This is a genomic window from Bacillus sp. LJBV19, assembly GCF_017797845.1.
GTDB classification, from domain to species: domain Bacteria; phylum Bacillota; class Bacilli; order Bacillales; family Bacillaceae; genus Bacillus; species Bacillus velezensis.
The window spans coordinates 1-57671 of record NZ_CP072563.1 but is presented as its reverse complement, the minus strand read 5'-3'; the positions used below and the strand labels follow the sequence as shown (position 1 = coordinate 57671).

The 57671-nt window shown below is 46.3% G+C and carries 51 protein-coding genes, 5 tRNA genes, 6 rRNA genes, 1 other RNA gene and 1 other annotated feature (1 of these 64 running past the window's edge); of the genes, 7 read left to right on the top strand and 56 right to left on the bottom strand.

Annotated elements, in window-relative coordinates:
* From glmU to metG, 13 genes are all read right to left on the bottom strand, one after another.
* Positions 1-645, bottom strand: the start of a protein-coding gene (gene glmU, locus J6600_RS00315; protein ID WP_004264658.1) for a bifunctional UDP-N-acetylglucosamine diphosphorylase/glucosamine-1-phosphate N-acetyltransferase GlmU. Its footprint begins 726 nt before the window's first position; the window shows 645 of its 1371 coding nt (coding positions 1-645); its start codon is at positions 643-645; its stop codon lies beyond the left edge, outside the window.
* A 191-nt stretch (positions 646-836) separates the two neighbouring features.
* A complete protein-coding gene (spoVG, locus tag J6600_RS00310) occupies positions 837-1130 on the bottom strand; it encodes a septation regulator SpoVG (protein ID WP_004264660.1) in 294 nt (97 codons plus the stop codon).
* Between the two features lie 195 nt (positions 1131-1325).
* On the bottom strand, positions 1326-1706 hold the full coding sequence (ridA, locus tag J6600_RS00305) for a 2-iminobutanoate/2-iminopropanoate deaminase (RefSeq protein ID WP_004264663.1): 381 nt from the start codon (positions 1704-1706) through the stop codon (positions 1326-1328).
* Positions 1703-2560, bottom strand: coding sequence for a pur operon repressor (gene purR / locus J6600_RS00300; RefSeq protein WP_004264666.1), 858 nt, complete (start codon positions 2558-2560; stop codon positions 1703-1705). Before purR ends, ridA begins: the two co-directional genes overlap by 4 nt.
* Positions 2561-2615: 55 nt before the next feature.
* Positions 2616-3485 carry a 4-(cytidine 5'-diphospho)-2-C-methyl-D-erythritol kinase gene (gene ispE / locus J6600_RS00295; RefSeq protein WP_007409927.1) on the bottom strand — a complete coding sequence of 290 codons (870 nt, stop codon included), beginning with the start codon at positions 3483-3485 and terminating at the stop codon, positions 2616-2618.
* Between the two features lie 143 nt (positions 3486-3628).
* Positions 3629-3817, bottom strand: coding sequence for a small, acid-soluble spore protein, alpha/beta type (locus J6600_RS00290; RefSeq protein ID WP_011996172.1), 189 nt, complete (start codon positions 3815-3817; stop codon positions 3629-3631).
* Between the two features lie 162 nt (positions 3818-3979).
* Positions 3980-4240 (bottom strand): biofilm formation stimulator Veg, encoded by a 261-nt coding sequence (veg, locus tag J6600_RS00285; RefSeq protein ID WP_003218330.1) that lies wholly within the window; start codon positions 4238-4240, stop codon positions 3980-3982.
* Positions 4241-4451: 211 nt separating this feature from the next.
* Positions 4452-5327, bottom strand: a complete 876-nt coding sequence (gene yabG / locus J6600_RS00280; protein WP_004264691.1) for a sporulation peptidase YabG — start codon at positions 5325-5327, stop codon at positions 4452-4454.
* Between the two features lie 172 nt (positions 5328-5499).
* Positions 5500-6381, bottom strand: coding sequence for a 16S rRNA (adenine(1518)-N(6)/adenine(1519)-N(6))-dimethyltransferase RsmA (rsmA, locus tag J6600_RS00275; RefSeq protein WP_004264694.1), 882 nt, complete (start codon positions 6379-6381; stop codon positions 5500-5502).
* A complete protein-coding gene (rnmV, locus tag J6600_RS00270; RefSeq protein WP_004264696.1) occupies positions 6371-6934 on the bottom strand; it encodes a ribonuclease M5 in 564 nt (187 codons plus the stop codon). Before rnmV ends, rsmA begins: the two co-directional genes overlap by 11 nt.
* A 134-nt stretch (positions 6935-7068) precedes the next feature.
* Positions 7069-8394 (bottom strand): resuscitation-promoting factor, encoded by a 1326-nt coding sequence (locus J6600_RS00265; protein WP_209387813.1) that lies wholly within the window; start codon positions 8392-8394, stop codon positions 7069-7071.
* Between the two features lie 134 nt (positions 8395-8528).
* The gene (locus tag J6600_RS00260; protein WP_021494159.1) at positions 8529-9296 is read right to left on the bottom strand and encodes a TatD family hydrolase; all 768 of its coding nucleotides are present in this window, start codon (positions 9294-9296) and stop codon (positions 8529-8531) included.
* Between the two features lie 76 nt (positions 9297-9372).
* Positions 9373-11364 carry a methionine--tRNA ligase gene (gene metG, locus J6600_RS00255; protein ID WP_209387812.1) on the bottom strand — a complete coding sequence of 664 codons (1992 nt, stop codon included), beginning with the start codon at positions 11362-11364 and terminating at the stop codon, positions 9373-9375.
* A gap of 482 nt (positions 11365-11846) precedes the next feature.
* Here metG and abrB point away from each other — a divergent pair, with 482 nt between their 5' ends.
* Positions 11847-12137 carry a transition state genes transcriptional regulator AbrB gene (abrB, locus tag J6600_RS00250; RefSeq protein ID WP_169510469.1) on the top strand — a complete coding sequence of 97 codons (291 nt, stop codon included), beginning with the start codon at positions 11847-11849 and terminating at the stop codon, positions 12135-12137.
* Positions 12138-12186: 49 nt separating this feature from the next.
* Here the strand turns inward: abrB and rsmI are convergent, their stop codons facing one another.
* From rsmI to tadA, 25 genes are all read right to left on the bottom strand, one after another.
* A complete protein-coding gene (rsmI, locus tag J6600_RS00245; RefSeq protein ID WP_017419497.1) occupies positions 12187-13068 on the bottom strand; it encodes a 16S rRNA (cytidine(1402)-2'-O)-methyltransferase in 882 nt (293 codons plus the stop codon).
* A complete protein-coding gene (locus tag J6600_RS00240; protein WP_007409921.1) occupies positions 13043-13342 on the bottom strand; it encodes a GIY-YIG nuclease family protein in 300 nt (99 codons plus the stop codon). The genes rsmI and J6600_RS00240 overlap by 26 nt, the downstream gene beginning before the upstream one ends.
* A complete protein-coding gene (locus tag J6600_RS00235; RefSeq protein WP_209387811.1) occupies positions 13329-14072 on the bottom strand; it encodes a tRNA1(Val) (adenine(37)-N6)-methyltransferase in 744 nt (247 codons plus the stop codon). The genes J6600_RS00240 and J6600_RS00235 overlap by 14 nt, the downstream gene beginning before the upstream one ends.
* Positions 14073-14132: 60 nt before the next feature.
* Positions 14133-14492 carry a replication initiation-control protein YabA gene (gene yabA, locus J6600_RS00230; protein ID WP_004264720.1) on the bottom strand — a complete coding sequence of 120 codons (360 nt, stop codon included), beginning with the start codon at positions 14490-14492 and terminating at the stop codon, positions 14133-14135.
* Positions 14493-14506: 14 nt separating this feature from the next.
* Positions 14507-15334, bottom strand: coding sequence for a competence/sporulation regulator complex protein RicT (gene ricT, locus J6600_RS00225; RefSeq protein WP_004264723.1), 828 nt, complete (start codon positions 15332-15334; stop codon positions 14507-14509).
* A 2-nt stretch (positions 15335-15336) separates the two neighbouring features.
* Positions 15337-16326 carry a DNA polymerase III subunit delta' gene (gene holB / locus J6600_RS00220; protein ID WP_007409919.1) on the bottom strand — a complete coding sequence of 330 codons (990 nt, stop codon included), beginning with the start codon at positions 16324-16326 and terminating at the stop codon, positions 15337-15339.
* 11 nt (positions 16327-16337) lie between these two features.
* Positions 16338-16778, bottom strand: a complete 441-nt coding sequence (locus tag J6600_RS00215; RefSeq protein WP_004264730.1) for a YaaR family protein — start codon at positions 16776-16778, stop codon at positions 16338-16340.
* Between the two features lie 12 nt (positions 16779-16790).
* Positions 16791-17120 (bottom strand): cyclic di-AMP receptor DarA, encoded by a 330-nt coding sequence (gene darA / locus J6600_RS00210; RefSeq protein WP_004264734.1) that lies wholly within the window; start codon positions 17118-17120, stop codon positions 16791-16793.
* A gap of 70 nt (positions 17121-17190) precedes the next feature.
* Complete coding sequence (gene tmk, locus J6600_RS00205; RefSeq protein WP_007615155.1) at positions 17191-17829, bottom strand: dTMP kinase; 639 nt, start codon at positions 17827-17829, stop codon at positions 17191-17193.
* Positions 17826-19259 (bottom strand): aminotransferase class I/II-fold pyridoxal phosphate-dependent enzyme, encoded by a 1434-nt coding sequence (locus tag J6600_RS00200; protein ID WP_209387810.1) that lies wholly within the window; start codon positions 19257-19259, stop codon positions 17826-17828. The genes tmk and J6600_RS00200 overlap by 4 nt, the downstream gene beginning before the upstream one ends.
* 77 nt (positions 19260-19336) lie before the next feature.
* Positions 19337-20455 (bottom strand): toxic anion resistance protein, encoded by a 1119-nt coding sequence (locus tag J6600_RS00195; RefSeq protein WP_209387809.1) that lies wholly within the window; start codon positions 20453-20455, stop codon positions 19337-19339.
* A 15-nt stretch (positions 20456-20470) separates the two neighbouring features.
* A complete protein-coding gene (locus tag J6600_RS00190; protein WP_014416714.1) occupies positions 20471-21085 on the bottom strand; it encodes a 5-bromo-4-chloroindolyl phosphate hydrolysis family protein in 615 nt (204 codons plus the stop codon).
* Positions 21086-21233: 148 nt separating this feature from the next.
* Positions 21234-21428 (bottom strand): sigma factor G inhibitor Gin, encoded by a 195-nt coding sequence (locus tag J6600_RS00185; RefSeq protein ID WP_004264749.1) that lies wholly within the window; start codon positions 21426-21428, stop codon positions 21234-21236.
* A gap of 174 nt (positions 21429-21602) precedes the next feature.
* Positions 21603-21718, bottom strand: a 5S ribosomal RNA gene (rrf, locus tag J6600_RS00180).
* Positions 21719-21768: 50 nt separating this feature from the next.
* Positions 21769-24696 (bottom strand): 23S ribosomal RNA (locus J6600_RS00175).
* A gap of 82 nt (positions 24697-24778) precedes the next feature.
* Positions 24779-24854, bottom strand: a tRNA-Ala gene (locus tag J6600_RS00170).
* Positions 24855-24868: 14 nt separating this feature from the next.
* Positions 24869-24945 (bottom strand) — tRNA-Ile (locus tag J6600_RS00165).
* Positions 24946-25045: 100 nt separating this feature from the next.
* Positions 25046-26592 (bottom strand): 16S ribosomal RNA (locus J6600_RS00160).
* Together the 16S, 23S and 5S rRNA genes with 2 tRNA genes alongside form the textbook arrangement of a ribosomal RNA operon.
* A gap of 248 nt (positions 26593-26840) precedes the next feature.
* Positions 26841-27104: a pro-sigmaK processing inhibitor BofA family protein gene (locus J6600_RS00155; RefSeq protein WP_003150686.1), complete on the bottom strand. Its 264-nt coding sequence runs from the start codon at positions 27102-27104 to the stop codon at positions 26841-26843.
* A gap of 60 nt (positions 27105-27164) precedes the next feature.
* Positions 27165-27389, bottom strand: coding sequence for a YaaL family protein (locus tag J6600_RS00150; RefSeq protein ID WP_007408755.1), 225 nt, complete (start codon positions 27387-27389; stop codon positions 27165-27167).
* Positions 27390-27407: 18 nt separating this feature from the next.
* Positions 27408-28004 carry a recombination protein RecR gene (gene recR / locus J6600_RS00145; protein WP_003150697.1) on the bottom strand — a complete coding sequence of 199 codons (597 nt, stop codon included), beginning with the start codon at positions 28002-28004 and terminating at the stop codon, positions 27408-27410.
* A gap of 14 nt (positions 28005-28018) precedes the next feature.
* A complete protein-coding gene (locus tag J6600_RS00140) occupies positions 28019-28342 on the bottom strand; it encodes a YbaB/EbfC family nucleoid-associated protein (protein ID WP_003150700.1) in 324 nt (107 codons plus the stop codon).
* Positions 28343-28366: 24 nt separating this feature from the next.
* Positions 28367-30058, bottom strand: coding sequence for a DNA polymerase III subunit gamma/tau (gene dnaX / locus J6600_RS00135; RefSeq protein WP_209387808.1), 1692 nt, complete (start codon positions 30056-30058; stop codon positions 28367-28369).
* Positions 30059-30191: 133 nt separating this feature from the next.
* Positions 30192-30456: signal recognition particle sRNA large type (ffs, locus tag J6600_RS00130), an RNA gene on the bottom strand.
* Positions 30457-30540: 84 nt separating this feature from the next.
* Entirely contained in the window at positions 30541-31023 is a 483-nt protein-coding gene (gene tadA / locus J6600_RS00125) for a tRNA adenosine(34) deaminase TadA (RefSeq protein WP_007615141.1), read from the bottom strand.
* 82 nt (positions 31024-31105) lie between these two features.
* On the opposite strand from tadA, the gene J6600_RS00120 reads away from it, so the two are divergent.
* The 4 genes from J6600_RS00120 (at position 31106) to dck (ending at position 34381) form a co-directional block, all read left to right on the top strand.
* A complete protein-coding gene (locus tag J6600_RS00120; RefSeq protein WP_014416712.1) occupies positions 31106-31657 on the top strand; it encodes a cysteine hydrolase family protein in 552 nt (183 codons plus the stop codon).
* Positions 31658-31728: 71 nt separating this feature from the next.
* Entirely contained in the window at positions 31729-33012 is a 1284-nt protein-coding gene (locus tag J6600_RS00115) for a glycoside hydrolase family 18 protein (protein WP_209388311.1), read from the top strand.
* A gap of 95 nt (positions 33013-33107) precedes the next feature.
* Complete coding sequence (gene dgk / locus J6600_RS00110; RefSeq protein WP_017419506.1) at positions 33108-33731, top strand: deoxyguanosine kinase; 624 nt, start codon at positions 33108-33110, stop codon at positions 33729-33731.
* The gene (gene dck / locus J6600_RS00105; RefSeq protein WP_029974845.1) at positions 33728-34381 is read left to right on the top strand and encodes a deoxyadenosine/deoxycytidine kinase; all 654 of its coding nucleotides are present in this window, start codon (positions 33728-33730) and stop codon (positions 34379-34381) included. Before dgk ends, dck begins: the two co-directional genes overlap by 4 nt.
* Positions 34382-34513: 132 nt before the next feature.
* On the opposite strand, the gene J6600_RS00100 is transcribed toward dck, so the two are convergent.
* Positions 34514-34606, bottom strand: a tRNA-Ser gene (locus J6600_RS00100).
* A 217-nt stretch (positions 34607-34823) separates the two neighbouring features.
* Here J6600_RS00100 and J6600_RS00095 point away from each other — a divergent pair.
* Positions 34824-35969 carry a glycerate kinase gene (locus tag J6600_RS00095; RefSeq protein WP_209387807.1) on the top strand — a complete coding sequence of 382 codons (1146 nt, stop codon included), beginning with the start codon at positions 34824-34826 and terminating at the stop codon, positions 35967-35969.
* A 10-nt stretch (positions 35970-35979) separates the two neighbouring features.
* Here J6600_RS00095 and serS read toward each other — a convergent pair whose 3' ends face one another.
* The 5 genes from serS to guaB form a co-directional block, all read right to left on the bottom strand.
* Positions 35980-37257: a serine--tRNA ligase gene (gene serS / locus J6600_RS00090; RefSeq protein WP_007408744.1), complete on the bottom strand. Its 1278-nt coding sequence runs from the start codon at positions 37255-37257 to the stop codon at positions 35980-35982.
* A 54-nt stretch (positions 37258-37311) separates the two neighbouring features.
* Positions 37312-37524, bottom strand: a binding site (T-box leader).
* Positions 37525-37576: 52 nt separating this feature from the next.
* Positions 37577-38167: a pyridoxal 5'-phosphate synthase glutaminase subunit PdxT gene (pdxT, locus tag J6600_RS00085; protein ID WP_007615126.1), complete on the bottom strand. Its 591-nt coding sequence runs from the start codon at positions 38165-38167 to the stop codon at positions 37577-37579.
* A gap of 21 nt (positions 38168-38188) precedes the next feature.
* Complete coding sequence (gene pdxS, locus J6600_RS00080) at positions 38189-39073, bottom strand: pyridoxal 5'-phosphate synthase lyase subunit PdxS (protein ID WP_003150714.1); 885 nt, start codon at positions 39071-39073, stop codon at positions 38189-38191.
* A gap of 196 nt (positions 39074-39269) precedes the next feature.
* Positions 39270-40601 carry a D-alanyl-D-alanine carboxypeptidase gene (gene dacA, locus J6600_RS00075; protein ID WP_011996156.1) on the bottom strand — a complete coding sequence of 444 codons (1332 nt, stop codon included), beginning with the start codon at positions 40599-40601 and terminating at the stop codon, positions 39270-39272.
* Positions 40602-40753: 152 nt separating this feature from the next.
* Complete coding sequence (gene guaB / locus J6600_RS00070) at positions 40754-42220, bottom strand: IMP dehydrogenase (RefSeq protein WP_003150717.1); 1467 nt, start codon at positions 42218-42220, stop codon at positions 40754-40756.
* 120 nt (positions 42221-42340) lie between these two features.
* Here guaB and J6600_RS00065 point away from each other — a divergent pair, with 120 nt between their 5' ends.
* Positions 42341-43291 carry a YaaC family protein gene (locus J6600_RS00065; protein ID WP_031304321.1) on the top strand — a complete coding sequence of 317 codons (951 nt, stop codon included), beginning with the start codon at positions 42341-42343 and terminating at the stop codon, positions 43289-43291.
* Between the two features lie 44 nt (positions 43292-43335).
* Here J6600_RS00065 and rrf (J6600_RS00060) read toward each other — a convergent pair.
* From rrf (J6600_RS00060) to dnaA, 12 genes are all read right to left on the bottom strand, one after another.
* Positions 43336-43451 (bottom strand): 5S ribosomal RNA (rrf, locus tag J6600_RS00060).
* Between the two features lie 50 nt (positions 43452-43501).
* Positions 43502-46428, bottom strand: a 23S ribosomal RNA gene (locus J6600_RS00055).
* Positions 46429-46510: 82 nt separating this feature from the next.
* Positions 46511-46586 (bottom strand) — tRNA-Ala (locus tag J6600_RS00050).
* A 14-nt stretch (positions 46587-46600) separates the two neighbouring features.
* Positions 46601-46677 (bottom strand) — tRNA-Ile (locus J6600_RS00045).
* 100 nt (positions 46678-46777) lie between these two features.
* Positions 46778-48323 (bottom strand): 16S ribosomal RNA (locus tag J6600_RS00040).
* A gap of 297 nt (positions 48324-48620) precedes the next feature.
* Positions 48621-51080 (bottom strand): DNA gyrase subunit A, encoded by a 2460-nt coding sequence (gene gyrA, locus J6600_RS00035; RefSeq protein ID WP_014416706.1) that lies wholly within the window; start codon positions 51078-51080, stop codon positions 48621-48623.
* Between the two features lie 215 nt (positions 51081-51295).
* Entirely contained in the window at positions 51296-53212 is a 1917-nt protein-coding gene (gene gyrB, locus J6600_RS00030; protein ID WP_014720600.1) for a DNA topoisomerase (ATP-hydrolyzing) subunit B, read from the bottom strand.
* 56 nt (positions 53213-53268) lie between these two features.
* Positions 53269-53514: an extracellular matrix regulator RemB gene (gene remB / locus J6600_RS00025; protein WP_004392908.1), complete on the bottom strand. Its 246-nt coding sequence runs from the start codon at positions 53512-53514 to the stop codon at positions 53269-53271.
* 17 nt (positions 53515-53531) lie between these two features.
* Entirely contained in the window at positions 53532-54644 is a 1113-nt protein-coding gene (gene recF / locus J6600_RS00020; protein WP_007409910.1) for a DNA replication/repair protein RecF, read from the bottom strand.
* Positions 54645-54659: 15 nt separating this feature from the next.
* Entirely contained in the window at positions 54660-54875 is a 216-nt protein-coding gene (gene rlbA / locus J6600_RS00015) for a ribosome maturation protein RlbA (RefSeq protein ID WP_004392910.1), read from the bottom strand.
* Positions 54876-55009: 134 nt separating this feature from the next.
* Entirely contained in the window at positions 55010-56146 is a 1137-nt protein-coding gene (dnaN, locus tag J6600_RS00010) for a DNA polymerase III subunit beta (protein WP_014416704.1), read from the bottom strand.
* A 184-nt stretch (positions 56147-56330) separates the two neighbouring features.
* On the bottom strand, positions 56331-57671 hold the full coding sequence (gene dnaA, locus J6600_RS00005) for a chromosomal replication initiator protein DnaA (protein ID WP_004392913.1): 1341 nt from the start codon (positions 57669-57671) through the stop codon (positions 56331-56333).

The window sequence follows — 57671 nt, the reverse complement described above, 5'->3', positions numbered from 1 at the left end:
AGCGGCAACAGTTTCGCCTTCGTCTTTGAGGATTTCGATCACATCCGGCAGATAATACTCGCCTTGGGCATTTTCATTCGAAACCTGTTCGATGACACGAAAAAGAGCCTCGTTATCAAAACAGTACGTTCCCGTGTTAATTTCTTTCACAAGACGTTCTTGCTCCGAAGCATCCTTGTGCTCCACGATTTTTTGAACGGCGCCGTCTTCACTGCGGATGATTCTTCCGTATCCGGCGGGATCGTCGGCAACGGCCGTTAACACCGTGGCTTTTGCACCTTTGTCTGTATGTTCATTCAGCATGGCTTCCATCGTCTCCGCCGTCAGAAGCGGTGTATCGCCGCAAATAACGATCGTGACACCCTTTTCTCCGTGAAGAAATGGTTTTGCCTGTTTGACCGCATGAGCCGTACCGAGCTGTTCTGCTTGGAGAGCGTAATCGCTTTTCTGTCCGAGCTGCTTCTTCACATCTTCGGCGCCGTGTCCTACGATGGTGACAAGCTTCGCTAAAGATAATTTCAGAGCTTCGTCTGCGACGTGCTCTACCATAGGCTTTCCGCATACCGGATGAAGGACCTTGTAAAGCTTCGATTTCATTCTCGTTCCTTTTCCGGCAGCTAAAATCACTGCAAACCGCTTATCCATTTAATGGCCTCCAATATCCCTTTTATCCATAGAAAAATATATCCTAAATAGCTGTTGATTTCAAGAAGACATCAAAAAGTGCAAGAATTTTCTATGTAATCGCTTTATTACTGAAAAATCAGATTTAAAAAAGGACTGCCGGAAAAGGCCTTGTGTCAGCCTTTATCAGCAGTCCTTACATTTTGTTATGTTTAAGAAGCCCCGGCTTCTTCATATTCTAATGCTTCAGAGTCACCCAAACGATGATACTCATTTAAAACAGCATCCTGGATCTTGCCCCGCGTGCTGGAATTAATAGGATGAGCAATATCGCGGAATTCTCCATCAGGGGTGCGTTTACTCGGCATCGCAACGAAAAGACCATTGTTTCCATCAATCACACGAATATCATGTACGACAAATTCGTGATCCAGCGTGATGGATGCAATCGCTCTCATGCGACCATCGGTATTCACGCGGCGTAATCTTACGTCAGTAACTTCCACAGTAGTTCACCACCTTTTCCCTATATAAAAGCATTAGTCTAACAATTCCACGATTCTTTTTAAATTCCTGCACGTTTCAAAAAGTTTTTTTGAAAATATAGGATATACATACACAATTAGGTGATAAACCATATTTGGGGATCATATACTGCATAAAAAAAGTGATCCCGGAGACCGGAACCACTTTTCTGAGATTTAAGATTTCACCAGCGCAATGACTTCAATTTCCACGAGAGCGTCTTTCGGCAGTCTCGCCACTTCCACACAAGACCTTGCCGGCTTATGTACATCAAAGTATTGTCCGTACACTTCATTCACTTCCGCAAACTGCTCCATATCAGCAATAAACACCGTTGCTTTTACAACCGTCTCGAGCGAAGCGCCCGCTTCTTTCAGCACAGCTTTTAAATTGCTGAACACCTGATGCGTTTGTTCTGTGATATCACCGTTTACCATTTCTCCTTCAGCAGTAAGAGGAATCTGGCCTGAGCTGTAAAACATGTTGTTTACGATGATTCCCTGTGAATATGGCCCGATCGCTGCCGGCGCGTGTTTTGTATGGATTGCTTTTGTCATTTTTCTGTCTCCCCATTCTTTAAATGCTGTTCTTTAAAAAATCGCAGAAAATTGCCGTTTTGAATCTCAATCGTTTTGTCTTTCATATTGATGGTTGAAAGCGTGAGCAGTGACATGTATTCATCGACAAGCCGTTCATTCACTCCCTCGGCTTCAACCAAGACGCCTATTCCCGCGACGTTTGCATTAAACTCATCAAGCAGGCTGATCATGCCGTTAATGGTGCCGCCGGCTTTCATAAAGTCGTCAATAATCAAAACGTTCGAACCCGTAGCCAAACTTCTTTTCGCAAGCGACATCGTTTGAATGCGGTTAGATGACCCTGATACATAATTGATGCTCACCGTGGAGCCTTCCGTCACTTTATTGTCCTTTCGCACGATGACAACCGGAACGTTCAGATAACTGGCCGCTGCGTAAGCAAGAGGGATTCCTTTTGTCGCAACGGTCATCACCACATCAATCTCCCGCTCCGCAAAAACGGAAGCAAAAAGCCTGCCTACATGAGAGAGGACAGATGGTTTTCCTAAGATATCCGTTAAATATACATAACCGCCCGGAAGGATACGCTCAGGATTTACTAAAGACTGTCCCAGCTCCTGTATAAACGCTTCTGCTTCAGCCTGTTTCACTTTCGGAATGTATTTGACGCCTCCGGCAGCTCCCGGCACTGTAAGCAGCGTCCCAATGCCTTGCTGTTCAAAGGTCTGTTTAATAATCGTTAAATCTTCACTGATTGATGACTTTGCTGATTGATACCGTTCTGAGAAAAATGTTAACGGTATTAATTCATGCGGATGGGTTAACAAATAATTTGTTAAGTCCACCAATCTGCCGCTGCGACGAAACTTCATGAACTTACCCCCAAAATCCGAATAATTTAAAAATAATATAACTTAACATACGGATTTAATCAAGAGCATTCTGTTCGCCGATCATCCGCACCGCGTACACTTGATCACAGAAACCTCTTAACCCGTTATAAATCCGCTGCACCTTCGATTCGTATTGAACCAAACCGAATACAGTCGGTCCGCTTCCGCTCATTAACACCGCATCAGCGCCGAAGCGTTTCATTTGATTTTTAATCATCGCCACCTCGGGATGGAGGCTGAGCGTAACCGACTCCAATACGTTTCCTAATTGTCCGCATACCTTTTGGAAGCTTTTTTCTTCAATCGCGTCAATCATCGCCTGCACATCAGGATGCCGAACCTGCTGTAAGTTCAGCCGGCGGTACACTTCGGCAGTCGATACCCCGATCGTCGGTTTGGCGAGCACGACCCAGCAATGAGGCGGAGCACTGATGTGCCTGATCTTCTCACCGCGTCCGGTTGCCAGAGCAGTGCCTCCGTATACACAGAAGGACACGTCTGAACCGATTTCAGCTCCAAGCTCCGCGAGCTCTTCGACAGAAAGCTTTAAATCCCAAAGCCTGTTCAGCCCTCTGAGCGTGGCTGCCGCATCGCTGCTTCCGCCGGCAAGCCCTGCCGCAACAGGGATCACTTTTGTAATCATAATGGAAACGCCTTTTTTGACTTGAAACCGTTCTTTAAGCAGTTTGGCTGCCTGATAAGCCAGATTCCTTTGATCATCCGGAACAAAGCGGTTATGCGACGCCACTCTGATAACGTTTTCGGGCAGTTCTGTCAGTTCAATCCGATCTGCCAAATCAATTGTCGTCATGATCATCTCCACTTCGTGATAACCATCCGGGCGTTTACTCGTCACATCGAGGGACAGATTGATTTTGGCCGGCGCTTTTTCTAAAATACGCATAGCTTTCACCTACTTCTCCATCTAAACATAAGTATGAACATTGTATCACATTTGGAGACCCGGAGGTACTTATCCGAAATTGACGCCGGTTTTGACAGCCGATAGAAAAAACCGGGGAACGGATTGTCCCCCGGGCCACTGCATTATCGGTTATTTTGGTTCTGAGCCGCCATCTGCTGTTCGGCAATCTCAATCGCGCGCTTTACCATATTCCCGGCATCACGCGCCCGAATGCCTCCCCAGCCCTCGTTTTTCACCGTATCGTAAAAACCAAGGTCCTTCGCCAGCTCATATTTGAACTCATCTGACATAACTCCACGACGTCTGCCCAAACGAAACAACCCCTTTTATAGAATTGATCACCATTCGTGCACGCCACGATAAAACATGTGACACCTATAGCTTCCGTTTAATCGGCTGAAACTTTCGAGGGAATAATTAGAAGAGCTTTAGAAGGCAAAACAAAAAGCAGTAAACAAAAGGTTCACTGCCCATTAAAATGCTACTGAGCTTGCCGCATCGTCATTGAATGTCAATTCAACAGTCTCAGTAAGAATATCAGCATAACTGTATGAAACTCTTTCAAACGAATTCTCGTCTTGATCTAGTTGTATCACAAAAACAGAAGGGTACGTCTCAGCTAAAATGCCCGAACGCTCAATCGTTTTTCGGCGGCCTCCGTTTGCTTTTAACGTAAGCCGTTTACCTAAATTCCCATCAAGCGATCTTTTTATATCGGACAACGTCTTCGCCATTGCATCCACCTCACTACATTTATTGTACAACAAGAGCCCAATTTTGTCAAATAAAATTTAAATTATATCAACGTTAATAAGTCATTGTCAACAAAATTATTTTGACAAAATTCTATTGATTTCTGCGTTATTTTTCACAAGTTCCGGAAATTTATGTATCAATATGTAAAATAATTAACCCGCATAGCGAAATATATGCGGGTTTTATCACTCATCCATTTGATTTATACGGCATACCGACACGCAGCACACCCTTCGTTTCAATTCCTCCCAGCCCTTTCTCTCTCGTCAGCGTATTTCTCAGGACATCCCATACATTGATCCGCTCCATAAACGGAGTGAAGCTGATTTTCGCGACAATATATACCGGGTCAAGCGCATGGATATTGACGCGTGACGGCGAACTTGCAAAATTCGCGCCTGCCCTGATTAAAGACTCGAAATGAGATTGGCACGCCCCCGCGAATATGACCAGCTGATCCAAATGAGGTACTTTACGCCTCGCTCTTTGAACGGTTTCGACAAAGTGTTTGGAATGCCTGTAGGCGCTTAAATCGTTCACGCCTCCCTTATGCTTGGAATATGCATCATGGCCGGTGATGACTAAAATATCCGGCCTGTATTTATCAAGCAGCTCGTCAATTGATGCCGGCATTTTTTTCTCATGGCAATGAATTCCGTATACCGGCACACCGATTTTTTCATAAAAGTTCAGGCACTTTTTCAAATAGGCCTCATCGCCGTCCAGATGCAATACCTTTCCGGGCATATGAAAGTAGTGCTCCTGATGCTGATATTGATTTGTCGCATAATATTCCTGTTTTTCCCGAAGCAGCTTATAATCCTGGCGGAGCAGCTCGAGAGATTCATTCATCCTGCTTTCATCTCTTTTCTTTCTCATGGCCTGTTCGTCTTTTCTGACAGGCTCCAAATCAGAAAAATCAGCATCCGCAATCAATCTGACTTCGTCACCATGCAGGATGGCAATTGAATTCCCATTGCTTGTTTGCTCTATACCGATAATGCGAAATAAAACATCCATTTGATAGGATTTCCTGGCTACCATATCTCCTATTTGAAATTGCACGTTACCCACTCCACAAATAGACTAAGCCTCATCATGAAAGAAGTCTTGGCAAATACACCTCTTTCCGCTGCGGCGCTTGATGTTTCAAGCTTTTCTTGCAGTTGAATGAATAAGGTTCTCCTCTAGCCTATGTAGCGGCAGTCCAAGTGGTGACGCAAAACAAAAAGCCCTCTTAGAAAAGGGCTTTATGCAATCCGTTGGACAGGAGCGCGAATTCTTCTATGGACAGGGATTCACCGCGCCGCTTTCCGTCAATATTCGTTTCTTGAAGAACTTCTTCAATTTGAGCTTTTTTCTCTTTTCCGCCCGGAAGATTGTTCACAAGGTTGTTCAGCAAGGTTTTCCGGCGCTGTGCGAAGCTTGCTTTAATCAGCTGGAAGAAAAACGGTTCATTATCGACGTCAACCGCCGGGCCGTCACGAAGCAAGAGACGGATGACGGCTGAATCGACATTAGGCTGAGGCACAAACACCGTTTTCGGGACGGTCATGACGGTTTTGGCCTCCGTATAGAACTGAACCGCAATGGAAAGCGATCCGTACTCCTTAGAGGAAGGATCAGCGGCCATCCGCTCAGCGACCTCTTTTTGCAGCATCACGACAATCCCTTTTAACGGAAGATGTTCTTCCAAGAGCTTCATGATGATCGGCGTCGTCACATAATATGGGAGATTCGCCGTCACCATAATTTCATCACAATCCTGAAACTGCTCTTCAATGACGGATTTGACGTCTGCTTTCAGCACATCTTGATGAATGATCGTTACATTGTCATACGGAGACAGCGTATCATTGAGAATGGGCAGCAGGCGCTGATCAATTTCAAACGCGACGACCTTTTTCGCCCGTTTGGCAAGCTGCTCTGTCAGCGCGCCGATTCCGGGCCCGATTTCAATGACTCCGGTCCGATCCGTAATTTCCGCATGGTCCACAATTCTGTCCAATATATTTGTATCAATTAAGAAATTCTGTCCCAGACTCTTTTTAAAAGAGAAACCGTACTTTTTCAGAATTTCCTTCGTTCTGATAGGTGTCGCGATATCTTTATTGTTCATCCTGTTCCTCCTGCCTCATAGCATCGAGCGCATCAATAAAATCACTTCTTTTGATTTGAAACATTTGCAGCCGTTTTTGAAGCTGCTTGCCGTTTGTATAGCCGATCTTCAGCAGGTCGCCCAACCGTTCGCGGCGTCTTTTGGCAGCCGGTCCGCCGATCAGACCGGCCTGTATGACATCTTCAGCTGAAATCTCACTCGGCTTTGCCTCCATCTCTTCATGCACATTTTCCAGACATGCTCTGATGCTTTCAATGGATGCGTGCTCAACGCCAATGCCGCGCTTGTTTTTCGGTTTGGCAAGATGTTTGGGCAGAAATGCGTGTTTACAGCCGGGTACTGCTTCAGAAATGGTTTTCCGGATCTTTTCCCCCGGAAAATCCGGGTCCGTCAGCACGATGACCCCTCTCGTTTCCTGCGCCAGCCGAATCTGTCTGATGACTTCGTCTCCGATTGCGGAACCGTTTGTCTCAATCGTATCCGCATCAACGGCAAGTTTTATGCGCGCAGTGTCATCGCGTCCCTCGACTACAATAATTTCTTTAATTTTCATTACTTCCTCCAAAAAAACTTTTTATATCCAAAACGAAACCTTTGCTTACATGTCACGTCTAATATACTGAAAATACACTTTACCTATTATAACGAAAAAAACAGAGGGCGCAAAACCCTCTGAGTGAATCGGAATTAATTTAAGATTTTTATTTTGACCTGTTTCTTTCCCCAGCGGTAAGCTGAAGATTTTTCAGGGAAAAAGACATCAATCCGTCTTCCTTTAATGGCTGAGCCCGTATCAGCGGCCACGGCATCCCCGTATCCGTCTACGTGGACTCTTGTGCCGAGCGGGATGACGCTTGGGTCTACCGCAATGACTTTGGCATTCGGATTGCTTGTCAGGTTAACGCCTGTAGCCGTATGGCCGGAACAGCCGCTGCAGCTTGCGGTATAAGCCGTGGAAGACACGGTAATCACTTTACCGGAAGATCCGGTTTCGCCCGAAGATGCCTTCACAGGTGCACTGAGCGGCTCAATCTTGGGACTGTGCCGCTTTGTGCCGACCGCAATGATCTGATCTTTGCTTTTTTCAGATGTTTCTTCTTTAACAAGCTTTCTTGAAACTTCTTTTCCATTTTCTTTGACAACATGAAAATGCTTTTTAAGTTTGCCTTCTTTTCCTTTTTGAACGATCTTTTCTTTCCCGCTGTCGAGAGACGCATCTTCTTTTTCTTTCACTTGATACGCTATTTTTTCCTCAACTACATCGGTGACTTTTTCGATACGAGTGATTTGTATACCGGCCTGATTTTTTGTGAGCTTTTCGTGTAATGCCGGTTTTACTTTATCTTCGTCTTTCATGTCCATCTTATGCTGCGTTAAAAAGTCAGCGACCGTAGTCGAAGTCGTCCATATTTTCTTTTTCTTTCCCGCATCATTTACAGTGACCTGAAAAGCCGGGTCGACCGTGACTTTCATGCCGTTTGTCACTTTCGTATCTGCTGCTGGATCTATTTTATCGTGCTGATTCACAGGTGTTTGCTGTTCGTTCAGAAATGCGCCGACTGTTTTTGCCGTTGACCATAAAGTCTTTTCTTCTCCGCCTCTTGTCACACGGATCTGCTTTGCAGCTTCATACACGACATTCATGTTGTCTGTCAATGCTGTCTGCTTAGACGGGGTAATCCGGTCTTCATTTCTCGTCTCTATATGTAAATCTTCCAGAAGTTCCCCAACCGTTTTTGCATGAGTGCGTATTTGCTTTTTCTTGCCGTTGATGGAAACAGAAACTGATTGTTTTGAGAGCTCATGTGCCCCGTATGCAGTCCCGGTTCCGCCCAGCAGAATAATAGCTGCAATAAGAATAACCTTGCTTTTACCAAGCTTTACGGAAAACAGTTTTTTCATTTTTTGTGTGATGAAAAACGCCTCCTTCTCCTCGGAGAGATTATATAGAGTATCTAAAATGCTGTCAACCCTCCCATCTCGAAGATGAAAAACCTTCAGCGTATCCCTCATTATGCAAAAACAAAGCAAAAAAAGGAAGAGAGACATATCGACAACCTATCTTATGAGGAGAAGGAAGCTTGTAGAACGGTTTTACATATCCACTGAATCGGACAAGCCTTTACACGTTACGACAGCGCATTCTGTCAGTTCATGCGGAAAAGTCTTTTTGCGTTTTCGGTTGTAATTGAGGCAATTTCTTCATATGTCAGCCCTTTTAATGCAGCGAGCTGTTCAGCAACATATTTTACATAGCTTGGCTCATTTCGTTTACCGCGGAAAGGATGCGGTGTCAGGAAAGGACAGTCCGTTTCAATCAGCAAACGGTCATTCGGAATTTCCTTTGCCACTTCTTTTGGTTTCTTCGCATTTTTGAAGGTAACCGGTCCGCCGAATGAAATATAAAAATTCATATCCATACACTGCCGCGCAACCTCCGCGCTCCCCGTAAAGCAGTGCATAATGCCGCCGACTTCTTCCGCCCCCTCTTCTTTCAAAATCGTGACAACATCTTCCGTTGCATCACGATTATGAATGATAATTGGAAGGTTCACTTCTTTGGCGAGAGCGATTTGTTTCCGGAATACTTCTTTCTGAACGTCTTTTGGTGATTTATCCCAGTGGTAATCAAGGCCCATCTCTCCGATTGCCACGACTTTTTCGTGAGAGGACAGTTCCTTAATCCATGATAAATCTTCCTCTGTCATGTCAATTGCATCTACCGGATGCCAACCGATCGCAGCGTATATAAAGTCATATTCCTCAATCAGCTCCATCGCACGCGTGATAGTGGGTTTATCGAATCCGACAACGACGATTCGTTCAACTTTTTCAGCCTTTGCACGCGCAATGACTTCCTCTAAGTCTGTGTCAAATTGCTCGGCATTTAAGTGCGCATGTGTATCAAAAAGCATCATAAAAACTCCTTTCTTGTTGAAAAACAAAAGGTGTTCGACGGAATGTTACACGTGAAACACCTTTTGCATCTATTTATTTAATTCGAGTGCCTTTCGGTAATGACTGGTCGACAGCTACAACTTTGAGAACGCCGTCCGATTCTCCTGCCAGTATCATTCCTTGAGAAAGCTCGCCTCTCAGTTTTACCGGTTTTAGATTCGTTACACAAATGATCTTCATTCCTACAAGCTGATCCGGTGTGTAATGCTTCGCGATACCTGATACAACTTGGCGCTGTTCAAAGCCCAGATCAATTTGCAATTTCAGCAGCCGATCTGCTTTTTTCACCGGCTCTGCGGACAAGACTTCTGCGACGCGAAGTTCTGTATCCATAAATTGATCAAACGTAATTTCAGGAAGACGCTCTGCTTCTTGCGGCTCTTCCGCCTTTTCTTCTTTAGCAGGAGCAGTTCCTTGCATTTTTTGCTTGATGTAAGCTACTTCTTCTTCAGCTTCAAGACGAGGGAAAAGCGGTTCCCCTTTTTTCACTTTCGTGTTCTTCAATTGGCCGAATGTCTGAATGCTGTCCCATGCTTTAAGAGACTGATCCTCAACTCCTAGCTGGGCAAACATTTTTTCAGGCGTTTGTGTCAAGAAAGGCTGGAGCAATACGGCTGAGATACGTAATGATTCAGCTAAATGATACATGACAGAACGTAATTCTTTTTCTTTTTCCTGATCTTTAGCAAGCACCCACGGAGCAGTTTCATCAATATATTTGTTCGTACGGCTGATTAATTGCCATAGCGTTGATAAAGCGACTGAAAACTCCATGTTTTCCATTGCCTTTTCATAAGCTTTAACCGTTTCACCGGCTACAGAAGAAAGCTCTGAATCAAAATCGGTCACATTTCCTTCATATGAACCAATCTCGCCGTCAAAATATTTTTGGATCATTGCGACTGTACGATTCAGAAGGTTTCCTAAGTCGTTCGCCAAGTCATAATTAATCCGTTCTACGAAACCTTCCGGCGTAAAGACACCGTCTGAACCGAACGGTACTTCGCGAAGCAGGTAATAGCGAAGTTCATCCAAGCCGTAGCGTTCAATTAACGTTACCGGATCAACGACATTTCCTTTTGATTTCGACATTTTTCCGTCTTTCATCAATAACCAGCCATGCGCGAATACTTGCTTAGGCAGCGGGAGATCAAGCGCCATCAGCATAATCGGCCAGTAAATGGTATGAAAACGGACAATTTCTTTACCGACAAGATGGACGTCCGCCGGCCAGTACTTTTTGTAAAGCTCATCATTTTCCGTAGCGTAACCGAGCGCTGTAATATAGTTGAACAGTGCGTCAATCCATACATACACGACATGCTTCGGATTTCCCGGTACTTTTACGCCCCAGTCGAACGTCGTTCTGGAAACGGCCAAATCTTCAAGCCCCGGTTTAATGAAGTTGTTAATCATTTCATTTTTGCGTGATTCAGGCTGAATGAAAGAAGGATTTTCCTCATAAAACTTCAGCAGGCGGTCTGCGTATTTGCTCATGCGGAAGAAGTATGACTCCTCTTTGATTAATTCGACCGGGTGTCCGCTGTCAGGGCTTTTTCCGCCGACAACCTCACCCTTCTCATTTCGTTCCACATCCACCAGCTGTGTTTCCGTATAGAATGTTTCATCAGGGATGCTGTACCAGCCCTCATACTCATCCAGGTAAATGTCACCATTATCAAGAAGTTTTTGAAACACTTTCTCGATAATTTCTTTGTGCCGGCTTTCCGTCGTCCGGATGAAATCATCGTGAGAAATGTCGAGCTGCTTCCATAGTTTTTGGATTTCAGCAACTGCACGATCCACATAAGCTTGAGGCGTGATATTCTCTTCCTCCGCTTTCTGCTGGATTTTCTGTCCGTGCTCATCCGTTCCGGTTAAGTAGCGTACGTCAAATCCTTTTAATCTTTTGTAACGCGCCATCGCATCGCCGGCCACGGTAGTATAAGCATGGCCGATATGTAATTTTCCGCTCGGATAATATATCGGGGTTGTAATATAAAAAGTATTATTGTCTTGCGGCATGTTGCAACCTCCCATTCAGAATGTCGAAAAGCTCACGCCCAAAGGACGAGAGCGGTTTTATTTGATATACAATATTGATATTTGTCCTCTATCTATGATACCATCTTAGCCTTTAAGATCAAGGATATATACGTACTGCGCGTAAAAGAGTAAATAAAATTAAAAATTTTTATTGAAATTAAAAAAAGTCTTAACATGTCGAAATTTGTCGTATATAATCTACTAATATAAAACATCTTGGTTCGAAAGTCTTGATTTAAAAGGATTTTCAGTAGGATAATAGGTTCGAAAAAGCAGTCAAAAAGCCTGTTATTTCAGGATTTCCAAGGCTTTACTTACTATAAGAACTAATTCTTACAAACAATAGCAAACAAAAAGATTGACGATTATTGGAAACCTTGTTATGCTAGGAATGTAAGGAATTTTGTCGAATAATGACGAAGAAAAATATAAACTACAAATAATTATCTCTCGGGAGGAGACTGTTAATGAAATCTACTGGTATCGTACGTAAAGTTGATGAACTTGGACGCGTAGTTATCCCTATCGAACTTCGCCGTACACTGGGCATCGCAGAAAAAGACGCTCTTGAAATTTATGTTGATGATGAAAAAATCATCCTTAAAAAATATAAACCAAACATGACTTGCCAAGTAACTGGTGAAGTTTCTGATGATAACCTTAAACTTGCCGGCGGCAAATTGGTACTCAGCAAAGAAGGTGCTGAGCAAATCATCTCTGAAATTCAAAACCAGCTTCAAAACCAAAAATAAGCTATTTCATACAAAAACCGTTCTTGTTACGACACAAGAACGGTTTTTTTTATGATTGAATGTGATAAGCGTCATAAATCTCGCGTTTCGGCACGTCCCGATCTACCGCTGTTTGTTTTATGGCCTGTTTGGAAGAAGATCCTTCATTTATGTAATGCTCCACATGTTCTTTCTCAGAAAGCTCCGTCCACCAAGGCTTTTCCTCTTCATCCGGTTCAGCGGTTTGATTTCCTTCGACAACGAGACAGAACTCACCGCGGATTTGATCTTCATTTGCCCATTCAATCACCTCGGCGATGGTTCCTCTGATGAATTCCTCGTACTTTTTCGTTAATTCTCTCGTGACGGCGATGGTTCGATTACCCAAAACGTCATGCATTGCTGTTAATGTTTCTTTTAATCTGTGCGGCGCTTCATAAAATATCATCGTTTCCTGCCGTTTTTTCAGGATTTCGAGTTCTTTCTTCTTTTCTTTTTTCTGTCTGTTTAAAAATCCGTAGAAGAAAAACGGCTGCGGGGTGATGCCTGATGCGGTCAGCGCGGTTAATGCCGCATTTGCACCCGGAAGCGGAACGACATATCCGCCGATTTGGGTGAAATCTCTCACAATCTCAGCCCCCGGGTCGGAAATTGTCGGCATGCCGGCATCACTGACCAATGCCACATTCTTTCCGCTTTTCAGCCATTCAATGATTTTATGGCCGCTGCTTTCTTTATTATGTTCATGATAGCTGATGAGAGATGTTTCTATGGCATAAACATGGCACAGCTTTTTCGTCTGTCTCGTATCTTCGGCAGCTATGACATCGGCCGATTTCAGCGTCTCTACTGCACGAAAGGTCATGTCCTCCAAATTGCCGATCGGTGTAGGAACAAGGTACAGAGTTCCCATTTCAGATTTTCCGTTAAAACTCATCTGGCGTCTTAACATATACAGCCTCCTTGCTGCGTCGTTTTTCTTCTATATATTGCTCTTTTTTCTTTCGGGTCAGCTGTTTAAAACGGTATTCCGCCTGCATCGCTTCCCGTTTTGTTTCAAATGATTCCGCATGGCATAACGAAACCGGCCTCCGCGCCCTTGTGTACTTCGCGCCCTTTCCCTCATTGTGGGTTTTCAGCCGTTTTTGCAGATCATTTGTATAACCGGCATACAGACTGTTGTCATTGCACAGCAGCACATAAAAGAAATGACTATTTGTCTCCATATAAAATCGTTCGGATCTCTTTCGTATATTCATTTTGTTCATTGTATACGAACAGCGGGGGAAGAATTTTGAGATCAGGGCGGCCGCCTTTAATTCCTTCAACCAAAATGGTATTCGCTTCTTTACCTTGTTTCGGATAAATAAACTGAACCCGTTTCGGTTCTATTCGGTACGCTTTCATTAATTCAAAGATTTCCAAAAGCCTCCCCGGCCGATGAACGAGAGCCGCTTTTCCGCCTTGCTTCAGCAGTTTGCTGCTGACGGAAATCACATCTTCAAGCGTGCAAAGGATTTCGTGCCTTGCGATTCTGAGATGCTCGTTCAGGTTCTGCTCCGCTTCTTTCGGTGTTTTAAAATAAGGCGGATTGCAGGTGACAACATCATATTTATTATGTCCGAGTCTTTCCGGCATATTTTTCAGATCATCATGAATGAGACTGATCTGACCGTCCAGCCCGTTGTATTCCACGCTTCGGAGCGCCATATCATACAAGCGTTCCTGAATTTCAACGCCGGTGATATCGGCTTTTGACCTTGTGCTGAGCAAAAGCGGCACAATGCCGTTCCCCGTGCATAAATCAACGATGTTCCCCTTTTGAATCGGAACGTATGCAAACTTAGACAGCAGCACGGCATCTAATGAAAAAGCGAAAACCGTCGGACTCTGTACTATTTTCATATCCTCTGCTAATAAGTAATCCAATCTTTCATCATCACGTAATGAAACCATAATCTTATTCCTTTCGGCACTCTTTGAAAAAGGCTTCCGACATCAGCGGAAGCCTTTTCCTTATTTTTTATTTAAGAAGGACAGACAAAAAAGGCAATCTCCCTTGCGGACGCTCCCATAATGGACGTTGCAAATATGAAAGCCTTCTTGATACAGCCGGGCCAGATTGTCGTACCCTTCTCCTATATCACTCTGCTCTGCCTTCTGTGTTTTTGTTTCTTTCTGATCGGCTTTGAATTTCTCAATTTGCTCTGTCGTGTCATCAAGCCGCTTACGCAAATGCTTATTTTCAAGCTGAAGATGGTGATTCTCTTCAATCATTTCGCCGATATGCTGCTTTAAGTCACCCAGCTGACGGTACAGCGAACCGATTTGTTCCTCCAGGTTTATGACAGTATCAAATAACTCTTTTTTATCCAAGGTTCCACACCTCGTTAATCTGTGGTTTGTGCGGATACGACGCCCTCTTCCAAGAGCTCTTCCCAAGTATATTCTATCACTTTTTCACGATTCTTCAGTTCCACCTGAAGCACCCGTTCCAGAATATTAAGACCGACAACCTTTGCGGGGCCGTTTGCCGTCGTAATCATTTCGCCTAAATCCGGCAGCTGTTCTTTCGCCGTCTCATACTCATCATTTTCGTACTTCAAACAGCACATCAAACGGCCGCACAGACCGGAAATCTTCGTTGGGTTCAACGATAAATTTTGATCCTTCGCCATTTTGATGGACACCGGTTCAAAATCACCGAGGAACGTGGAGCAGCAAAGCATTCTCCCGCATGGTCCGATACCGCCGAGCATTTTCGCCTCGTCCCTCACCCCGATTTGGCGCAATTCGATTCTCGTTTTAAAGATAGAAGCCAAGTCTTTGACCAATTCCCTGAAATCAACCCGTCCGTCTGCTGTAAAGTAAAAAATGACTTTATTGCGGTCAAATGTAAACTCAACATCAACCAGCTTCATATCTAAGCCGTGGTCAGCCACTTTTTTCTGACAGACTTCAAAAGCGGACAGGGCCTCCTGTTTGTTTTCTTCTACAATGAGAAGATCGCGTTCATCAGCAACGCGTATGACCTTTCGAAGCGGAAGCACAACATCATGCTCGTCCACTTGTTTATTTGCGATGACAACCTGCCCGTATTCGACACCTCTTACGGTTTCAACAATGACGCAGCTGTCTTGTTCTATATCAAATCCATTCGGATCAAAATAATAAATTTTTCCCGCTTTTTTAAAGCGGACGCCTATTACGTTGTACAAGCTTATCCCTCCTGCAACGTTAACACCAAGTGCTCCATTAATCCCTGCACATTCACATTGGAATGAAGCCGTTTTTTTGCTTCTAAAACAGCGAGAATTTGGTTCGTAACGCTTTGTTGTGTAAATTGCAGCGCATGCTGTTTTATTGATTGGAATAAGTCTTGATAAATCAGTTTATCTTCATTTCCAATTTGGATGGATAATACATCACGGTATATCAATAAGAGCATATCAAGACCCATTTCTTGATGGGTTTTTTCTTTGAAAAAGGGCACCCACTGATCCTGAATGAAGAAAAAGGCATGTCCTTTCCGCTGATGTAAGACTTCATACAATTTTATCACTTTCGCTCTGGACTCTGCAAACTCATCATTTCGACTTAATTCGACTGCTTCCGCAATATTATTTGTCATATTTGCTAAGAGCCGGGCCATGTGAGGGCTCACTTCCTGTTCAATCAGTCTTTCTTCTATGGCTTTCGGCTGAAGCGGCTGGAACGGAAGAACCTGACATCTCGAAACGATGGTATCCAGTATTCGGTGGAGCTGCTCAGTAATAAGAATTGCGATGGTGTCTTGACTCGGCTCCTCTAAAAATTTCAGCAGACTGTTTGCTGCATTTGTCGTCATTTGATCCGCATGGGATATAATGTACAGCTTTTTATGCGATTCCAGTCCTGTTTTAGAAAACTCTTCCTGAAGAGATTGGATCTGAGCCTTTTTAATGGATAATCCGTCGGGCTGAACCACATGCAGGTCGGGATGGTTTCCGGATTCGATACGCTTACAGTTCCGGCATTCCCCGCAAGGCTCAGTCCCGTCTTCAAGGCAAAAAAAGCTTTTTGCGAGAAGCAGTGCGGCATCCAATTTGCCCGTACCTTTTTTGCCTTCAAACAGATATGCGTGAGAAAGCCTTTTCTTTTCAATGCTGTTATGCAAAAGCCTCATCACTCTGGGCTGCTGCCCGGTCATTTCCTTCCATGATATTGCCATTGTATCACTCTCTATGTGTAAAGGTTAATCAATAAACCTTTTATTTCTCCGATTCGATCCAGCAAATCAATTGCCGGTTTTTCCTGATCTAACATTTCTTCCGTCAGCTGAAGCAGTTTTTCATCTATTTCTTTCACAAGCCCCAGAGTCCGGCTGCTGCCGTACAGGTCAAAGCTTTTCTCCGTCTCATGCGATAATCCGCTGTCTACGGCCTCTTTTACAAAACGTTTTACCAATCCTTTGAATTTCGCTAAGTCTTTGAAGTTTCTCGACTTCGTCAGCCTTTTCCCGAACGTTTCTATATCCGTTAAGAACCTGCTCAGCTGATCAAATTTCAGCTTGCTGCTTTGGCTGTCCATTGAACTTTTAAACGTTCCGGAAAGCTCTGCTGCTTTATAAGCAGGCTGCTGCTTTTTCTCAATAAATGTACGTAAGTCAGAATTTATTTTCACGTCGTCAAATCCTTAAAATTGATGAAATTCATCGACCGGGAGGACAAAGACCGTCGCTCCGCCGACTTCCACTTCGACGGGATATGGAACGTAGGAATCCGCATTCCCGCCCATCGGGGATACCGGGGCAATCATCTGATCACGTTTACAGCCATTCTCTTTAATGAGGCTGAGCGCTTTATCGACACGGATATCTTCCACCCCGATCATAAACGTCGTATTGCCTGATTTAAGGAATCCGCCTGTTGTCGCAAGTTTCGTCACCCTGAAGTTGTGGTCGGTTAATACTTTCAAAAGCCTGTTGCTGTCCTGATCCTGCACCACTGCCACTATTAGTTTCATTCTCTAGGCCCCCTTTAGGTTGGAAAGAACATTGTCGTTACATTCATTATAGCAACTTATGAGAAACAGGTCACAACTGAATTTTTTTTAATGCTTCATTTATCACTTGAAGTGCGTCCTGAATGACGAGTTCCTTCTTTTTCGATGCGTCTATTGTATGGAATCTTTCCGGAAAACGCTGCATTACCTTTTGGTATCCTTCCCGTACTTTCGTGTGAAAGTGCAGGGCCTCAAGATCGAGACGATTCTTTTCTCTTGAATCATTCGACGTAATCCGTTTCAACCCTTCTTCCGGCTCAATAGAAAAATAGATGGTGACATCAGGCATCGTATCGCCGATTGCAAACTGGTTGATAGAAAGAACTTCATCAATGCCGAGCCCTCTCGCATAGCCTTGATAAGCCAGCGAACTGTCGATGAAACGATCGCACAGCACAATGCGCCCTTCTTTCAATGCAGGCTGCACCTTTTCGGCTAAATGCTGTCTTCTCGCCGCAGCGTAAAGCAGTGCCTCCGTTTTTGCATCCATCAGTGTATTGTTTTTATTTAAGATCACTTCTCTGATCTGTTCCGCAATATCGATGCCGCCCGGTTCTCTTGTCGCTGTCACCGGGAGCCCCTCTGCCGACAGAATCTCTTTCATTTCCTGAAGCACAGTCGTTTTCCCTGCACCTTCAGGACCTTCAAATGTTATAAATAAACCGCTCATGATTTCTCCTCTTCTATATAGACAAGTAATTGTTCCCCGTTTAATAAGCCTTGAATATGCGCGTCCATGCCGATTAAACGGGAAAGCTTTTGTACGATCTCTTCTGTTATCCGTTCTCCGTCCATGATCAGCGGAATTCCCGGCGGATAAGGAATAATGTTCCCCGCATGCAAGCGCCCGGCCGCCTTATTTATATCTGCAGGCTCTTTTGTAAACTTCCGCATCTCATTTTGCGGATATTCAAGTGTCGAAATGGACGGAAATGTCCATTTCACGGCATCCGGCAATTTATCGGGCGGTGTATTCTCCAGTTTCTGCTGTATGTTTCTTACGGTTGCCTGTTCTATCATCCGCCGGCCGCCTATCGGCAGTACGAGCAATACTTGGTACTCGTCAGCCAGCTCGGCAACAATGTCTTCACTCTCCAAAATGCGTTGTAATGAATAGCCGGAATGTCCGAGTTTTGACCGAAGAATTAATTTTAACGGGTCCGCCCGCAGCCCATACCCGGAAGGCTCGATTATTTCAATAGAAGAAATTGATGCGAACCTTCCTTTGATTTTCTCAATGTGCTCCATATGAACGGGAAGTGTCCCTTTTTCAGCAATATCCTGCACATAAGCGCGCGCCGTATCTAAAGATGCCATAATCGGGTATGACGGGCTGCTGCTTTGCAAACTGCTTACATAATAAGTTAATCGATCTCTGTCAATTCTGGTGCTGTTCAAATGAAAGTAAGACCCCATCGTCATAGCCGGAAGCGTTTTGTGAGCCGATTGAACAACAGCATCCGCCCCCATAGCCAATGATGAAGGCGGGAAAGGCTGGCCTAACACAAAGTGAGCCCCATGAGCCTCATCCACCAGTACAGGAACGCCGTATGAATGGGCTTTTTTAACTGCCGCAGTCAAATCGGCGGCGTGTCCGTAGTAAGTCGGATTGGTCAGAACAAGTCCTTTCGCGTTCGGATATGACGCCAGCGCGTTTTCGATGACTGAAAGGGATACATGTGCCGGCACATGCATGTTTTCATCGATTTCCGGCGACAAATAAACCGGCTTGGCTCCGGCCAATGCCGCCGCATGGAAAACAGACTTGTGACAATTACGCTGGATCAGAATGGGTTCACCCGGTTCACAAACAGCTAAAATCATCGCCAGATTGCCGGCGGTCGTTCCATTGACGAGAAAGAAGCTTTCCTGAGAGCCGTAAAATCTGCTCACCAAATCCTGCGCTTCCTTAATGACCCCCGTCGGGTGATGCAAATCATCAAGACCCGTGATCTCAGTCATATCAATAGATAAAAGAGATTGATATACAGATTTGGCTTCATCAAAAAAGACATCTCCATTGTGATGTCCCGGAACATGAAAAGAATACGTATTTCGGTGCGCATGCTTCATCAGCGCTGTATATAAAGGTGTGTCCATTTTTAAACAAATCCTTTGCCTGTCTTTCTTATTATATCGTGCCTGCGAGCCAACTTAAAGCTAAGACTTTTTGCCATCTAGCCGTTATCCCGGCCGGCCCCCATATCACGCAGCTTCTTTTTTAAATCGCCTTCCATGATAACAAGCTCCTCCTCGGCACGCCTGCGTTTCATCCTGCCTTCTTCTTGAATAGACATGATTTCTTCAAGTGTGCTGACTAAGCTTTCCTGCACTTTTTTGAGGGTCTCTGCCTCAACAAGCCCGCGCTCATTAGCTTTGGCGGTCTCGACTGTACTTGTTTTCAGAAGTTCGGCGTTTTTCAGCAGCAATTGATTTGTCGTATCCGCCGCCTTCTGCTGCACATCTGCCGCACTCCGCTGCCTCATAAGCGTCAGCGCGATAGCGACTTGATTCTTCCATAAAGGAATAGCCGTAACAATGGAGGACTGAATTTTCTCTGCCAGTGCCTGATTTGTGTTTTGAATCAGGCGGATTTGCGGCGCACTCTGAAGCGTAATCTGCCTGCTCAGCAGCAGATCATGCACCCTCTTATCCAGACGGTCGGCAAACTGGCGAAGATCATTCACTTCCTGCGCGGCCATTTGATTGTGTTCTTGTAATTCGGCTTTTCTTGCCGCTTCGGGTATCAGCTTTGTTTTCAGCTCATCTAATTTTAATTCCCCCGCTGCTATATACATATTTAAATCAGAAAAGTATTGTTTATTTTGGGCGTACAGCTGATCTAACAATTTATTGTCACTCAACAGCACATTTTTAGAATGATCCAGCCTTCTGCTGATACGGTCAATCTGCACACTTGTCTTTTGATATTTCGAAAGCACTTCCTGCACAGAACCGGATACCCTTTTAAACAGCCGGGCGAAAAACCCTTTGTTCTTCATCTGCAGATCATCAGGGTTTACCTGGTCAAGCTTCAGCATCAAATCAGTCAGTATCTGTCCCATCTCTCCTGCATCTTTTTTTTGCACTTGCTCTATCATCGTGTGGGAAAATTCCAGAAGATTCGCCTGCGCCTGTGAACCAAACAGAACAATGCTTTGCAGGTTCTCAGGGTCCAGTTTTTCAGCGAGCTGAAGTGCCGCTTCTCTTTTTTCTTCCGGCAGCGTATCTGCAAGCTTTAGATGAGTCTGGTCATTTTGGGCGCCCATGCTGTCGTCGGAACGGTCTTTGGCCATTTCCTTCTTCCTTTCTTATTTTCTCAGTGAATGCTTTGCCATATCTAATTCAAAGTGCAGGTCGTCGATGTCCTCCTTCATCAGTTCATGAAGATCCTCTTCCAGCCTTCTGGAAAGCTCTGCTAGAGTCATCCTCGTCTCACTCAAGGACATTGATAAATCTTTATTTTTCCGCGGCTGTGAGGAGAGCAGAGCATACTTTTCCGTCAGTTCCACAACAGAATCAAGCGTTTGATAATAGAAACGCTCTGCCTGATAAAAACGCTTCGGCTCCTGCTTTGTGAGCAGATATATTCGTCGGGTTATCCGCAGTATCTCTGCATTCTGCTTCAGCATTTGTATACTTTTAGAGCGAAAAAGCGCCCTGCGTAATCGGATGATTTTACCCTTTGCTTCCTCAAGATTTTCCTTGATATAAGCATATTCTTTTCTTGTCAGCCGGTGTTTTTTTAAAAAGAGACGCTTCGCATTCCACAGGCCGGCTGCACTGACTGCGGCTCCGCTGGCTGCCCCGTATAAAAGCGAATACAGAAAAGGCTGATGCCCTATCGTAAAGAAGGTTATCCCCGCTAATACAAAAACTGTGCTGCCGCAAAGCGTCCATTTCATATATTGAATAAACGGTTTCATACTTGATCGACTCCTATTTATTCACTTTTATCAGTATTATCTATTACATTCCATGTCTAAACAAGTTCCTCTTCTTATCGTATCAGTTCTTTTATAAAAAGTGTAAAAACTCCTCTGATTTCAGGCAAAAAAAAGACCCTTTTCAGGGTTAAGAATATAACGTCGGTGTATGAAGGCTTTTCAGTTTACGAACGAAAAATTCATAATTCGGATCAGAGGTCGGAGTGGAAACTACTTTCTTCTCACACTCTAAACATATAAATTTCGTATAAATATGGATTCCCCTGCTTTTTTTGGTTTCACACACAATACATGTTTCTTCATGGCCGGACGTTTCATTCATTTTGCCCACCTCCGTATGAATAGCCTTCCCTTAAGCTGTTGATTGTATACACAATTTGGACCTTTTTGAAGTTTGCAATTAGTATATGGGCGTTTCCGTATTTCGGTGTTTGTTTTGTTTTTATTCAAAAACAAAAAAGGCAGCTCATGATGAGCTGCCTTTACCGTAATGATAGCTTGGCGGCGTCCTACTCTCACAGGGGGAAACCCCCGACTACCATCGGCGCTGAAGAGCTTAACTTCCGTGTTCGGCATGGGAACGGGTGTGACCTCTTCGCTATCGCCACCAAACCATTGAGAGTGTTCTCTCAAAACTAGATAACAGTAAGCATACATTCAAATTGGTTAAGTCCTCGATCGATTAGTATCTGTCAGCTCCATGTGTCGCCACACTTCCACCTCAGACCTATCAACCTGATCATCTTTCAGGGATCTTACTTCCTTGCGGAATGGGAAATCTCATCTTGAGGGGGGCTTCATGCTTAGATGCTTTCAGCACTTATCCCGTCCGCACATAGCTACCCAGCGATGCCCTTGGCAGAACAACTGGTACACCAGCGGTGCGTCCATCCCGGTCCTCTCGTACTAAGGACAGCTCCTCTCAAATTTCCTGCGCCCGCGACGGATAGGGACCGAACTGTCTCACGACGTTCTGAACCCAGCTCGCGTACCGCTTTAATGGGCGAACAGCCCAACCCTTGGGACCGACTACAGCCCCAGGATGCGATGAGCCGACATCGAGGTGCCAAACCTCCCCGTCGATGTGGACTCTTGGGGAGATAAGCCTGTTATCCCCGGGGTAGCTTTTATCCGTTGAGCGATGGCCCTTCCATGCGGAACCACCGGATCACTAAGCCCGACTTTCGTCCCTGCTCGACTTGTAGGTCTCGCAGTCAAGCTCCCTTGTGCCTTTACACTCTGCGAATGATTTCCAACCATTCTGAGGGAACCTTTGGGCGCCTCCGTTACCTTTTAGGAGGCGACCGCCCCAGTCAAACTGCCCACCTGACACTGTCTCCCCGCCCGATAAGGGCGGCGGGTTAGAAGGTCAATACAGCCAGGGTAGTATCCCACCGATGCCTCCACCGAAGCTGGCGCTCCGGTTTCCAAGGCTCCTACCTATCCTGTACAAGCTGTACCAACATTCAATATCAGGCTGCAGTAAAGCTCCACGGGGTCTTTCCGTCCTGTCGCGGGTAACCTGCATCTTCACAGGTACTATAATTTCACCGAGTCTCTCGTTGAGACAGTGCCCAGATCGTTGCGCCTTTCGTGCGGGTCGGAACTTACCCGACAAGGAATTTCGCTACCTTAGGACCGTTATAGTTACGGCCGCCGTTTACTGGGGCTTCAATTCGCACCTTCGCTTACGCTAAGCGCTCCTCTTAACCTTCCAGCACCGGGCAGGCGTCAGCCCCTATACTTCGCCTTACGGCTTCGCAGAGACCTGTGTTTTTGCTAAACAGTCGCCTGGGCCTATTCACTGCGGCTCTCTCGGGCTTGCACCCTAACAGAGCACCCCTTCTCCCGAAGTTACGGGGTCATTTTGCCGAGTTCCTTAACGAGAGTTCTCTCGATCACCTTAGGATTCTCTCCTCGCCTACCTGTGTCGGTTTGCGGTACGGGCACCTCTCACCTCGCTAGAGGCTTTTCTTGGCAGTGTGGAATCAGGAACTTCGCTACTATAATTCGCTCGCCATCACAGCTCAGCCTTCACGGGAAACGGATTTGCCTATTTCCCAGCCTAACTGCTTGGACGCGGATATCCAATACCGCGCTTACCCTATCCTCCTGCGTCCCCCCATTGCTCAAATGGTGAGGAGGTGGTACAGGAATATCAACCTGTTATCCATCGCCTACGCCTTTCGGCCTCGGCTTAGGTCCCGACTAACCCTGAGCGGACGAGCCTTCCTCAGGAAACCTTAGGCATTCGGTGGAGGGGATTCTCACCCCTCTTTCGCTACTCATACCGGCATTCTCACTTCTAAGCGCTCCACAAGTCCTTCCGGTCTTGCTTCACAGCCCTTAGAACGCTCTCCTACCACTGTTCGAAGAACAGTCCGCAGCTTCGGTGATACGTTTAGCCCCGGTACATTTTCGGCGCAGAGTCACTCGACCAGTGAGCTATTACGCACTCTTTAAATGGTGGCTGCTTCTAAGCCAACATCCTGGTTGTCTAAGCAACTCCACATCCTTTTCCACTTAACGTATACTTTGGGACCTTAGCTGGCGGTCTGGGCTGTTTCCCTTTCGACTACGGATCTTATCACTCGCAGTCTGACTCCCAAGGATAAGTCATCGGCATTCGGAGTTTGACTGAATTCGGTAACCCGGTAGGGGCCCCTAGTCCAATCAGTGCTCTACCTCCGAGACTCTTACCTTGAGGCTAGCCCTAAAGCTATTTCGGAGAGAACCAGCTATCTCCAGGTTCGATTGGCATTTCACCCCTACCCACACCTCATCCCCGCACTTTTCAACGTGCGTGGGTTCGGGCCTCCATTCAGTGTTACCTGAACTTCACCCTGGACATGGGTAGATCACCTGGTTTCGGGTCTACGACCACGTACTCAATTCGCCCTATTCAGACTCGCTTTCGCGCGGCTCCGCATCTTCTGCTTAACCTTGCACGGGATCGTAACTCGCCGGTTCATTCTACAAAAGGCACGCCATCACCCGTTAACGGGCTCTGACTACTTGTAGGCACACGGTTTCAGGATCTCTTTCACTCCCCTTCCGGGGTGCTTTTCACCTTTCCCTCACGGTACTGGTTCACTATCGGTCACTAGGGAGTATTTAGCCTTGGGAGATGGTCCTCCCGGATTCCGACGGAATTTCACGTGTTCCGCCGTACTCAGGATCCACTCAGGAGAGAACGAAGTTTTGACTACAGGGCTGTTACCTCCTATGGCGGGCCTTTCCAGACCTCTTCATCTACCTCGTTCCTTTGTAACTCCGTACAGAGTGTCCTACAACCCCAAGAGGCAAGCCTCTTGGTTTGGGCTGGTCCCGTTTCGCTCGCCGCTACTCAGGGAATCGCATTTGCTTTCTCTTCCTCCGGGTACTTAGATGTTTCAGTTCCCCGGGTCTGCCTTCTCATATCCTATGTATTCAGATATGGATACCACTCCATTACGAGTGGTGGGTTTCCCCATTCGGAAATCTCCGGATCAAAGCTTGCTTACAGCTCCCCGAAGCATATCGGTGTTCGTCCCGTCCTTCATCGGCTCCTAGTGCCAAGGCATCCACCGTGCGCCCTTTCTAACTTAACCGTTAAAAAGAATCACTACGTGATATCTTGCATTACTAATTGAATGTGAATTACTTCTGTTATCTAGTTTTCAAAGAACACGTTGGTGGAGCCTAGCGGGATCGAACCGCTGACCTCCTGCGTGCAAAGCAGGCGCTCTCCCAGCTGAGCTAAGGCCCCATATTGGGTAAAGATGGTGGGCCTGAGTGGACTCGAACCACCGACCTCACGCTTATCAGGCGTGCGCTCTAACCAGCTGAGCTACAGGCCCATCTACCATATGAAAGAATCAAAGTTCCTTCAAAACTAAACAAGACAGGGAACGTTCTGTTTATAAGACCCAAGGTCTTATATTCCGTTAAAATCCTTAGAAAGGAGGTGATCCAGCCGCACCTTCCGATACGGCTACCTTGTTACGACTTCACCCCAATCATCTGTCCCACCTTCGGCGGCTGGCTCCTAAAAGGTTACCTCACCGACTTCGGGTGTTACAAACTCTCGTGGTGTGACGGGCGGTGTGTACAAGGCCCGGGAACGTATTCACCGCGGCATGCTGATCCGCGATTACTAGCGATTCCAGCTTCACGCAGTCGAGTTGCAGACTGCGATCCGAACTGAGAACAGATTTGTGGGATTGGCTTAACCTCGCGGTTTCGCTGCCCTTTGTTCTGTCCATTGTAGCACGTGTGTAGCCCAGGTCATAAGGGGCATGATGATTTGACGTCATCCCCACCTTCCTCCGGTTTGTCACCGGCAGTCACCTTAGAGTGCCCAACTGAATGCTGGCAACTAAGATCAAGGGTTGCGCTCGTTGCGGGACTTAACCCAACATCTCACGACACGAGCTGACGACAACCATGCACCACCTGTCACTCTGCCCCCGAAGGGGACGTCCTATCTCTAGGATTGTCAGAGGATGTCAAGACCTGGTAAGGTTCTTCGCGTTGCTTCGAATTAAACCACATGCTCCACCGCTTGTGCGGGCCCCCGTCAATTCCTTTGAGTTTCAGTCTTGCGACCGTACTCCCCAGGCGGAGTGCTTAATGCGTTAGCCGCGACACTAAGGGGCGGAAACCCCTAACACTTAGCACTCATCGTTTACGGCGTGGACTACCAGGGTATCTAATCCTGTTCGCTCCCCACGCTTTCGCTCCTCAGCGTCAGTTACAGACCAGAGAGTCGCCTTCGCCACTGGTGTTCCTCCACATCTCTACGCATTTCACCGCTACACGTGGAATTCCACTCTCCTCTTCTGCACTCAAGTTCCCCAGTTTCCAATGACCCTCCCCGGTTGAGCCGGGGCTTTCACATCAGACTTAAGAAACCGCCTGCGAGCCCTTTACGCCCAATAATTCCGGACAACGCTTGCCACCTACGTATTACCGCGGCTGCTGGCACGTAGTTAGCCGTGGCTTTCTGGTTAGGTACCGTCAAGGTGCCGCCCTATTTGAACGGCACTTGTTCTTCCCTAACAACAGAGCTTTACGATCCGAAAACCTTCATCACTCACGCGGCGTTGCTCCGTCAGACTTTCGTCCATTGCGGAAGATTCCCTACTGTGCCTCCCGTAGGAGTCTGGGCCGTGTCTCAGTCCCAGTGTGGCCGATCACCCTCTCAGGTCGGCTACGCATCGTTGCCTTGGTGAGCCGTTACCTCACCAACTAGCTAATGCGCCGCGGGTCCATCTGTAAGTGGTAGCCGAAGCCACCTTTTATGTCTGAACCATGCGGTTCAAACAAGCATCCGGTATTAGCCCCGGTTTCCCGGAGTTATCCCAGTCTTACAGGCAGGTTACCCACGTGTTACTCACCCGTCCGCCGCTAACATCAGGGAGCAAGCTCCCATCTGTCCGCTCGACTTGCATGTATTAGGCACGCCGCCAGCGTTCGTCCTGAGCCAGGATCAAACTCTCCGATAAAGTAGTTTGACTGACTACGCACATCGCTGTGCGATTTATTTAAAACTTTGAATTAACAGGTACGTTTTGTCTTGTTTAGTTTTCAAAGAACTTTGTTGCTCCTCTCGAAACGACTTAATTATTGTAACATATCAACTTCAATGCCGTCAATAACTTTTTAAAATTTCTTTTATGAGAATTCATTTCGTCATCAGCGACGTATATTAGAATACCACCCTTGATCCAATATGTCAACAATAATCGACAAATTAAATGATGAAGCGTTTAATGACTATCAAAGCCGCGATGCCGGGAATCCCCAGAATCCCGCTGATGCCCGTTGTAATCAGGTTAACAGGGATATGAATACCGAGACTGCCCCCGAACAAATTCACACCCACCAGCAGAATCGCACCGGCAATAAACTTAATCGCAGTCACACCAATCCATCTTAGCGGTTTTGAAGATACTCCCCATAAAAAAAGCAAAGCAACCAGACCGACAATCAAACCGATAATGAAAAAAGGCTCCATGAATCTTCCCCCTCGCTTGTTTAGTACAAGCTTATGAGAAGATCCCGGAGAATAGACCTCTTACTTCCATCTGCTCATTTTCAAATTCCGCTGCTTCGCTTCTTTCAAATAAAAAAAGTACTTAGATTCAGCGACTTTCAGCTCAAACAACACCTCAGCGGAGGGCTCGAGACTTTTCTCGACCAGACTCTTCTGTCTGTTCCATTCTTCTTTTTGTTTAAAGAGCTGTTCTATCAGCTTCTCATCAAACTCTTTTCTTAATGTATTTCTGCGAAGAAAACCCATGCCTTGCCTTTTCCTCCCTTACAATTCACGTCTTCCTTCAAGAGCTTTTGAAAGAGTGACCTCATCAGCATATTCCAAATCACCGCCGACGGGCAGACCGTGGGCAATACGGGAGAGCTTGATGCCTGAGGGCTTTAACAGCCTTGATATATACATCGCTGTTGCTTCCCCTTCAATATTAGGGTTGGTTGCGAGAATAACTTCTGTCACTTGATCATCCTGAAGACGTTTCAGCAGCTCCGGAATCTTAATATCCTCCGGGCCGATGCCGTCCATTGGTGAAATCGCGCCGTGAAGAACATGATACTGGCCGTTATATTCCTTCATTTTCTCCATTGCGATCACATCCTTAGGGTCCTGCACGACACAAATAACAGACTTATCCCTTCTTGTGTCCTCACATATATAACAAGGGTCCTGATCTGTTATATGTCCGCAAATCGAGCAATATGTCAGATTCCGCTTCGCATTGACAAGCGCCTTAGCAAAATCCAATACTGTGTCTTCTTTCATACCTAGAACAAAAAAAGCCAGACGAACCGCTGTTTTCGGTCCGATCCCTGGCAATTTCATAAAGCTGTCAATCAGCTTTGATATTGGTTCAGGATACTGCATGTTTATTTATCCCCCTAGAATAAACCCGGTATGTTCATTCCTTTTGTAAATTGTCCCATTGTCTCATTCGTCATGTCATCCACTTTTTTGAGGGCGTCGTTTGTCGCAGCAAGAACCAGGTCCTGAAGCATTTCGATATCTTCCGGATCAACGACTTCTTCTTTAATGGCAACGTCTACAACTTCTTTTTGGCCGTTGACTTTTACAGTCACCATACCGCCGCCCGCTGTGCCTTCAAGCACTTTTTCAGCAAGCTCCTCCTGAGCCTTCGCCATATCCTTTTGCATTTTTTGCATTTGTTTCATCATTTTTTGCATGTTTCCCATTCCGCCACGCATATTCAATCACTCTCTTTCATCTTATTAGTCTTTTATTTCGATTAAATCCGCTCCGACAAGTTTTTTCGCCTCTGCAATCAGCGGATCTTCTTCAGCCGGTTCGTTTGATCCTTCACTTTCCTGCTGGTGATCATTTAAAAATTCTTCTCTTATTTTACCCCATTGTGCTTCCGGAACGCCAATCAAATCCATTCTTTTCCCGAGCATTGATTCGAGAATCTGTTCAAGATTCGTACGGACTCCGTTATTGTCTTCTGCAACCATTTTACAATGGATTTCGTATTTAAATTTAAGCACAAATGCCTTTTGAGCTGCAGCTACCGGTTCACTGTCATTCAAAAGAGCCGCATGAGACACCTTATTCTGCTGTTTCAGGTGTGCCAGCAGCTTGCCCCAGCTGCTTTTAAGCTGTTCAAGATCAGGTCTTGTGGCTTCCTTCAATATCTCATGAATTCTTCCGACCGGGGCTTTATAATGGCTTTTTCCGCCTTTTTGAGGACGCGGAGCTTCTTTCGGAGCGCTTTCCATCTGAACCTTCACACCGGAGGTTTTCAGCCTTTCTACTTCCTGCTCAAGCTGCTGGATCTTATTCATCAGCATGCCGACCTCAGGGATGTCTCCGGCGGATTGCTGTGCCGTCTGGCATATTTTCACGACAGCCACTTCAAAAAAGATTCTTGGGTGGTTCGTCCACTTCATTTCCTGATGGCTTTTATTCAGGATATCAATCATCTCATATAAAGCAGGAGCCGGTATGTCACCGCTCAGATTCCGAAACGTTTCATCGACCTTCACCTTCTCCAGGACTCCTTCTAAACCGGGAGCGGCCTGGTACAAGAGCATATCCCTGAAATAGAAAATCATATCTTCAATCAGTTTGGCCGCATCTTTCCCCTGCTGGAGCAATTCATTCAGTGTTTCCAATGCCTCGGAAACCTGTTTGTGGTGAAGAGCAGATGCCAGTTTTCCAATATAGTGCTGAGAAACGGCTCCGGTAATGAGCAATGCGTCATCCACCGACAGCTCCTCGCCGCTGAATGATACGGCTTGATCGAGCAGGCTCAGCGCGTCCCTCATTCCTCCGTCCGCAGCACTCGCTATGATATCAAGGGCTCCTTCTTCCACCTTCAGCTGCTCTGCATCGACGATTGTCTTCATTCGTCCGACAATTGCTTTGGATGTAATCCGTTTGAAGTCAAAACGCTGACATCTGGAGATAATGGTTAAAGGAATCTTATGAGGCTCAGTCGTAGCTAATATGAAAATGCAATGTGCCGGCGGTTCTTCCAGCGTTTTCAGAAGCGCATTGAATGCGCCGATAGAGAGCATATGCACCTCATCTATAATATATACTTTGTAGGTGACGGCCGACGGGGCGAATTTTACTTTGTCACGGATGTCGCGGATTTCGTCTACGCCGTTATTCGACGCCGCATCTATTTCAATCACATCTGATATAGAGCCGTTTGTGATCCCCTTGCACGCCGCACATTCATTGCACGGTTCTTCTACGGGGGCCTGCTCACAGTTGACTGCTTTCGCAAATATTTTAGCTGCACTGGTTTTTCCCGTTCCCCGCGGTCCAGAAAACAGATATGCATGAGAAAATTTCTTTTGCAAAAGGGCATTTTGCAGCGTTTTCGTAATGTGTTCCTGTCCGACCACATCTTCAAACTGCTGAGGCCTAAATACTCGATATAAAGCTTGGTAACCCACAGGATGCGCCCTCCTCTGTTATTCATCATGTTTATTATACATGAACGTGCTTTTAACGCCAAAACCCGTTTTTCATATACGAAAAAACTCACCTGCCATAAACAGGTGAGTCTGAAATTTGATGATTGATTTACCGTGCACCTTCTGTCGATTCGCTACCCTAAGCGTTACTTAAGCAGTTAGCTCAGCCCAGGCAACCCTGCGGCACATGAGAGGTTTCACTTAATGCTGCTTCCTTCCGGACCTGACATGGTTCATGAATTCCCATTGCGCAGGACCCAGACGTCAACGCCACTTACTTAAGGCAGACCTTACAGTAAACGAACCTCGAGAAGGGATTCGGCCCCGCTAGAGCGGATTGCGGGTACAGGGCACCGCTACCTCCCCGCTTAGCACGGCAAAATAAATATCAAATTTTGATATGCGCACCATTCATGATGCACACATAAGTATATCTGCTTCAGGCAGAAAATGCAACCGTACTACTCAGACAACTTTTTCCTCATGTCTTTCTTTTGCCGGCGCAGCTTTCTGAAAAAAGCGCTGAGCATTTCTCCGCACTCTTCTCCGAGCACTCCGCTCACCACTTCCGCTTGGTGGTTGAACCGCTCTTCCTGCAAGAGGTTCATCAGCGTTCCTGTACAGCCCCCCTTGGGATCAAATGCGCCGAATACGACCTTATCGACTCTCGAAAGCACGACGGCTCCCGCGCACATCGGACACGGCTCCAAAGTGACATAAAGAACGGCATCCTCAAGTCTCCATGTCCCCAGCTTACGGCACGCTTCGTCTATCGCCAGCATTTCGGCGTGGGCAAGCGACCTCTGTTCAGTCTCCCGCAGATTATGCGCCCGCGCCACGATCTCATCATGCAGAACAAGAACTGCTCCGATCGGCACTTCACCTTTCGCTTCGGCTTTCTTCGCTTCTTTTATGGCTTCTCTCATATAATATTCATCATTCATAGGTTCAAGCTCTCTTCTTAAGTTTTTTCATGTCTCATAAAGGTTAAAATAGGAATACCCCAGCAGAAAGGAGTTGCCGGTATTGTCTGAACCTAACAACACAGCCCTTCTGATTGTCGATATGATCAACAATTTTCAATTTGATATGGGCGAACGTCTTGCTGAAAAAACCAAACAAATTGTCCCCCGTATTTTATCATTAAAGAAGCATGCAAAACAAAGCAACTGGCCGATTATTTATATTAATGATCATTACGGACTCTGGAAGGCTGATATTGATGCCATCAGGGAGGAATGCAGCAACGACAGAAGCGCCCCCATTATAAAAGATATTTCGCCTCAGCCGGATGATTATTTTCTCATTAAACCGAAGCATTCCGCTTTTTACGAAACGGCGCTTCACACCCTTCTGACCGAATTACAAGTGAACCGATTAATTATCACGGGGATTGCCGGGAACATTTGTGTGCTTTTCACGGCCAACGACGCCTATATGAGAGAATACAGCATTACCATTCCAAAGGACTGCACCGCTTCCAATAACGACGAAGACAATGATTTCGCTTTGACCATGATGGAGAATGTTCTCTTCGCAGAAATAACCACGGAAAAACAAATTACCGCCGAAAAATAAACATGATCAGCCTCCTTTTTTCATACATTTAATAGCGGATATGAAAGGAGGCGTTTTTCATTCAGATCTATATAGTGAAACGGGGCGACACGCTTTCCGCTATTGCGGCGCGCTACCGGACAGCCGCAAATGTCATTGCGGAAGCAAATAAACTGCCTAATCCGAATACATTGGTTGTCGGACAAACCCTTGTCATCCCGATTGAGGGTCAATATTACGAAGTGAAACAAGGTGATACTCTCGCGTCAATCGCCAGCCGTTTTCATATATCGGCCGCGGAGCTTGCGAGGGTGAACGGAATTCAGCCCGGCACCACATTGAGAGTCGGAACCCGCCTTTACATTCCGCAGCAGGCGAATAAGCCCGATATCGAATCAAACGCATATATAGAACCGCGGGGAACGAGCGTAAGCGCTAATCTGCAGCAGGCGGCAAGGGAGGCCTCTCCTTATTTAACATACCTCGGCGCATTCAGTTTTCAAGTGCAGCGGAACGGGACTTTAAAGGAACCGCCTCTGACCAATTTAAAAAGCATCAGTGACAGGCACAACACCACACTGATGATGATCATCACCAACCTTGAAAATGACGCATTCAGCGATGAACTCGGGCGGCTCATCTTGAATGACAATACAGTGAAAACAAAACTTTTTCAGGAAATCGTCTCCACGGCTAAAAAGCACGGCTTTCGCGATATTCACTTTGATTTCGAATATTTACGTCCACAGGACAGAGAAGCCTACAATCGTTTTTTACGTGAAGCGAGGACGATTTTTCATCGGGAAGGCTGGAAGATTTCAACGGCGCTTGCTCCGAAAACGAGCGCGACTCAGGCCGGCAAATGGTACGAAGCACATGACTATAGGGCACATGGAGAAATCGTCGATTTTGTCGTGATCATGACATATGAGTGGGGATACAGCGGAGGCCCGGCTCAGGCCGTATCACCTATCAGCCCTGTAAGAAATGTCATTGAGTACGCGCTGACGGAAATGCCTTCTTCAAAAATCGTCATGGGCCAGAATATGTACGGCTATGATTGGACACTGCCTTTCAAACAGGGAACGACAGCGAAAGCCGTCAGTCCTCAGCAGGCAATCGCTCTGGCAGCACGCCATAAAGTCGACATTCAATATGACGAAACCGCCCAGGCTCCATTCTTTCGTTACACGGATGAAAATCAGAGACGGCATGAAGTATGGTTTGAAGATGCCCGGTCCATTCAAGCGAAATTCAATTTAATTAAAGAACTGCATTTAAGAGGGATCAGCTATTGGAAACTCGGCCTTTCTTTCCCGCAAAACTGGCTTTTGCTCAACGATCAATTTCATATTGTAAAAGAGACGTTTCGTTAATTGGAAGCGTCTTTTTTCATGGGCTTTTCTGAGAGTGTGATACAATATATAGGCCGGCAGCTGACGGATGTTTGCAGAATTAAGGAGGATTTTCAATGAACAGAGCCCCTTTTATCGCGGTAGAAGGTCCTATCGGGGCAGGAAAAACGACACTCGCTACGATGCTTTCTGAAGAGCTCGGTTTTCCTATGATTAATGAGATTGTGGAAGACAATCCTTATCTCGATAAGTTTTATGACAATATCGAGGAGTGGAGTTTCCAGCTTGAAATGTTTTTTCTATGTCACAGGTATAAACAGCTTGAAGACACCGATCGAGATTATTTAAAACAAGGACAGCCCGTTTTGTCCGATTATCATATTTATAAAAATGTTATTTTCGCAGAGCGTACATTGCACGGCCAAAAGCTTGAGAAATATAAGCAGATTTATCATCTGCTCACTCACGACCTGCCGAAACCGAATGTTATTGTATACATAAAGGCAAGCCTGCCGACATTGCTTCAACGCATTGAAAAACGCGGGCGCCCGTTTGAGAAAAATATCGAACATCAATATCTGGAACGTCTCATTGCAGATTACGACACAGCCATCAGACAGCTTCAGGAAGAAGATCCGAATATATCTGTACTGACCATTGACGGTGATACTGAAGACTTTGTTTTGAATAAGACAGACTATGAAAGAATTGCCCGTCAGGTAAAGGAGCTTATTAAATGAAAGACATTCATATTCCAAACAACGCCATTATAACAGTAGCGGGAACGGTAGGAGTCGGAAAATCGACTTTGACCAAAGCTTTAGCAAAACGGCTCGGGTTTTCTACCTCACTCGAGGAAGTGGATGAAAATCCTTATTTAGAGAAGTTTTATCACGATTTTGAACGCTGGAGCTTCCATTTGCAAATTTATTTTCTGGCTGAGCGGTTCAAAGAGCAGAAAAATATGTTTGAATCAGGCGGCGGATTCGTGCAGGACCGTTCGATTTATGAAGATACAGGCATATTCGCAAAAATGCATGCCGATAAAGGAACCATGTCGCTGACAGATTACACAACATACACAAGCCTATTTGAGGCGATGGTCATGACGCCGTACTTCCCGCATCCTGATGTTTTGATCTATTTAGAAGGCGACCTTGAAAACATTATAAACCGGATTGAAAAGCGGGGCCGCGAGATGGAGCTGCAGACAAACCGCTCCTATTGGGAAGAGATGTATACACGGTACGAAGACTGGATCAGCGGTTTTAACGCCTGCCCTGTGCTGAAAGTACGCATTGAAGATTATGACCTTGAAGCTGATGAACAGTCACTGGAACCTTTGATCGAAAAAATCAGTCACGTGATCAACGAAAACAGAAACAAATAAAAATAGCAAAGCGATTTTCCCCCGAACAGAGAAAATCGCTTTTTTTTGCATATAAAAAATCCGCTGCATCACATGCAGCGGACAAAACAATCTCCAATATATGCTCGAGTTTCATTAGGTTTAAAATCAATATGGCGGAGGAAGAGGGATTCGAACCCCCGCGGGCTTTGACACCCCTGTCGGTTTTCAAGACCGATCCCTTCAGCCAGACTTGGGTATTCCTCCGTATCGACATTTAATAATATACCACATGACCTAAATTTCAGTCAAGCGCTTTTTCATATTTTTTATTTCATTTCTTAAACGGCTTGTCCGTCAGCTTTACTATCATACAAAAGTCTTGCGTTCAATTCAACCTCAGTATGCCATACGGGCAGGAAAACACAGTAAAAATCAAGAATAGCTTCAAACAGATAACCTGCTCATAAAGGTGGAGAACATAATGAAAATCATCATTGCACCCGATTCTTTCAAAGAAAGCATGACATCAAAAGAAGCCGCTGACAGCATAGAAATAGGATTCAAAGCGGTCTTCCCTGACGCGGAATATATCAAGATACCCGCGGCCGACGGCGGAGAAGGAACCGTTCAGGCTTTGACGGATGCCACTGGCGGAAGCATCATCAAAAAAACTGTGACCGGTCCGCTGGGAACGCCGGTAAACGCCGCATATGGACTTCTGGGAGACGGACGCACGGCAGTCATTGAAATGGCGGAAGCATCGGGACTTCATCTCGTTCCCCGCCATCTCAGAGATCCGTTGAACACAACGACAAGAGGAACGGGTGAACTGATAGCAGATGCAGCTTCCCGCGGGGCGGGTGAGATCATCATCGGGCTTGGCGGAAGCGCAACCAATGACGGCGGAACAGGAATGGCGAGCGCGCTCGGTGTGCGTTTCTTAAATGAGGAAGGTCAGGAGATACCTGATGGCGGAGGCGCTCTGCACACCCTAGCTTCTATTGATATAAGCGGTCTCTCTCCTGATCTGAAACATATCCGTTTTCGCGCCGCATGTGATGTCGAAAATCCTCTGACCGGTGAAAACGGCGCGTCATATGTCTTCGGCCCGCAAAAAGGGGCGTCCGAGAAGACTAAAGTTGTATTGGATCGCAACTTACGCCATTTCGCTGACGTATTGAGACGTCAGCACCATATCGAAGCGGATACCGTAAAAGGCGCGGGCGCCGCAGGGGGACTGGGCGCCGGACTGATCGCTTTCTTACAGGCAGAACTTCAAAGCGGGATTGATGTTGTATTAGATACACTGTCCTTCTCAGATCAGATAAGAGGCGCTGACCTTGTCATTACCGGAGAGGGGCAGATAGACGGACAAACGATATTCGGCAAAACCCCCGCCGGGATCGCCGCACGCGCATCTGCTCAAGAAATTCCCGTTATCGCATTGGCGGGCTCCTTAGGCAAAAATTTCGAGTATGTTTACAGCGCAGGAATAACAGCTGTATTTTCTATCGTGCCGGGTGCTGTAAGTCTTGAAGACGCCTTAGCATCCGGCCGTTTTAACCTTGAAAGCACAGCCCGGAATGCCGCCGCTCTATACCGGGCAGCAAAAAAGGCGCGCCTCTAGGGCGCACCTTTTACGGTTTGATGACTTCTTTATTTCCCATATAAGGACGAAGCACTTTCGGAATAATGACACTTCCGTCTTCCTGCTGATAGTTTTCTAAGATGGCAGCTACTGTTCTGCCGACTGCAAGACCTGAACCGTTTAATGTATGCACATGCTCCGGCTTGCCTTTCGCTTCGCGTCTGAATCGAATGTTTGCGCGTCTCGCCTGGAAGGCCTCAAAGTTACTGCAAGAAGAAATTTCACGGTATGTGTCTTGGCTTGGAATCCATACCTCAATATCGTACTTTTTCGCGGCTGTAAAGCCGAGATCACCGGTACACATGCTCATGACACGATACGGCAGTTCGAGCAGCTGAAGCACCCGCTCGGCTTGATTTGTCAGTTTTTCAAGCTCCTCATAAGAATCTTCCGGCTTCACGAATTTCACAAGCTCAACCTTGTTGAACTGATGCTGGCGGATCAAACCGCGTGTATCACGGCCGGCAGACCCCGCTTCTGAACGGAAACAAGCGCTGAATGCGGCATAATTGATCGGCAGGTTCTCACCGGATAAGATTTCATCGCGGTGCATATTTGTAATCGGCACTTCCGCCGTCGGAATTAAGAAATAATCCTCTTCTCTGATTTTAAAAGCATCCTCTTCAAATTTAGGAAGCTGTCCTGTACCTGTCATGCTCGTACGGTTTACCATATAAGGAGGAATGACTTCCGTGTAATCATATTCATCAACGTGAAGATCCAGCATAAAGTTGTAGAGCGCGCGTTCGAGGCGGGCGCCTAATCCTTTATAAAACACAAACCGGCTGCCTGTTACTTTTGAAGCGCGTTCAAAATCAAGAATGTTTAAATGGTCTGCGATATCCCAATGCGGTTTCGGCTCATATGAAAATGCCGGCGCCTCTCCCCACTTGCGAATTTCAATGTTATCATCTTCCGTTTCCCCGACGGGCACTGAATCGTGCGGGATGTTCGGAATAGACAGAAGGATGGTTTCGAGCGTCGTTTCGACAGTACGAAGCTCTTCATCAAGCTTCTTAATTTCTTCGCCCACTTCACGCATCTCTTTAATAATATGATCAGCGTCTTTTTTCTCCCGTTTCAAAACGGCGACCTGCTGAGACACTTCATTGCGTTTTCCCTTCAGTTCTTCTACTTTACCGATAAGCTCTCTTCTCTTTTCGTCCAGCTCTTCAAACTTATCAAAGTCAGATAAGTCTTCGCCTTTCGGAATGAGCTTCGCTTTTACCTCTTGAAAATTGGCTCTCAGCACCTTCGTATCAATCATGCCTAACAACTCCTATCTGTTTTTATCGAAAATAAAAAAGAGCCCTCATCCCCTAAAAGGGACGAGAGCTCTCGCGTTGCCACCCTGATTGAAAACAAGCTCACACTTGCTTCCCGCTTTAACACATAACGGTTTTCCCGTAAATGCCTACTTGTTTTCAGCATTTCGCTCAAGGACGGATTCGGACAGCATCTTTCACCGATTCGCACCACCCATCGGCTCTCTTTGAAAGAGAGGCTCCCTACTGCTTCCTGTCAACGCTTTTCGATCTTTATTTGTGTTTATAATGTACTATAAGTATCAGCGGTTTTCAACTGTTTTATACAGCTGTTTCCTGCTTATGCTTTTCCGCCATCTTCACAAACAGCTCTGTCACCCGGTGATCATCCGTCAGTTCAGGATGGAACGAACAGCCGAGGAAATTCCCCTGCTTTGCAGCCACGATGCGTCCGTTATGCTCACAAAGCACTTCAACATCTTCTCCGGCTTCTAAAATATGCGGCGCGCGAATAAATACACCCGTAAACGGCTCATCAAGGCCTTTAATCGTCAGATCAGCTTCAAAGCTGTCGACCTGACGGCCAAAGGAATTACGCTCGACGACAACGTTCAACAGCCCTAAATGAGCGTTATCCGTTCCCGCTATCTCTTTGGCTAAGATAATCAGACCGGCGCATGTGCCGAACATCGGCTTGCCTTGGGCGGCAAACTCGCGAAGCGGCTCCATAAAATGATACGTATCCATTAAACGCCGCATCGTCGTGCTTTCCCCGCCCGGCAGGATTAAGCCGTCGATGTCATTCAGCTGTTCAGGACGCTTAATGACGACACCTTTTGAACCACATGCTTCAATTGAACGAATATGTTCTCTTACTGCTCCTTGAAGTCCAAGTACACCAATTGTTAACATGCTTCCAGCTCTCCTATGGTTTTACCAGCCGCGTTCTTGCATACGCTGTTCCGGCAATAGATTTGAGATTTCGATTCCTTTCATTGCTGTGCCTAATTCTTTAGAAAGCTCAGCGATCAGTTTGTAGTCTGTGTAATGAGTCGTTGCTTCAACAATTGCTTTGGCGAATTTAGCAGGGTTGTCTGATTTGAAAATACCAGAACCGACAAATACGCCGTCAGCGCCAAGCTGCATCATCAATGCCGCGTCAGCAGGCGTCGCTACTCCGCCGGCAGCAAAGTTCACTACAGGCAGTTTGCCGTCACGCTTGATTTGAAGAAGCAGTTCATAAGGAGCGCCGAGGTTCTTAGCTTCAGTCATCAGCTCATCATCGCTCATCGCAACAACTTTGCGCACTTGTGCGTTTACTTTTCTCATATGGCGGACAGCTTCCACAATGTTTCCTGTTCCCGGTTCGCCTTTTGTACGAAGCATGGAAGCTCCTTCGGCGATACGGCGCGTTGCTTCGCCGAGATCACGGCAGCCGCATACGAACGGGACTGTATATTCATTTTTATTTAAATGAAATTCTTCGTCAGCCGGAGTCAGAACTTCACTTTCATCGATGTAATCTACTCCCATTGCTTCAAGGACACGCGCTTCAACGATATGTCCGATACGCGCTTTTGCCATTACGGGAATGGATACAGCATTCATTACTTCTTCAACGATTGTCGGATCAGCCATGCGGGCAACACCGCCGGCAGCGCGAATATCAGCCGGAACACGTTCTAACGCCATTACGGCAACAGCTCCCGCCTCTTCCGCAATCTTCGCTTGTTCAGCATTTACAACGTCCATGATGACGCCGCCTTTTTGCATTTCCGCCATGCCGCGTTTTACACGATCAGTACCTGTTTGAGCCATTATTTGGTCCCCCTAGTCAATGTATAGTTAGATAATTTCCATCTCTTATTGTATCCCAGAAATACAATATTTCATATGGGTATTCTTATTTTACAGCGAGATGAATAAGATAGATATCATTTTTTACTAATAATTTGTTTTTTTCAGTATATTAAGCAAAAGAGCCCTAACTTTCATCAGAGCTCTTTCTTATTTCTTAAAACCAGCCTGTTACCGTGTCAACGGCGCTGTTCCAGATTCCGGAGAAGAATCCGCCGATGCCGCGCATCATCTGAACAAACCAGTTTGCTTTATCTACATCATTTTTCGTTACAAGATTCACGCTGAACTCTTTGGATTTAAGGAAGCCATAGTCTTTGTCACTGCCTTTGTATGTAACTGTCAGCGTTCCGACTTTCGTTCCCTTTTTCACAGGAGCCGTGATTTCTTTTTTATCTAAAGTCACTTCGGCTTTATAGTTCTTTTCATCCCCGCTTTTCACAGGAATAGAAAGCGCCTTGTCAGTAACAATATCGACTTGCTTGTCTTTCCCTTTTTCAACGTCAATCGTTTTGTGCCCTTTTACTTGAGAGCCTTCAGGGTAAAGATCTTTCATTGAGAAATTGCTGTTAAATGCGTAATCGAGCATTTTTTTCGTTTCATCAAAACGTCCGGTATGCAGGTTGCCTTTTGCGTTTAATACAACGGTGATGACCCGCATTCCGTTCCGCTGTGCTGTGCTTGTAAAACAAGATCCCGCAGAATCAGTAGAACCCGTTTTTAAGCCGTCAACGCCAGGGTATTCAGAAACAAGACCTTTTAACATGAAGTTCCAGTTCGGCATGTCCATTTCATCATCAGTGCCGGCTCTGAATTTCGTCTTAGCAATGCTTGTTGTTTTGAGAACTTCCGGATAATCAGTGATCAGGCGGTCTGCAAGAAGCGCCATGTCTTTAGCAGAAACTTCACTTTCTTCTTTAACGCCTTCTCCTTGCGGCTGCTTGCCGTGAAGGTCTTCATTCACAAGCCCTGTGGCATTTTTAAAATCATAGTTTGTCATACCTAATTCTTTGGCTTTCGCATTCATTTCAGCGACAAATTTCGTTTCAGTTCCGGCAAGAATTTCGGCAACTGCAATCGCGGCTCCGTTGGCAGAGTAAATCGCCATAGCCTGATACAGTTCTTTAACCGTGTATTTGCCGTCTTTTCGAAGGGGGACGTTTGATAAACTGTTGTCTTGAGAAATTTCATAGACATAATCATCAGGAGTATACGTTTGATCCCATTTCACTTTTCCTTCTTTAATGGCTTCCAGAAGCAGATATTCAGTCATCATTTTTGTCATGCTGGCAATCGGCAGTCTTTTGTCTGCATTTTTACTGTATAAAATTTTTCCCGATGAAGCCTCAATCATTATCGCAGCTGATGCGTTGACATCAATCGGGTCATTGCCGGCTGCCTCCGCTTTAGACATCGGAACAAAGCAAGTTGCGGCCAGTGCCAGTACCACTAATGACACCAACAGCTGTTTCCATTTCGTGATGTTCAATCTTACGACCTCCGTCATTCATTTTAAATCTATAATTAAGCCGTTAAGGACATATTCAAATTCAAAACACAACAGTATAAATTTTATCACACTCGATATAAAAAAAATAGACAGAGTCAGCGACCCTGTCAAATGTTTTTTATTTGTAACAATTATGAGATTGTGTAGTTTGGTGATTCTTTCGTAATTTGGACATCATGCGGATGACTTTCGCGAAGACCGGCACCTGTCATACGGATGAATTGAGCCTCTTCTCTTAAAGCACGCAAGTCTTTTGAACCGCAATATCCCATACCTGAACGAAGACCGCCGACAAGCTGATACACTGTTTCTTCTACAGGACCTTTGTACGGAGTCCGTCCTTCGATACCTTCAGGGACGAATTTCTTATTTTCTTCTTGGAAATATCGGTCTTTACTGCCTTTTTCCATGGCAGCGACAGAACCCATACCGCGATACACTTTAAATCTTCTGCCTTGATAGATTTCAGTCTCTCCCGGGCTTTCTGAAGTACCGGCAAGCAGGCTTCCGAGCATTACGGCATGTCCGCCTGAAGCCAACGCTTTCGTAATATCTCCTGAGAATTTAATACCGCCGTCTGCAATAATTGTCGCGCCGTGTTTTCTCGCTTCAGTGGCACAATCATAAATGGCAGTGATCTGCGGTACGCCTACACCTGCAACGACGCGTGTCGTACAGATAGAACCAGGTCCGATTCCCACTTTGACAATATTTGCTCCGGCTTCAATCAGAGCTTTTGTCGCTTCAGCCGTTGCAACATTTCCCGCGATAATGTTCAGTTCAGGATATGTTTCACGGATTTTCGCAACTGTGTTCAGTACGCCTCTGGAATGTCCGTGAGCCGTATCAACCACGATAACGTCGACATTCGCTTCAACAAGCTTGCTGACGCGTGTCATTGTATCGCCTGTCACGCCTACCGCAGCGCCGACAATAAGGCGTCCGTGTTCATCTTTAGATGAATTCGGGAATTCGATAACCTTTTCAATATCTTTGATCGTGATAAGACCTTTTAATTTGTTTTGGTCATCCACTAACGGAAGTTTTTCAATTTTATGTTTCTGTAAGATTTTTTCTGCTTCGTCTAATGTGGTTCCCACAGGAGCCGTAACCAGCTCTTCTTTTGTCATGACATCACTGATTTTCATTGAATAATCAGAGATAAAGCGAAGATCACGGTTTGTAATGATACCGACAAGCTTTTGATCGTCTTTATTATCTACAATCGGAACACCGGAAATTCTGTATTTACCCATCAAATGCTCCGCATCGAATACTTGATGATCAGGTGTTAAAAAGAAGGGATTTGTAATAACGCCCCGTTCAGAACGTTTGACTTTGTCAACATGTTCAGCCTGCTGTTCGATGGACATGTTTTTATGGATAATGCCCAAGCCGCCCTGTCTGGCCATCGCAATCGCCATAGCTGATTCTGTTACTGTATCCATTCCCGCACTGATGACAGGAATATTAAGCTTTAACGTCTTTGTCAGTTCAACAGATAAATCCACATCACGCGGAAGTACGTCTGATTGAGCCGGTACGAGCAGTACATCATCGAACGTTAAGCCTTCTTTTGAAAATTTACTTTCCCACATTAGTAAATCCCCCTCTTTTCGGCAAAATATTATATGTAGATTATCAACTAGAAAACAGCATGTCAAGGAAGCGAAAAAGAGTTGAAATATTTAGATAAAGGAAAGGGTTTAAAAATACGTATGAGAGATCATGAGTGGAAAGAGTTATCATTATTTTATTCCGTAGAATCTTCCCAGAAATTTCTAAATAAAGTCTATACAGAAAGCGGCATGGAAGAACCAAAACGATATGCGTTTAAGAACAGTGAGCGCTTCATATTCTTTATCAAACACGCCGAGTCCTTTTATAAGCAGGCATCTCTTTCCCCTTTAGAAATTAAGCCTATTCTGTTGTTTTACGGGATGTCACAATTGCTGAAAGCCTGTCTTCTGACCACAGATCCAAGCTATCCAAGCCATGCCTCAGTACTCGCGCATGGCGTGACTGCCCGGAAACGCAAAAAGCAAAATTACTCCTTTAGGGATGATGAAGTGAAGGTGCAGCGCAATGGCTTATGTATTCATGTGATGAAGCACTTATTCGGGATAGCTGGTCTTGAGGAAGAACGGTACACAATGAAGAAATTGCTGACAGCCATACCTGAATTGCATACTGTCTTTTACTTCCAAGAGAAAAAGAATTGGCTGACCCGAGTAGAGCTGAAAGATGACCTTATTTCAGTGCCTGAGCATGCGGTGATTCATTACAATATGTCTGATTCCCGCTTTGCTGAATATATCAGCCATCATTTGAAGTGGTCTTTTCTGAGGAAAGACCATAACCACTTGGTTTTTGAGGCTGACCCGATAGACAGAGAACCTTGGTCTTCGCCAAATTTATTGTTTCACTTGGAGAAAAACCAATATTACATTCCCTCTCAGCGTGATCACTTCCTGCATCTTCCGGAAATGATTATTCATTATTTGGTTCTCTACAATATCGGAATGATTGCGAGATATGAAACAGAGTGGTGGTATGAACTGCTGACACAGCATGTCAGTGATGATTATGTAATGATCCGCCGGTTCTTAGAGGTCACGGAACGCAAACTTCCGTATTACGTTTCTAATTTCCTGAAGCAATACTTATAAACAAAAAAGGCAGCTCATGATGAGCTGCCTTTACTGTAATGATAGCTTGGCGGCGTCCTACTCTCACAGGGGGAAACCCCCGACTACCATCGGCGCTGAAGAGCTTAACTTCCGTGTTCGGCATGGGAACGGGTGTGACCTCTTCGCTATCGCCACCAAACCATTGAGAGTGTTCTCTCAAAACTAGATAACAGTAAGCATACATTCAAATTGGTTAAGTCCTCGATCGATTAGTATCTGTCAGCTCCATGTGTCGCCACACTTCCACCTCAGACCTATCAACCTGATCATCTTTCAGGGATCTTACTTCCTTGCGGAATGGGAAATCTCATCTTGAGGGGGGCTTCATGCTTAGATGCTTTCAGCACTTATCCCGTCCGCACATAGCTACCCAGCGATGCCCTTGGCAGAACAACTGGTACACCAGCGGTGCGTCCATCCCGGTCCTCTCGTACTAAGGACAGCTCCTCTCAAATTTCCTGCGCCCGCGACGGATAGGGACCGAACTGTCTCACGACGTTCTGAACCCAGCTCGCGTACCGCTTTAATGGGCGAACAGCCCAACCCTTGGGACCGACTACAGCCCCAGGATGCGATGAGCCGACATCGAGGTGCCAAACCTCCCCGTCGATGTGGACTCTTGGGGAGATAAGCCTGTTATCCCCGGGGTAGCTTTTATCCGTTGAGCGATGGCCCTTCCATGCGGAACCACCGGATCACTAAGCCCGACTTTCGTCCCTGCTCGACTTGTAGGTCTCGCAGTCAAGCTCCCTTGTGCCTTTACACTCTGCGAATGATTTCCAACCATTCTGAGGGAACCTTTGGGCGCCTCCGTTACCTTTTAGGAGGCGACCGCCCCAGTCAAACTGCCCACCTGACACTGTCTCCCCGCCCGATAAGGGCGGCGGGTTAGAAGGTCAATACAGCCAGGGTAGTATCCCACCGATGCCTCCACCGAAGCTGGCGCTCCGGTTTCCAAGGCTCCTACCTATCCTGTACAAGCTGTACCAACATTCAATATCAGGGCAGTAAAGCTCCACGGGGTCTTTCCGTCCTGTCGCGGGTAACCTGCATCTTCACAGGTACTATAATTTCACCGAGTCTCTCGTTGAGACAGTGCCCAGATCGTTGCGCCTTTCGTGCGGGTCGGAACTTACCCGACAAGGAATTTCGCTACCTTAGGACCGTTATAGTTACGGCCGCCGTTTACTGGGGCTTCAATTCGCACCTTCGCTTACGCTAAGCGCTCCTCTTAACCTTCCAGCACCGGGCAGGCGTCAGCCCCTATACTTCGCCTTACGGCTTCGCAGAGACCTGTGTTTTTGCTAAACAGTCGCCTGGGCCTATTCACTGCGGCTCTCTCGGGCTTGCACCCTAACAGAGCACCCCTTCTCCCGAAGTTACGGGGTCATTTTGCCGAGTTCCTTAACGAGAGTTCTCTCGATCACCTTAGGATTCTCTCCTCGCCTACCTGTGTCGGTTTGCGGTACGGGCACCTCTCACCTCGCTAGAGGCTTTTCTTGGCAGTGTGGAATCAGGAACTTCGCTACTATAATTCGCTCGCCATCACAGCTCAGCCTTCACGGGAAACGGATTTGCCTATTTCCCAGCCTAACTGCTTGGACGCGGATATCCAATACCGCGCTTACCCTATCCTCCTGCGTCCCCCCATTGCTCAAATGGTGAGGAGGTGGTACAGGAATATCAACCTGTTATCCATCGCCTACGCCTTTCGGCCTCGGCTTAGGTCCCGACTAACCCTGAGCGGACGAGCCTTCCTCAGGAAACCTTAGGCATTCGGTGGAGGGGATTCTCACCCCTCTTTCGCTACTCATACCGGCATTCTCACTTCTAAGCGCTCCACAAGTCCTTCCGGTCTTGCTTCACAGCCCTTAGAACGCTCTCCTACCACTGTTCGAAGAACAGTCCGCAGCTTCGGTGATACGTTTAGCCCCGGTACATTTTCGGCGCAGAGTCACTCGACCAGTGAGCTATTACGCACTCTTTAAATGGTGGCTGCTTCTAAGCCAACATCCTGGTTGTCTAAGCAACTCCACATCCTTTTCCACTTAACGTATACTTTGGGACCTTAGCTGGCGGTCTGGGCTGTTTCCCTTTCGACTACGGATCTTATCACTCGCAGTCTGACTCCCAAGGATAAGTCATCGGCATTCGGAGTTTGACTGAATTCGGTAACCCGGTAGGGGCCCCTAGTCCAATCAGTGCTCTACCTCCGAGACTCTTACCTTGAGGCTAGCCCTAAAGCTATTTCGGAGAGAACCAGCTATCTCCAGGTTCGATTGGCATTTCACCCCTACCCACACCTCATCCCCGCACTTTTCAACGTGCGTGGGTTCGAGCCTCCATTCAGTGTTACCTGAACTTCACCCTGGACATGGGTAGATCACCTGGTTTCGGGTCTACGACCACGTACTCAATTCGCCCTATTCAGACTCGCTTTCGTCGCGGCTCCGCATCTTCTGCTTAACCTTGCACGGGATCGTAACTCGCCGGTTCATTCTACAAAAGGCACGCCATCACCCGTTAACGGGCTCTGACTACTTGTAGGCACACGGTTTCAGGATCTCTTTCACTCCCCTTCCGGGGTGCTTTTCACCTTTCCCTCACGGTACTGGTTCACTATCGGTCACTAGGGAGTATTTAGCCTTGGGAGATGGTCCTCCCGGATTCCGACGGAATTTCACGTGTTCCGCCGTACTCAGGATCCACTCAGGAGAGAACGAAGTTTTGACTACAGGGCTGTTACCTCCTATGGCGGGCCTTTCCAGACCTCTTCATCTACCTCGTTCCTTTGTAACTCCGTACAGAGTGTCCTACAACCCCAAGAGGCAAGCCTCTTGGTTTGGGCTGGTCCCGTTTCGCTCGCCGCTACTCAGGGAATCGCATTTGCTTTCTCTTCCTCCGGGTACTTAGATGTTTCAGTTCCCCGGGTCTGCCTTCTCATATCCTATGTATTCAGATATGGATACCACTCCATTACGAGTGGTGGGTTTCCCCATTCGGAAATCTCCGGATCAAAGCTTGCTTACAGCTCCCCGAAGCATATCGGTGTTCGTCCCGTCCTTCATCGGCTCCTAGTGCCAAGGCATCCACCGTGCGCCCTTTCTAACTTAACCGTTAAAAAGAATCACTACGTGATATCTTGCATTACTAATTGAATGTGAATTACTTCTGTTATCTAGTTTTCAAAGAACACGTTGGTGGAGCCTAGCGGGATCGAACCGCTGACCTCCTGCGTGCAAAGCAGGCGCTCTCCCAGCTGAGCTAAGGCCCCATATTGGGTAAAGATGGTGGGCCTGAGTGGACTCGAACCACCGACCTCACGCTTATCAGGCGTGCGCTCTAACCAGCTGAGCTACAGGCCCATCTACCATATGAAAGAATCAAAGTTCCTTCAAAACTAAACAAGACAGGGAACGTTCTGTTTATAAGACCCAAGGTCTTATATTCCGTTAAAATCCTTAGAAAGGAGGTGATCCAGCCGCACCTTCCGATACGGCTACCTTGTTACGACTTCACCCCAATCATCTGTCCCACCTTCGGCGGCTGGCTCCTAAAAGGTTACCTCACCGACTTCGGGTGTTACAAACTCTCGTGGTGTGACGGGCGGTGTGTACAAGGCCCGGGAACGTATTCACCGCGGCATGCTGATCCGCGATTACTAGCGATTCCAGCTTCACGCAGTCGAGTTGCAGACTGCGATCCGAACTGAGAACAGATTTGTGGGATTGGCTTAACCTCGCGGTTTCGCGCCCTTTGTTCTGTCCATTGTAGCACGTGTGTAGCCCAGGTCATAAGGGGCATGATGATTTGACGTCATCCCCACCTTCCTCCGGTTTGTCACCGGCAGTCACCTTAGAGTGCCCAACTGAATGCTGGCAACTAAGATCAAGGGTTGCGCTCGTTGCGGGACTTAACCCAACATCTCACGACACGAGCTGACGACAACCATGCACCACCTGTCACTCTGCCCCCGAAGGGGACGTCCTATCTCTAGGATTGTCAGAGGATGTCAAGACCTGGTAAGGTTCTTCGCGTTGCTTCGAATTAAACCACATGCTCCACCGCTTGTGCGGGCCCCCGTCAATTCCTTTGAGTTTCAGTCTTGCGACCGTACTCCCCAGGCGGAGTGCTTAATGCGTTAGGCGCCACACTAAGGGGCGGAAACCCCTAACACTTAGCACTCATCGTTTACGGCGTGGACTACCAGGGTATCTAATCCTGTTCGCTCCCCACGCTTTCGCTCCTCAGCGTCAGTTACAGACCAGAGAGTCGCCTTCGCCACTGGTGTTCCTCCACATCTCTACGCATTTCACCGCTACACGTGGAATTCCACTCTCCTCTTCTGCACTCAAGTTCCCCAGTTTCCAATGACCCTCCCCGGTTGAGCCGGGGGCTTTCACATCAGACTTAAGAAACCGCCTGCGAGCCCTTTACGCCCAATAATTCCGGACAACGCTTGCCACCTACGTATTACCGCGGCTGCTGGCACGTAGTTAGCCGTGGCTTTCTGGTTAGGTACCGTCAAGGTGCCGCCCTATTTGAACGGCACTTGTTCTTCCCTAACAACAGAGCTTTACGATCCGAAAACCTTCATCACTCACGCGGCGTTGCTCCGTCAGACTTTCGTCCATTGCGGAAGATTCCCTACTCGCCTCCCGTAGGAGTCTGGGCCGTGTCTCAGTCCCAGTGTGGCCGATCACCCTCTCAGGTCGGCTACGCATCGTTGCCTTGGTGAGCCGTTACCTCACCAACTAGCTAATGCGCCGCGGGTCCATCTGTAAGTGGTAGCCGAAGCCACCTTTTATGTCTGAACCATGCGGTTCAAACAAGCATCCGGTATTAGCCCCGGTTTCCCGGAGTTATCCCAGTCTTACAGGCAGGTTACCCACGTGTTACTCACCCGTCCGCCGCTAACATCAGGGAGCAAGCTCCCATCTGTCCGCTCGACTTGCATGTATTAGGCACGCCGCCAGCGTTCGTCCTGAGCCAGGATCAAACTCTCCGATAAAGTGTTTGACTGACTACGCACATCGCTGTGCGATTTATTTAAAACTTTGAATTAACAGGTACGTTTTGTCTTGTTTAGTTTTCAAAGAACTTTATTACTTCTCTCGAAGCGACCTCTTAATCATAACATTTTCAGTTTGCTAGGTCAATACTTTTTTAAAAAATATTTTCGCTAGGCTTGCCTTTCTATTAAAAAGACAACAAAAAGAATTATATCAGTATCATCGCTATGTGTCAAAGCTTTTTTTCATTTCTTTATATAGTAAAAGCGCAGCCTGTTACAGCTGCGCTTTTTCGTTTATACTTCTTCCGTTTCTTCCGGCTCTTCTTCATTCTTTTCCACAAGCGCCACAGTGGCTACATGCTCTTGATCAGACATGCGGATCAGACGGACGCCTTGTGTTACGCGTCCCGTAGTGGAGATATCATTAATATCCATTCTGATTAACACGCCGCTTGCCGTAATAATCATTAAGTCCTCTTCGCCTTTTGTTGCTTTCACGGTTACTAACGGACCGTTGCTGTCAGTGATTTTACATGTTTTAAGGCCTTTTCCGCCCCGGCTTTGAACTCTGTATTCTGAAGCCGGTGTGCGTTTGCCGTAGCCGTTTTCTGTCACTATGAGGACGTGGGAGTCTTCTTCAAGAATCTCCATGCCTACCACAACATCATCGTCTGTCAGCGTGATGCCTTTAACACCCGCAGCTGTTCGTCCCATTTGTCTTACATCTTCTTCAGGGAAACGGATCAGCAAACCGTTCTTCGTTCCGATGATGATTTGTTTCTTGCCGTCAGTCAGGCGGACGGCCATCAGTTCATCGTCTTCCCGGAGACCCAGGGCGATCAGCCCGTTATTCCGTATATTCGCAAACTGGGACAGTGCCGTACGTTTCGACACCCCTTGTTTGGTCGTAAAGAAGAGGTATTGCTCCTCATCAAACGTGCTGACCGGAATAATGGCATTAATCCATTCGCCTTTTTCAACTTCCAGAAGGTTAATAATCGGAATGCCTTTTGCCGTACGGCCGTATTCAGGGATTTCATATCCTTTAGAACGGTATACCTTCCCTTTATTAGAGAAGAACAGGATCGTATCGTGCGTTGATGTGGAAATTAAGTGTTCCACAAAGTCATCTTCATTCGTTCCCATTCCCTGTACGCCTTTTCCGCCCCGTTTTTGGCTGCGGTATGTGGACGCCGGGAGACGTTTAACATAGCCGTTATGGGTCAGTGTGATGACGATATTTTCTCTCTCGATAAGATCTTCATCTTCAATTGTTTCAAGACCGGACGTCACGATTTCAGTGCGTCTCTCATCATTGAAACGCTCTTTGATTTCATTGAGCTCTTCACGGATGATCTCAAGAACTCTTTCTTCATTGGCTAAAATATCTTTCAGCTCGGCGATAAGCGCAACAAGTGATTGATATTCCTCTTCAATCTTTTCGCGCTCCAGACCGGTTAATCGCTGAAGGCGCATATCCAGAATGGCTTGCGCTTGTTTTTCAGTCAGTGAGAATTGTTCGATCAAACCCGTTCTCGCAATTTCAGCCGTCTGGGAACTGCGGATAAGAGAAATAACGGCATCTAAATGATCGAGAGCGATTCTTAAACCTTCCAGAATGTGAGCTCTCGCTTCCGCTTTGCGAAGTTCGTAAGCCGTTCTGCGCCGGATCACCACCTTTTGGTGATCAAGATAATGCTCCAGACATTGTTTCAGGCTCAGCACCTTCGGCTGTCCGTCAACGAGCGCCAGCAGGTTGATTCCGAAAGACGTCTGCAGGGCCGTTTGTTTGTACAGGTTATTCAAAATGACGTGAGCATTGGCGTCACGGCGGATCTCAATGACGATTCTCATTCCGTTACGGTCGGATTCGTCTCGCAGGTCGGTAATTCCTTCGATTTTTTTGTCCCGGACAAGATCTGCGATTTTTTCAATTAATCTCGCTTTGTTCACCTGATAAGGAAGTTCCGTAACAATAATTCTTTCTTTTCCTGATGATGTCTCTTCGATTTCAGCCTTAGCCCGGATTGTGATTGATCCCCGTCCGGATTCATATGCCTTGCGGATGCCGCTCCGGCCCAAAATCTGACCAGCAGTCGGAAAATCCGGGCCCGGGATGTATTCCATCAGCTCCTGGTTTGTAATCTCAGGATTCTCACTTACGGCAAGCACGCCTTCAATGACTTCTCCAAGCTGATGCGGAGGAATGTTTGTCGCCATTCCGACCGCAATACCGGCAGCCCCGTTTACGAGCAGATTCGGAAATCTCGAAGGCATGACGGCAGGCTCTCTTTCTGAACCGTCATAGTTATCTTGATAGTCAATTGTGTCTTTCGTAATGTCACGCAGAATTTCCATTGCGATTTTTGACATTCTCGCTTCTGTGTAACGCATCGCGGCCGCTGAGTCGCCGTCAACCGAACCGAAGTTGCCGTGTCCGTCAACAAGCATGTAGCGGTAGTTAAAATCCTGCGCCATTCTGACCATTGATTCGTAAACCGCTGAGTCACCGTGCGGATGGTACTTACCGATAACTTCACCGACGATACGGGCAGATTTTTTATATGGTTTGTCACTGGTCATGCCTAAATCATTCATTGCGTACAAAATCCGTCTGTGAACCGGCTTCAGACCGTCACGCACATCCGGAAGCGCCCGGGATACGATAACGCTCATTGCATAGTCCAGGAAAGATGTCCGCATTTCCTGACTGATATTGACTTCACGTACTTGTGGTGTGTTTTGTTCACTCATTAAAAAAACCTCCCTGAAGTATCACATGAAATAATGTGGGAGTAGATTGTCCATTATGATCTTCAATACGATTTCACTATTCTCCATTATATCAATAAACTTGTGTTTATACACATTAATTTAGTAGAATATACGGGTTTTGCGGGTTTTCAGAGGCTTTAGAAGCCGCTTTGAGAAAAAAGCCTTATTTCTTAACGAAAATAAGGCTTTCTTGGTTAAATATCAAGATTTTTCACGTATCTGGCGTTTGCTTCTATGAAGTTTCTCCGCGGTTCTACTTTGTCACCCATCAGCATTTCAAAAGTCTCGTCAGCGTCCATTGCATCTTCAAGATTAACTTGCAGAAGCGTTCTGGTCGCAGGGTCCATTGTCGTTTCCCAAAGCTGAGTCGCGTTCATTTCTCCAAGACCTTTATAACGCTGGAGGCCGGGCTTAGGTGATTGCGGAAGTTCTTTTAACAGCTCATCAAGCTGCTTATCATTATAAGCGTATTCCACCCGTTTTCCCTGCTGCACTTTATAAAGCGGCGGCTGGGCAATGTAGACATAGCCGTTTTCGATGATTTCCCGCATGTACCTGTAGAAGAACGTTAATAAAAGCGTTCTGATGTGGGCGCCGTCAACATCGGCATCCGTCATGATGACCACTTTATGATAACGCGCTTTTTCAAGATTAAAATCTTCTCCGATTCCTGTTCCGAGGGCCGTGATCATTGATCTGACCTCATTGTTTGAGAGAATCTTATCAAGTCTGGCTTTCTCAACGTTCAGAATCTTACCGCGCAGCGGCAGAATGGCTTGGAAATGACGGTCCCGTCCCTGTTTCGCTGATCCGCCCGCAGAGTCACCCTCTACGATATACAGCTCGGAAATGCTCGGATCTTTAGAAGAACAGTCCGCCAGTTTGCCCGGCAGATTGGAAATCTCAAGCGCACTTTTGCGCCGGGTCAATTCCCGCGCTTTTTTCGCTGCCATCCGCGCTCTTGCGGCCATTAAACCTTTTTCAACGATTTTGCGGGCTGAGTCCGGATTTTCAAGAAGGAATGTTTCCAGCGCAGAAGAAAACAGCGTGTCAGTGATCGTTCTCGCTTCAGAGTTGCCGAGCTTGGTTTTCGTCTGCCCTTCGAATTGCGGATCAGGGTGCTTAATTGAAATAATGGCAGTCAGCCCTTCTCTCACATCATCCCCGCTTAAATTCGGATCATTTTCTTTGAAAATCCCTTTTCTTCTTGCATAGTCGTTTATGACACGGGTCAGACCGGTTTTAAATCCGGCTTCGTGCGTGCCGCCTTCGTATGTGTTGATATTATTTGTGAAAGAATAAATATTGCTTGTATAGCTGTCGTTGTATTGCAATGCAACTTCAACCGTTATGCCGTCTTTCTCGCCTTCGATATAAATCGGCTCTTCATGAACGACTTCTTTGGAACGGTTTAAGTACTCAACATAGCTTTTGATTCCGCCTTCGTAGTGGTACTCGTTTTTCCGTTCTTGTCCTTCACGTTTGTCTTCGATCGTGATGTTTACGCCTTTTGTCAGGAAGGCCAATTCCCGGACACGGTTTGAAAGCAGATCATAGTCGTATACAGTTGTTTCTTTGAAGATTTCCGGATCCGGAACGAAGTGCGTAATCGTTCCGGTCTTATCAGTATCACCGATCACTTCAAGATCGGCCACAGGCACACCGCGCTCGTACGCCTGATAGTGGATTTTTCCGTCACGATGAACCGTAACGTCAAGAGTGGTCGACAAGGCGTTTACGACAGACGCCCCTACACCGTGAAGACCGCCGGATACTTTATATCCGCTTCCGTCAAATTTACCGCCGGCGTGGAGAACGGTCATGATGACTTCAACCGCAGGGCGGCCCATCTTCTCCTGGATACCGACCGGAATTCCGCGCCCGTTGTCCTTAACGGTAATGCTGTTATCTTTTTCAATCTCGATATTAATATCTGTACAATAACCGGCCAGGGCCTCGTCAATACTGTTATCGACGATTTCCCACACCAAGTGGTGAAGGCCTTTGCTGTTAGTTGATCCGATGTACATCCCCGGTCTCTTTCGAACAGCTTCCAAACCTTCTAATACCTGTATCTGATTCTCATCATAACTATTTTGCTGCTGTTCCATAGCCATGCACATTCACCTACACTTTTCTTAAACGATATATTCATTGTAAAGATCCGCTAAGAATCTATTTCTAACATAAATTGCGCACGTTTCTTCAGTGTGCCGGAAGATAAGGGAGAGTAATATATATTCTCAGTCGTGACTACGATAGACTTTGGCGTGCCGTTTACGGACGGCACTACTTTTTCTTTCTGTCTGTCCAGAAATTCTTCAACGATCGGCGATACATTGACCTTGCAGTCAAAAATGCCGACGATATCGCGTGTTGAAACGACAAAGTCGTCACCTAAATGAATATACAATCGCTCACCTCATTTCTTCACTTCACTAACGTACCGTTTTCCACACGGAACATTCCTGCTTGATGTAAGGTATCGTGGTCAATGCCATCCACGCTTGTCGTGGTGACAAATGTCTGCACACGGCCTTGGATCGTATGAAGCAAATGGGACTGTCGGTAATCATCCAGCTCGCTTAGTACATCATCCAAAAGTAAAATGGGGTATTCTCCGATTTCTTCATGAATCAAATCTATTTCGGCCAGCTTCAAAGACAAAGCCGTCGTACGCTGCTGTCCCTGTGAACCGTACGTCTGCACATCGCGTCCGTTCACATAAAAAAGGACATCATCCCGATGCGGTCCGAATAATGTGACGCCTCGTTCTATTTCTTTTTCTTTTAATTTCGAAAAAGACTCCTGGTAGCTGTTACCTATTTTCGACAAATCTTTGGGATCTGATACATCAAGCGCCGTGTGATACTTAAGCGTCAGTTCTTCAAGTCCCCGGGAAATGCCGGAATGGATCGGCTGCGCCCATTTTTCAAGCTGTGCCGTAAACTGCAGACGTTTGGCGACAACTTTTGCGGCTGCTTCAATCAGCTGATCAGTGAGAACGTCAAGCATAGTCCGGTCAGTCTGTTTCCGGCTTTGCAGCTGTTTCAGAAAATGATTCCGCTGTGAAAGGATTTTTTGATAAAGAGATAAATCATACAGATAAACGGCAGAAACCTGCCCGATCTCCATATCGAGAAATCTCCTCCTCACCTGAGGGCTTCCTTTGACGAGATTTAAATCCTCGGGGGCAAACATAATGGTGTTCAGCGCTCCGACATACTGACTGAGTTTTTGCTGCTCTATATGATTGACCTTGCCCTTTTTACCTTTTTTGGAGATGACAAGCTGCATCGGGATGTCCCCGTTGCGCTTCATCACTCTTCCTTCTATTTTAGCATAGTCTTCGTCCCACCGTATAAGTTCTTTGTCATTTGAGGTGCGGTGTGATTTTGCCATCGAAAGGACATAGATGGCTTCCATCAGATTGGTTTTGCCTTGGGCATTTTCCCCGATGATCACATTCACCTTGTTTTCGAATTGAAGCTCAGCGCGCTCATAATTACGGTAGGATGTTAATTCTAAATTTTGGATATACAACCGCTGTCACCCGCTTTAATTGACGACTTGAAATGAACCAAATCCTTCAATCGCGACCACGTCTCCAACGTAAAGCTTTCTGCCGCGGCGATTGTCAGGTTCATTGTTGACAGTCACCTCATGCTCGCTCAGAAACCATTTCGCCATGCCGCCGGACTGAATTACATCGGCTAATTTTAAAAACTGGCCAAGCGTAATCATTTCTGTATCAATCGAAATCGGATTTGCCATAATATCGACCTCTTTCAAATATCACTAATATCTAATTGTACTAAAAAATCCTGAAATAAGGAAAGGGAAAACTTGAGGGAGCGGCTGATGAATAGAAAAGCTGCCGAACTAAGCCGGCAGCACATTCTGTTTGATTAATACGTTCTGACCGGAAGGATGAGCTGAACGATGGTTTCATCATTCGGCGTACGGATAAGAAACGGTCTCATCGCTCCCGTAAAGCTGATACGGATGTCCGCTCCTTCAAGTACTTTCAGTGCGTCCATCATATATTTTGGACTGAATGAAATATTTAATTCCTCGCCGTCAATCTGGTCAGCCAGCACAGCTTCGACCACTTTTCCGATTTCCGGAGAATTTGATGAAATTTCAAGCGAATCCGCCGGTTTGGCAGAAAGCTTTACAACGTTGTTGCGGCCTTCTCTCGCCAATAAAGAAGCACGGTCTATCGCCTGTAAAAATTCCTTCGTGTTCACGACGATTTCCGTTTTGCTTTCCTGCGGAATTAAGCTGGTCGTGTCCGGATAGTTTCCGTCAAGCAATCTTGAGAAGAACAATACGTTTTTCGCTTTGAACAGCACTTGGGTTTCTGTAATCACGATATCAACCAGTTCTTGGTTGTCATCAAGAATTTTGCTCAGCTCGGTTAAGCTTTTCCCGGGAATGACCACGTTATAAGAGCTGTCTTCCGGAATATCAAGCTTCGCCTTTCTTAAAGCGAGTCGGTGGCTATCCGTGGCAGTGCATAATAATTCACCGTTTTCGACTTTCCAGTTTACACCTGTCAAGATAGGGCGTGTTTCTGAGGCGGACACAGCGAACACGGTTTGGCGGATCAGGTTTTTCAAAAGATCCGTCGGAATCTGAATGGCGTGATGCTCTTCGATTTGCGGTAGATGCGGATATTCATCTGCATCAAGGCCGTTTAAATTAAATTCGGCTTTTCCGGAACGGATAATCGTTAAATATTGATTTTGAACTTCGATTTCAACAGTCGCCATCGGCAGTTTTTTAACGATTTCGCTGAAGAAACGCGCTTGCAGCACGATACTTCCCGGCTGATCGATCGTCACGATTTCTTTATCATCTTCTTCTTTCGGAATGAATGACTCGATTGAAATATCAGAGTCACTTCCTGTGAAAGATACTCCTTCATCTGAGGCGACGATCTTAATACCGGTGAGAATGGGAATTGTGGTTCTGGATGAAACGGCTTTTAGAACGTCTTGTACACTTTCGACTAAACGATCTTTTTGAATCGTAAATTTCATGTTTATCCTCCTAACGGATAATATAATTAATATATTTTAAAAATAGCAGTAGTAATAGTAGGGCCTGTGGATTTGTGGATAAGTTGTGAAAAAGACAGGAAACACAGCCTATCCACATGTGGACAGACTGTGTATGGCTATGAAAAAGTTATTCACACTTTCCCCGATTCATCCGAGGGCACTATTATTTAAGCAGTTCTTTTATTTCTTTCACCTGCTGCTGAAGCTGCTCGTCATCAATCAGCAGTTTTGAAATCTTTTCGTGGGCGTGAATGACGGTTGTATGGTCTCTGCCGCCAAATTCTTCCCCGATTTTAGGCAAAGAAGAATCCGTCATTTCTCTTGAAAGATACATCGCAATTTGTCTTGGGAACGCCACGGATTTCGTGCGCTTTTTCGCTTTGAAATCTTCAAGCTTAATGTTGAACTGCTGTCCGACAATCCGCTGAATCTCTTTTATCGTAATGACCTTCGGCTTTGAAGACGGAATAATATCTTTCAATGCTTCTGCAGCCAGGTCTGCGTTAATGTCTTTATTGATTAAGGATGAATAGGCGACAACCCGGATTAATGCCCCTTCCAGTTCGCGGATGTTGCTGTCAATCTGATTCGCGATGTAAAGCATGACCTCGTTCGGAATATCAAGGCCTTCCGCCTTCGCTTTCTTTCTCAGGATGGCAATCCGCGTTTCCAGATCCGGCGGTGTGATATCCGTAATCAATCCCCATTCGAACCGCGAACGCAGGCGGTCTTCAAGGGTCGGGATCTCTTTCGGCGGTCTGTCGCTGGAAATCACGATTTGTTTGCTTTCTTCATGAAGCGTGTTGAATGTATGGAAAAACTCTTCCTGTGTTTGTTCTTTTCCGGCTAAAAATTGAATATCATCTATCAAAAGTACATCAACGTTCCGGTAGCGGTTGCGGAAATCAACGGCTTTATTATCGCGGATTGAGTTGATGAATTCATTTGTGAATTTTTCAGAAGACAGGTACACCACTTTGGCTGAAGGATTATGATCAATGACATAATGGCCGATCGCGTGCATTAAGTGGGTTTTTCCTAAGCCGACTCCCCCGTATATAAATAAAGGGTTGTACGCTTTAGCGGGTGCTTCCGCCACAGCCAGTGATGCTGCATGGGCGAATCGGTTTCCCGATCCGATGACAAATGTGTCGAATGTATATTTCGGGTTGAGCATGCTTTGGGGAAAATCAGACGGTTCCTCTTTTGCCGCTTTTTTCACTTGCGGTTTCGGTAAAAAGTCTTCTTCGTCCTGATTTTGAGGAATGACAAATTTGACGCTCAATTCTTCCCCGGTTAATTCATATATGGTATCTGCAATGAGATGTAAGTACCTGGACTCCAGCCAGTCTCTGGCAAATTCATTGGGAGCGGTGATGGTTAAGGTATCTCCTTGCAGCGAATGGGCTTTCGTCGACTTCATCCAAGTTTCAAAACTCGGTTTGCTTAGCTTTTTCTCAATTTGAGCTAAAGCTTGATTCCAAAGATCCAATATATTCTCCAT

What these genes read in the sequence shown, in the direction of transcription:
- dgk (WP_017419506.1), top strand. Translation starts at nt 33,108, where the DNA reads ATGAACAGAGCCCCTTTTATCGCGGTAGAAGGTCCTATCGGGGCAGGA.
- J6600_RS00155 (WP_003150686.1), bottom strand. Translation starts at nt 27,104, where the DNA reads ATGGAGCCTTTTTTCATTATCGGTTTGATTGTCGGTCTGGTTGCTTTG.
- serS (WP_007408744.1), bottom strand. Translation starts at nt 37,257, where the DNA reads ATGATTGATACGAAGGTGCTGAGAGCCAATTTTCAAGAGGTAAAAGCG.
- dnaN (WP_014416704.1), bottom strand. Translation starts at nt 56,146, where the DNA reads ATGAAATTTACGATTCAAAAAGATCGTTTAGTCGAAAGTGTACAAGAC.
- J6600_RS00265 (WP_209387813.1), bottom strand. Translation starts at nt 8,394, where the DNA reads ATGAGGGATACGCTGAAGGTTTTTCATCTTCGAGATGGGAGGGTTGAC.
- darA (WP_004264734.1), bottom strand. Translation starts at nt 17,120, where the DNA reads ATGAAACTAATAGTGGCAGTGGTGCAGGATCAGGACAGCAACAGGCTT.
- J6600_RS00190 (WP_014416714.1), bottom strand. Translation starts at nt 21,085, where the DNA reads ATGAAACCGTTTATTCAATATATGAAATGGACGCTTTGCGGCAGCACA.
- ispE (WP_007409927.1), bottom strand. Translation starts at nt 3,485, where the DNA reads ATGCGTATTTTAGAAAAAGCGCCGGCCAAAATCAATCTGTCCCTCGAT.
- pdxS (WP_003150714.1), bottom strand. Translation starts at nt 39,073, where the DNA reads ATGGCTCAAACAGGTACTGATCGTGTAAAACGCGGCATGGCGGAAATG.
- rsmI (WP_017419497.1), bottom strand. Translation starts at nt 13,068, where the DNA reads ATGTTAAGACGCCAGATGAGTTTTAACGGAAAATCTGAAATGGGAACT.
- veg (WP_003218330.1), bottom strand. Translation starts at nt 4,240, where the DNA reads ATGGCGAAGACGTTGTCCGATATAAAAAGATCGCTTGATGGGAATTTA.
- metG (WP_209387812.1), bottom strand. Translation starts at nt 11,364, where the DNA reads ATGCCGCAAGACAATAATACTTTTTATATTACAACCCCGATATATTAT.
- J6600_RS00095 (WP_209387807.1), top strand. Translation starts at nt 34,824, where the DNA reads ATGAAAATCATCATTGCACCCGATTCTTTCAAAGAAAGCATGACATCA.
- pdxT (WP_007615126.1), bottom strand. Translation starts at nt 38,167, where the DNA reads ATGTTAACAATTGGTGTACTTGGACTTCAAGGAGCAGTAAGAGAACAT.
- rlbA (WP_004392910.1), bottom strand. Translation starts at nt 54,875, where the DNA reads ATGGCAAATCCGATTTCGATTGATACAGAAATGATTACGCTTGGCCAG.
- J6600_RS00195 (WP_209387809.1), bottom strand. Translation starts at nt 20,455, where the DNA reads ATGGCCAAAGACCGTTCCGACGACAGCATGGGCGCCCAAAATGACCAG.
- J6600_RS00150 (WP_007408755.1), bottom strand. Translation starts at nt 27,389, where the DNA reads ATGGGTTTTCTTCGCAGAAATACATTAAGAAAAGAGTTTGATGAGAAG.
- holB (WP_007409919.1), bottom strand. Translation starts at nt 16,326, where the DNA reads ATGGCAATATCATGGAAGGAAATGACCGGGCAGCAGCCCAGAGTGATG.
- J6600_RS00065 (WP_031304321.1), top strand. Translation starts at nt 42,341, where the DNA reads ATGAGAGATCATGAGTGGAAAGAGTTATCATTATTTTATTCCGTAGAA.
- J6600_RS00185 (WP_004264749.1), bottom strand. Translation starts at nt 21,428, where the DNA reads ATGAATGAAACGTCCGGCCATGAAGAAACATGTATTGTGTGTGAAACC.
- ridA (WP_004264663.1), bottom strand. Translation starts at nt 1,706, where the DNA reads ATGACAAAAGCAATCCATACAAAACACGCGCCGGCAGCGATCGGGCCA.
- guaB (WP_003150717.1), bottom strand. Translation starts at nt 42,220, where the DNA reads ATGTGGGAAAGTAAATTTTCAAAAGAAGGCTTAACGTTCGATGATGTA.
- gyrA (WP_014416706.1), bottom strand. Translation starts at nt 51,080, where the DNA reads ATGAGTGAACAAAACACACCACAAGTACGTGAAGTCAATATCAGTCAG.
- J6600_RS00235 (WP_209387811.1), bottom strand. Translation starts at nt 14,072, where the DNA reads ATGGTTTCATTACGTGATGATGAAAGATTGGATTACTTATTAGCAGAG.
- purR (WP_004264666.1), bottom strand. Translation starts at nt 2,560, where the DNA reads ATGAAGTTTCGTCGCAGCGGCAGATTGGTGGACTTAACAAATTATTTG.
- dck (WP_029974845.1), top strand. Translation starts at nt 33,728, where the DNA reads ATGAAAGACATTCATATTCCAAACAACGCCATTATAACAGTAGCGGGA.
- J6600_RS00240 (WP_007409921.1), bottom strand. Translation starts at nt 13,342, where the DNA reads ATGGAGACAAATAGTCATTTCTTTTATGTGCTGCTGTGCAATGACAAC.
- gyrB (WP_014720600.1), bottom strand. Translation starts at nt 53,212, where the DNA reads ATGGAACAGCAGCAAAATAGTTATGATGAGAATCAGATACAGGTATTA.
- rnmV (WP_004264696.1), bottom strand. Translation starts at nt 6,934, where the DNA reads ATGAAAATTAAAGAAATTATTGTAGTCGAGGGACGCGATGACACTGCG.
- tadA (WP_007615141.1), bottom strand. Translation starts at nt 31,023, where the DNA reads ATGAATGATGAATATTATATGAGAGAAGCCATAAAAGAAGCGAAGAAA.
- J6600_RS00140 (WP_003150700.1), bottom strand. Translation starts at nt 28,342, where the DNA reads ATGCGTGGCGGAATGGGAAACATGCAAAAAATGATGAAACAAATGCAA.
- tmk (WP_007615155.1), bottom strand. Translation starts at nt 17,829, where the DNA reads ATGAGCGGTTTATTTATAACATTTGAAGGTCCTGAAGGTGCAGGGAAA.
- rsmA (WP_004264694.1), bottom strand. Translation starts at nt 6,381, where the DNA reads ATGAACAATAAAGATATCGCGACACCTATCAGAACGAAGGAAATTCTG.
- J6600_RS00260 (WP_021494159.1), bottom strand. Translation starts at nt 9,296, where the DNA reads ATGCTTTTTGATACACATGCGCACTTAAATGCCGAGCAATTTGACACA.
- J6600_RS00200 (WP_209387810.1), bottom strand. Translation starts at nt 19,259, where the DNA reads ATGGACACACCTTTATATACAGCGCTGATGAAGCATGCGCACCGAAAT.
- recR (WP_003150697.1), bottom strand. Translation starts at nt 28,004, where the DNA reads ATGCAGTATCCTGAACCAATATCAAAGCTGATTGACAGCTTTATGAAA.
- dnaA (WP_004392913.1), bottom strand. Translation starts at nt 57,671, where the DNA reads ATGGAGAATATATTGGATCTTTGGAATCAAGCTTTAGCTCAAATTGAG.